The sequence below is a fragment of the Pseudoalteromonas sp. 2CM32C genome, assembly GCF_023161925.1.
GTDB lineage: Bacteria > Pseudomonadota > Gammaproteobacteria > Enterobacterales > Alteromonadaceae > Pseudoalteromonas > Pseudoalteromonas marina.
The window spans coordinates 208,318-265,551 of record NZ_JALNTI010000006.1; the positions used below are offsets into that span (position 1 = coordinate 208,318).

57 protein-coding genes and 1 pseudogene (1 of these 58 only partly in view) are annotated in these 57,234 nt (G+C 39.4%); 28 read left to right on the top strand and 30 right to left on the bottom strand.

Going from position 1 to position 57,234, the window contains the following annotated elements:
• Nucleotides 1-113: 113 nt before the first annotated feature.
• Both MTF67_RS12905 and MTF67_RS12910 read right to left on the bottom strand, forming a co-directional pair.
• A complete protein-coding gene (locus MTF67_RS12905) occupies nt 114-1,175 on the bottom strand; it encodes a DUF3080 family protein (protein ID WP_248519738.1) in 1,062 nt (353 codons plus the stop codon).
• On the bottom strand, nt 1,147-2,508 hold the full coding sequence (locus MTF67_RS12910) for an MATE family efflux transporter (RefSeq protein ID WP_248519739.1): 1,362 nt from the start codon (nt 2,506-2,508) through the stop codon (nt 1,147-1,149). Before MTF67_RS12910 ends, MTF67_RS12905 begins: the two co-directional genes overlap by 29 nt.
• 128 nt (nt 2,509-2,636) lie before the next feature.
• On the opposite strand from MTF67_RS12910, the gene MTF67_RS12915 reads away from it, so the two are divergent.
• Nucleotides 2,637-3,263: a riboflavin synthase gene (locus MTF67_RS12915; protein ID WP_058428797.1), complete on the top strand. Its 627-nt coding sequence runs from the start codon at nt 2,637-2,639 to the stop codon at nt 3,261-3,263.
• On the opposite strand, the gene MTF67_RS12920 is transcribed toward MTF67_RS12915, so the two are convergent.
• Both MTF67_RS12920 and MTF67_RS12925 read right to left on the bottom strand, forming a co-directional pair.
• Complete coding sequence (locus MTF67_RS12920; RefSeq protein WP_008128431.1) at nt 3,260-3,463, bottom strand: CPXCG motif-containing cysteine-rich protein; 204 nt, start codon at nt 3,461-3,463, stop codon at nt 3,260-3,262. The genes MTF67_RS12915 and MTF67_RS12920 overlap by 4 nt on opposite strands.
• Before the next feature lie 136 nt (nt 3,464-3,599).
• Complete coding sequence (locus tag MTF67_RS12925; RefSeq protein ID WP_248519740.1) at nt 3,600-4,460, bottom strand: fructosamine kinase family protein; 861 nt, start codon at nt 4,458-4,460, stop codon at nt 3,600-3,602.
• Between the two features lie 124 nt (nt 4,461-4,584).
• Between MTF67_RS12925 and MTF67_RS12930 the strand changes: the two genes are divergently transcribed.
• Nucleotides 4,585-5,277: a hypothetical protein gene (locus tag MTF67_RS12930; protein WP_058428799.1), complete on the top strand. Its 693-nt coding sequence runs from the start codon at nt 4,585-4,587 to the stop codon at nt 5,275-5,277.
• A 68-nt stretch (nt 5,278-5,345) separates the two neighbouring features.
• On the opposite strand, the gene MTF67_RS12935 is transcribed toward MTF67_RS12930, so the two are convergent.
• Nucleotides 5,346-5,708: a DUF3718 domain-containing protein gene (locus MTF67_RS12935; protein ID WP_039037130.1), complete on the bottom strand. Its 363-nt coding sequence runs from the start codon at nt 5,706-5,708 to the stop codon at nt 5,346-5,348.
• Between the two features lie 252 nt (nt 5,709-5,960).
• Here MTF67_RS12935 and MTF67_RS12940 point away from each other — a divergent pair, with 252 nt between their 5' ends.
• The 3 genes from MTF67_RS12940 (at nt 5,961) to MTF67_RS12950 (ending at nt 9,483) form a co-directional block, all read left to right on the top strand.
• The gene (locus MTF67_RS12940) at nt 5,961-6,746 is read left to right on the top strand and encodes a hypothetical protein (RefSeq protein ID WP_010556372.1); all 786 of its coding nucleotides are present in this window, start codon (nt 5,961-5,963) and stop codon (nt 6,744-6,746) included.
• 100 nt (nt 6,747-6,846) lie between these two features.
• The gene (locus MTF67_RS12945) at nt 6,847-8,229 is read left to right on the top strand and encodes an amidohydrolase (protein WP_248519741.1); all 1,383 of its coding nucleotides are present in this window, start codon (nt 6,847-6,849) and stop codon (nt 8,227-8,229) included.
• Between the two features lie 12 nt (nt 8,230-8,241).
• Nucleotides 8,242-9,483 (top strand): amidohydrolase family protein, encoded by a 1,242-nt coding sequence (locus MTF67_RS12950; RefSeq protein ID WP_243530728.1) that lies wholly within the window; start codon nt 8,242-8,244, stop codon nt 9,481-9,483.
• A gap of 145 nt (nt 9,484-9,628) precedes the next feature.
• Here MTF67_RS12950 and MTF67_RS12955 read toward each other — a convergent pair whose 3' ends face one another.
• Nucleotides 9,629-11,851, bottom strand: coding sequence for an NADP-dependent isocitrate dehydrogenase (locus tag MTF67_RS12955; protein WP_248519770.1), 2,223 nt, complete (start codon nt 11,849-11,851; stop codon nt 9,629-9,631).
• Nucleotides 11,852-12,365: 514 nt separating this feature from the next.
• Nucleotides 12,366-12,584: a cold shock domain-containing protein CspD gene (cspD, locus tag MTF67_RS12960; protein WP_006792879.1), complete on the bottom strand. Its 219-nt coding sequence runs from the start codon at nt 12,582-12,584 to the stop codon at nt 12,366-12,368.
• 208 nt (nt 12,585-12,792) lie between these two features.
• Here cspD and clpS point away from each other — a divergent pair, with 208 nt between their 5' ends.
• Nucleotides 12,793-13,101 (top strand): ATP-dependent Clp protease adapter ClpS, encoded by a 309-nt coding sequence (gene clpS / locus MTF67_RS12965; protein WP_021032429.1) that lies wholly within the window; start codon nt 12,793-12,795, stop codon nt 13,099-13,101.
• A gap of 68 nt (nt 13,102-13,169) precedes the next feature.
• A complete protein-coding gene (clpA, locus tag MTF67_RS12970; RefSeq protein ID WP_010556376.1) occupies nt 13,170-15,431 on the top strand; it encodes an ATP-dependent Clp protease ATP-binding subunit ClpA in 2,262 nt (753 codons plus the stop codon).
• Nucleotides 15,432-15,623: 192 nt separating this feature from the next.
• Here clpA and infA read toward each other — a convergent pair whose 3' ends face one another.
• The 4 genes from infA to trxB form a co-directional block, all read right to left on the bottom strand.
• On the bottom strand, nt 15,624-15,842 hold the full coding sequence (gene infA, locus MTF67_RS12975; protein ID WP_002962494.1) for a translation initiation factor IF-1: 219 nt from the start codon (nt 15,840-15,842) through the stop codon (nt 15,624-15,626).
• 90 nt (nt 15,843-15,932) lie between these two features.
• Nucleotides 15,933-16,637 carry an arginyltransferase gene (locus MTF67_RS12980; RefSeq protein WP_248519742.1) on the bottom strand — a complete coding sequence of 235 codons (705 nt, stop codon included), beginning with the start codon at nt 16,635-16,637 and terminating at the stop codon, nt 15,933-15,935.
• Nucleotides 16,630-17,346, bottom strand: a complete 717-nt coding sequence (gene aat, locus MTF67_RS12985) for a leucyl/phenylalanyl-tRNA--protein transferase (RefSeq protein ID WP_248519743.1) — start codon at nt 17,344-17,346, stop codon at nt 16,630-16,632. Before aat ends, MTF67_RS12980 begins: the two co-directional genes overlap by 8 nt.
• Nucleotides 17,347-17,444: 98 nt before the next feature.
• Nucleotides 17,445-18,395 (bottom strand): thioredoxin-disulfide reductase, encoded by a 951-nt coding sequence (gene trxB / locus MTF67_RS12990; RefSeq protein WP_006792874.1) that lies wholly within the window; start codon nt 18,393-18,395, stop codon nt 17,445-17,447.
• A 289-nt stretch (nt 18,396-18,684) separates the two neighbouring features.
• Here trxB and pssA point away from each other — a divergent pair, with 289 nt between their 5' ends.
• Entirely contained in the window at nt 18,685-20,010 is a 1,326-nt protein-coding gene (gene pssA, locus MTF67_RS12995) for a CDP-diacylglycerol--serine O-phosphatidyltransferase (protein WP_248519744.1), read from the top strand.
• A gap of 70 nt (nt 20,011-20,080) precedes the next feature.
• Here pssA and ald read toward each other — a convergent pair whose 3' ends face one another.
• Nucleotides 20,081-21,202 carry an alanine dehydrogenase gene (gene ald / locus MTF67_RS13000; protein WP_248519745.1) on the bottom strand — a complete coding sequence of 374 codons (1,122 nt, stop codon included), beginning with the start codon at nt 21,200-21,202 and terminating at the stop codon, nt 20,081-20,083.
• A gap of 142 nt (nt 21,203-21,344) precedes the next feature.
• On the opposite strand from ald, the gene lrp reads away from it, so the two are divergent.
• The 6 genes from lrp (at nt 21,345) to serS (ending at nt 28,126) form a co-directional block, all read left to right on the top strand.
• Complete coding sequence (gene lrp / locus MTF67_RS13005; protein ID WP_006792871.1) at nt 21,345-21,824, top strand: leucine-responsive transcriptional regulator Lrp; 480 nt, start codon at nt 21,345-21,347, stop codon at nt 21,822-21,824.
• 157 nt (nt 21,825-21,981) lie between these two features.
• The gene (locus MTF67_RS13010; RefSeq protein WP_248519746.1) at nt 21,982-24,480 is read left to right on the top strand and encodes a DNA translocase FtsK 4TM domain-containing protein; all 2,499 of its coding nucleotides are present in this window, start codon (nt 21,982-21,984) and stop codon (nt 24,478-24,480) included.
• The gene (gene lolA / locus MTF67_RS13015; protein ID WP_008127235.1) at nt 24,477-25,103 is read left to right on the top strand and encodes an outer membrane lipoprotein chaperone LolA; all 627 of its coding nucleotides are present in this window, start codon (nt 24,477-24,479) and stop codon (nt 25,101-25,103) included. Before MTF67_RS13010 ends, lolA begins: the two co-directional genes overlap by 4 nt.
• Entirely contained in the window at nt 25,096-26,439 is a 1,344-nt protein-coding gene (locus MTF67_RS13020; RefSeq protein WP_248519747.1) for a replication-associated recombination protein A, read from the top strand. Before lolA ends, MTF67_RS13020 begins: the two co-directional genes overlap by 8 nt.
• Nucleotides 26,432-26,812: a fluoride efflux transporter CrcB gene (crcB, locus tag MTF67_RS13025; RefSeq protein WP_248519748.1), complete on the top strand. Its 381-nt coding sequence runs from the start codon at nt 26,432-26,434 to the stop codon at nt 26,810-26,812. Before MTF67_RS13020 ends, crcB begins: the two co-directional genes overlap by 8 nt.
• Nucleotides 26,813-26,821: 9 nt before the next feature.
• Nucleotides 26,822-28,126, top strand: a complete 1,305-nt coding sequence (gene serS / locus MTF67_RS13030) for a serine--tRNA ligase (RefSeq protein WP_039037119.1) — start codon at nt 26,822-26,824, stop codon at nt 28,124-28,126.
• A 228-nt stretch (nt 28,127-28,354) separates the two neighbouring features.
• On the opposite strand, the pseudogene MTF67_RS13035 reads toward serS, so the two are convergent.
• Together MTF67_RS13035 and MTF67_RS13040 are read right to left on the bottom strand one after the other, a co-directional pair.
• Nucleotides 28,355-28,489: pseudogene (locus tag MTF67_RS13035) on the bottom strand (tyrosine-type recombinase/integrase); the annotation flags it as partial.
• 149 nt (nt 28,490-28,638) lie between these two features.
• Nucleotides 28,639-29,580 (bottom strand): integron integrase, encoded by a 942-nt coding sequence (locus MTF67_RS13040; RefSeq protein ID WP_248519749.1) that lies wholly within the window; start codon nt 29,578-29,580, stop codon nt 28,639-28,641.
• 239 nt (nt 29,581-29,819) lie between these two features.
• Here MTF67_RS13040 and MTF67_RS13045 point away from each other — a divergent pair, with 239 nt between their 5' ends.
• Both MTF67_RS13045 and MTF67_RS13050 read left to right on the top strand, forming a co-directional pair.
• Nucleotides 29,820-30,248 (top strand): hypothetical protein, encoded by a 429-nt coding sequence (locus MTF67_RS13045; protein WP_248519750.1) that lies wholly within the window; start codon nt 29,820-29,822, stop codon nt 30,246-30,248.
• A 161-nt stretch (nt 30,249-30,409) separates the two neighbouring features.
• Nucleotides 30,410-30,979: a hypothetical protein gene (locus tag MTF67_RS13050; RefSeq protein WP_076920696.1), complete on the top strand. Its 570-nt coding sequence runs from the start codon at nt 30,410-30,412 to the stop codon at nt 30,977-30,979.
• 35 nt (nt 30,980-31,014) lie between these two features.
• Here MTF67_RS13050 and MTF67_RS13055 read toward each other — a convergent pair whose 3' ends face one another.
• Nucleotides 31,015-31,971 (bottom strand): IS110 family transposase, encoded by a 957-nt coding sequence (locus tag MTF67_RS13055; RefSeq protein WP_248519751.1) that lies wholly within the window; start codon nt 31,969-31,971, stop codon nt 31,015-31,017.
• 332 nt (nt 31,972-32,303) lie between these two features.
• Between MTF67_RS13055 and MTF67_RS13060 the strand changes: the two genes are divergently transcribed.
• Nucleotides 32,304-32,630, top strand: coding sequence for a hypothetical protein (locus MTF67_RS13060; protein ID WP_248519752.1), 327 nt, complete (start codon nt 32,304-32,306; stop codon nt 32,628-32,630).
• 465 nt (nt 32,631-33,095) lie between these two features.
• Here the strand turns inward: MTF67_RS13060 and MTF67_RS13065 are convergent, their stop codons facing one another.
• Nucleotides 33,096-34,139, bottom strand: coding sequence for an IS110 family transposase (locus MTF67_RS13065; protein WP_248519753.1), 1,044 nt, complete (start codon nt 34,137-34,139; stop codon nt 33,096-33,098).
• A gap of 205 nt (nt 34,140-34,344) precedes the next feature.
• On the opposite strand from MTF67_RS13065, the gene MTF67_RS13070 reads away from it, so the two are divergent.
• The 3 genes from MTF67_RS13070 (at nt 34,345) to MTF67_RS13080 (ending at nt 35,419) form a co-directional block, all read left to right on the top strand.
• Complete coding sequence (locus tag MTF67_RS13070) at nt 34,345-34,635, top strand: hypothetical protein (protein ID WP_010556392.1); 291 nt, start codon at nt 34,345-34,347, stop codon at nt 34,633-34,635.
• Nucleotides 34,636-34,957: 322 nt separating this feature from the next.
• Nucleotides 34,958-35,107 (top strand): hypothetical protein, encoded by a 150-nt coding sequence (locus MTF67_RS13075; protein WP_010556393.1) that lies wholly within the window; start codon nt 34,958-34,960, stop codon nt 35,105-35,107.
• Between the two features lie 63 nt (nt 35,108-35,170).
• Nucleotides 35,171-35,419, top strand: coding sequence for a hypothetical protein (locus tag MTF67_RS13080; RefSeq protein WP_010556394.1), 249 nt, complete (start codon nt 35,171-35,173; stop codon nt 35,417-35,419).
• 63 nt (nt 35,420-35,482) lie between these two features.
• Here MTF67_RS13080 and MTF67_RS13085 read toward each other — a convergent pair whose 3' ends face one another.
• Nucleotides 35,483-36,664, bottom strand: a complete 1,182-nt coding sequence (locus MTF67_RS13085) for a PQQ-dependent sugar dehydrogenase (protein ID WP_248519754.1) — start codon at nt 36,662-36,664, stop codon at nt 35,483-35,485.
• On the opposite strand from MTF67_RS13085, the gene MTF67_RS13090 reads away from it, so the two are divergent.
• Entirely contained in the window at nt 36,649-37,101 is a 453-nt protein-coding gene (locus tag MTF67_RS13090; RefSeq protein ID WP_248519755.1) for a hypothetical protein, read from the top strand. The two genes, MTF67_RS13085 and MTF67_RS13090, sit on opposite strands and share 16 nt — an antisense overlap.
• Nucleotides 37,102-37,181: 80 nt before the next feature.
• On the opposite strand, the gene MTF67_RS13095 is transcribed toward MTF67_RS13090, so the two are convergent.
• The gene (locus tag MTF67_RS13095; protein ID WP_248519756.1) at nt 37,182-38,381 is read right to left on the bottom strand and encodes an Nramp family divalent metal transporter; all 1,200 of its coding nucleotides are present in this window, start codon (nt 38,379-38,381) and stop codon (nt 37,182-37,184) included.
• A gap of 282 nt (nt 38,382-38,663) precedes the next feature.
• Nucleotides 38,664-39,926, bottom strand: coding sequence for a valine--pyruvate transaminase (locus tag MTF67_RS13100; protein ID WP_248519757.1), 1,263 nt, complete (start codon nt 39,924-39,926; stop codon nt 38,664-38,666).
• A gap of 235 nt (nt 39,927-40,161) precedes the next feature.
• On the opposite strand from MTF67_RS13100, the gene MTF67_RS13105 reads away from it, so the two are divergent.
• Together MTF67_RS13105 and MTF67_RS13110 are read left to right on the top strand one after the other, a co-directional pair.
• Nucleotides 40,162-41,202 (top strand): endonuclease/exonuclease/phosphatase family protein, encoded by a 1,041-nt coding sequence (locus tag MTF67_RS13105; RefSeq protein ID WP_248519771.1) that lies wholly within the window; start codon nt 40,162-40,164, stop codon nt 41,200-41,202.
• Nucleotides 41,203-41,360: 158 nt separating this feature from the next.
• Complete coding sequence (locus tag MTF67_RS13110; protein WP_243530687.1) at nt 41,361-41,780, top strand: MAPEG family protein; 420 nt, start codon at nt 41,361-41,363, stop codon at nt 41,778-41,780.
• A 58-nt stretch (nt 41,781-41,838) separates the two neighbouring features.
• Here MTF67_RS13110 and MTF67_RS13115 read toward each other — a convergent pair whose 3' ends face one another.
• Both MTF67_RS13115 and MTF67_RS13120 read right to left on the bottom strand, forming a co-directional pair.
• Nucleotides 41,839-43,686: an ABC transporter ATP-binding protein gene (locus tag MTF67_RS13115; protein WP_248519758.1), complete on the bottom strand. Its 1,848-nt coding sequence runs from the start codon at nt 43,684-43,686 to the stop codon at nt 41,839-41,841.
• 141 nt (nt 43,687-43,827) lie between these two features.
• On the bottom strand, nt 43,828-44,661 hold the full coding sequence (locus MTF67_RS13120) for a hypothetical protein (RefSeq protein ID WP_010556402.1): 834 nt from the start codon (nt 44,659-44,661) through the stop codon (nt 43,828-43,830).
• A 285-nt stretch (nt 44,662-44,946) separates the two neighbouring features.
• Between MTF67_RS13120 and MTF67_RS13125 the strand changes: the two genes are divergently transcribed.
• The gene (locus tag MTF67_RS13125) at nt 44,947-45,351 is read left to right on the top strand and encodes a GFA family protein (protein WP_248519759.1); all 405 of its coding nucleotides are present in this window, start codon (nt 44,947-44,949) and stop codon (nt 45,349-45,351) included.
• Here MTF67_RS13125 and MTF67_RS13130 read toward each other — a convergent pair whose 3' ends face one another.
• Entirely contained in the window at nt 45,352-46,155 is an 804-nt protein-coding gene (locus MTF67_RS13130; RefSeq protein ID WP_248519760.1) for a hypothetical protein, read from the bottom strand.
• A 291-nt stretch (nt 46,156-46,446) separates the two neighbouring features.
• Here MTF67_RS13130 and MTF67_RS13135 point away from each other — a divergent pair, with 291 nt between their 5' ends.
• The 3 genes from MTF67_RS13135 to MTF67_RS13145 all read left to right on the top strand — a co-directional run bounded on the left by MTF67_RS13135 (nt 46,447) and on the right by MTF67_RS13145 (nt 49,337).
• Nucleotides 46,447-46,860: a hypothetical protein gene (locus MTF67_RS13135; protein ID WP_248519761.1), complete on the top strand. Its 414-nt coding sequence runs from the start codon at nt 46,447-46,449 to the stop codon at nt 46,858-46,860.
• A gap of 527 nt (nt 46,861-47,387) precedes the next feature.
• On the top strand, nt 47,388-48,776 hold the full coding sequence (locus MTF67_RS13140) for a M28 family metallopeptidase (RefSeq protein ID WP_248519762.1): 1,389 nt from the start codon (nt 47,388-47,390) through the stop codon (nt 48,774-48,776).
• 117 nt (nt 48,777-48,893) lie between these two features.
• Nucleotides 48,894-49,337, top strand: a complete 444-nt coding sequence (locus MTF67_RS13145) for a DUF4826 family protein (protein WP_006792842.1) — start codon at nt 48,894-48,896, stop codon at nt 49,335-49,337.
• Nucleotides 49,338-49,379: 42 nt separating this feature from the next.
• Here MTF67_RS13145 and MTF67_RS13150 read toward each other — a convergent pair whose 3' ends face one another.
• The 5 genes from MTF67_RS13150 to mnmA form a co-directional block, all read right to left on the bottom strand.
• Complete coding sequence (locus MTF67_RS13150; protein WP_039037102.1) at nt 49,380-49,838, bottom strand: GNAT family N-acetyltransferase; 459 nt, start codon at nt 49,836-49,838, stop codon at nt 49,380-49,382.
• Nucleotides 49,839-49,854: 16 nt separating this feature from the next.
• Nucleotides 49,855-51,012 carry a cupin domain-containing protein gene (locus MTF67_RS13155; RefSeq protein ID WP_248519763.1) on the bottom strand — a complete coding sequence of 386 codons (1,158 nt, stop codon included), beginning with the start codon at nt 51,010-51,012 and terminating at the stop codon, nt 49,855-49,857.
• Between the two features lie 87 nt (nt 51,013-51,099).
• Nucleotides 51,100-52,470 (bottom strand): adenylosuccinate lyase, encoded by a 1,371-nt coding sequence (purB, locus tag MTF67_RS13160; RefSeq protein WP_006792839.1) that lies wholly within the window; start codon nt 52,468-52,470, stop codon nt 51,100-51,102.
• A 31-nt stretch (nt 52,471-52,501) separates the two neighbouring features.
• Complete coding sequence (gene hflD / locus MTF67_RS13165; RefSeq protein ID WP_006792838.1) at nt 52,502-53,104, bottom strand: high frequency lysogenization protein HflD; 603 nt, start codon at nt 53,102-53,104, stop codon at nt 52,502-52,504.
• Entirely contained in the window at nt 53,104-54,204 is a 1,101-nt protein-coding gene (gene mnmA / locus MTF67_RS13170; RefSeq protein ID WP_008127289.1) for a tRNA 2-thiouridine(34) synthase MnmA, read from the bottom strand. The genes hflD and mnmA overlap by 1 nt, the downstream gene beginning before the upstream one ends.
• Nucleotides 54,205-54,547: 343 nt before the next feature.
• Here mnmA and MTF67_RS13175 point away from each other — a divergent pair, with 343 nt between their 5' ends.
• Complete coding sequence (locus tag MTF67_RS13175) at nt 54,548-55,819, top strand: sensor domain-containing diguanylate cyclase (protein ID WP_248519764.1); 1,272 nt, start codon at nt 54,548-54,550, stop codon at nt 55,817-55,819.
• 12 nt (nt 55,820-55,831) lie between these two features.
• Here MTF67_RS13175 and MTF67_RS13180 read toward each other — a convergent pair whose 3' ends face one another.
• The 3 genes in view from MTF67_RS13180 to MTF67_RS13190 are tightly spaced (each overlapping or abutting the next) and all read right to left on the bottom strand, a layout consistent with a single transcriptional unit that may run on beyond the window.
• A complete protein-coding gene (locus MTF67_RS13180) occupies nt 55,832-56,269 on the bottom strand; it encodes an NUDIX domain-containing protein (protein ID WP_248519765.1) in 438 nt (145 codons plus the stop codon).
• Nucleotides 56,262-56,945 carry a pseudouridine synthase gene (locus MTF67_RS13185; RefSeq protein WP_248519766.1) on the bottom strand — a complete coding sequence of 228 codons (684 nt, stop codon included), beginning with the start codon at nt 56,943-56,945 and terminating at the stop codon, nt 56,262-56,264. The genes MTF67_RS13180 and MTF67_RS13185 overlap by 8 nt, the downstream gene beginning before the upstream one ends.
• Nucleotides 56,945-57,234 carry the 3' portion of a TusE/DsrC/DsvC family sulfur relay protein gene (locus MTF67_RS13190; RefSeq protein ID WP_006792832.1) on the bottom strand. It continues 40 nt past the right edge of the window, so 290 of the gene's 330 nt are visible here — the last part of the coding sequence; its start codon lies beyond the right edge, outside the window; it ends in the stop codon at nt 56,945-56,947. The genes MTF67_RS13185 and MTF67_RS13190 overlap by 1 nt, the downstream gene beginning before the upstream one ends.

Here is a 57,234-nt window from a genome sequence, read left to right on the forward strand (position 1 = left end):
GTATTACTATATTTAAGTAAGTTAATTGCTTAACAACGGCCGCTAATATATAGCGTGGGGCAGGTCGAATCAAGCACGTTTCGTGTTTTTAGGTTTATTTGCCGTTTTTTTATTCATATTGGGCTGATTTCACACGTTTTATAAAACTCTTGCCACCAAATAACATGCTGTTTAGCTGAGCTTTTCAATTGATTTAATAAATTGGTATTTGAGTTTGCTTTAATCAGCTGATTAATTTCATTAGTTGTTACACCTTCTTGGTACCACAGTTGATTTAATAAAGGCTGAAGCACTTCAAGAAAACCAATGAGTTGTGCTTGGTAAGGCTGAATTTGTGAAAGATAGAACTTTTGAAATATATTATTCATTATTTTAGCTTTATCTTTGTTTTTACCCACTGGGCATAGGGTGCTTAAATTGATGTTATGCACCAACCCCGTGGCGATTTTATTTAGCCTTATTTGTTGCCTGACAGATTTAATTAATGATTGATTAAACCTATATTTATTAAGCGTTTCGAGTGCTTGGTATATTGCATCTGTGTTTATTTTGTCAAATTGAGCCTGAGCTAATTGCGCTTTAATAGCAGTAAGTTTACGCATAGCCTCAATTGTGTCGCTAAAGCCTGCGGGTTCTTTACTTAATTCTGAAGCGGTTAGTGACCACGTGCGGTTGAGCTCTGGTTCCTCAATAAGGGCTGCATTAAAGTAATATAGTAAATCAGCTTGTTTTTGATTTTTTGCTTCATGTATTTTTTTATACGTTACTGAGGATTCATCGAGGGAGGCTAAGCAGCTGTTGGCGTTTTGAATAAAGTCTATTTGATATTTTAAACGCCCTGCAGCGGTTGCCGTTTTACCTAGTTGGTTATTGTGCTCACTTATAACCACATTTAAGTTACAACTGCTTATTCCTGCAAGCTCAACTATACCCAGTGTTATTTTATTGTTGTTGAGTTCGTTTAACGGGTTTAATTTGAGTGAGTTAAGCGCTGGGAGGTCTTCTGATTTGTTGTCGGTTATATTTTCAAGGCGTTTTATATAGGTGTTGTTTGTATTACTGGGGGCCTCTGTGCAAGCACTTAGCATAGTAGCGGGTAGTATTAGTAACACGCATACTAATACTAACTGCTTTATGTTATTTAAATTAAGCTTGTTGGCTAATAAATGGTTCATGTTTAAAGCGCTTACTAACGGTTATCATTAACAAAATGGCTGCAACGGTGAGCCCGACAATTATACCAATCCAAAATCCGTGCGGCCCCATTGCCGGCACAATTATATCTGTTCTTGCCAATACGTAGCCTAAGCTAAAGCCGATTAACCAATACGAAATAAACGTGATGTAAGAAATAGGGGCAGTGTGTTTTAATCCTCTTAAAATGCCATTTGCTGCAACTTGCAGGGCATCGGGTAGTTGATAAATACAGGCTAAAATCATAATTGAGGTCGCAAGGGCAATAACCGCAGGGCTGTCTGTGTATAGCTGGCTTATCACATCACGACCTATAAATGTTATGAATGCTAAGAACAGTGCGATTAATATAGCCAGTAGATAACTTGTCGATACGGCTATTTTTAACTGTTCAAACTTATTCTGGCCATACAAGTTACCAATTCGAATGCTAATGGCAATAGAGAGGCTTAGCGGCATCATAAACAGTAACGCGGTAACACTTGCTGCAATTTGATGCCCTGATACAGCAACCGCTCCTAAGTGGGCAATAAAGAGTGGAATACATGCAAAAAGTGTTACTTCAAAAAAAGTAGCCAAAGAGATAGGAATACCTAATTTTGTAATAGTGGCGATAGTTGTTATATTTGGTTTTTCAAACGGTGTGAGCAGCCCTTTGGCATCTATCTTTTTACTCATTTGGCAATAAGTGACCTGCGCTAATGCCATCACTGTTAAAACAATAGCTGTTGCTATACCACAGCCAGCTCCGCCATAGGCGGGAAGGCCAAATAAACCATTTATGAAAATGTAGTTAGCAGGAATATTAACGGCTAATCCGAGTAAGCTAATATAAAAGGCCGGTTTTGTCATGCCCATGCCTTCGGTCATGTTTCGGTAGGTTGTAAAAATTAAAAATCCAAACACTCCCCATTTAACAAATTGAATATAGTCGAAAGCGAGGCTCGCAATAGCCGGGCTTGTATCTAGCTGTAATATAATAATGTTGGCCAAGTAGGCAATACTAAAGCCTGTAATACACAGTAAAACGGTTAAATATAAAGCTTGTTGAAAATAGTGGCTTATGCCTTTTTTGTCATTGGCGCCGGCAAATTGTGCAATTATGCCAGTTAGTGCTAACAAAATACCTTGCAACGCTAAAAGTAGTGGGTTCCAAATACCAGTAGCAATAGAAAGCGCAGCTAGGTCGGTAGGGCTGACCTGACCTGCCATTATGGTGTCGACCACCGACATTAATATAAGGGTAACTTGTGCTAAAAAAACAGGCAGCGCGAGAGAAAGTAAACGCTTAGCTTCCCAATTACAAAAGGTCATAAAAACAGCTATTTAATGAGTAAGGCTGTAATTGTAATCTATTGTCTTTGAAATAAAAATCTAAGGAGTGAATGATTTTATAATTCGATACGTTAAACTATTACTTTGTCATAACTTAACGAGATTTTATGTTTACAGGTATAGTACAAACTCAAGCTACTGTGGTGTCTAAAACCCATAATGAGGGTGTGTTACGTTTAGTGGTGTCGGTGAGCGATGACTACGTTAAACACCTAGATTTAGGAGCCAGTATTGCGATTAATGGGTGTTGTTTAACAGTAGTAAAAGTTGAGCTAAGTAACCAAGATGTAGTCGCGCAAGTTCACTTTGACGTGATTGACGAAACACTTCAATTAACTAATCTAGGGCTTCTTGAGCTGGGCAGTTTAGTAAATTACGAGCGCTCTGTTACTTTTGGCACAGAACTGGGTGGGCATATTGTATCGGGACACATTCACTGTTCGGCTAAAATAAATCAAATAATTAATACTCAAAGCAACTGCAAAATTCAGGTAAGTTTACCGGTAAAGTGGCAAAAATATGTATTGTACAAAGGCTTTGTCGCCATTAATGGTGCTAGTTTAACAGTAGGCGAGATTGACGAGCAGGGCTTTTGGTTGCATTTGATCCCAGAAACATTAGCAATTACAAACTTAGGTAAAGCGCAAGTGGGTGATGAGCTAAATATAGAGGTCGATCAGCAAACTTACACTATTGTTAACACCGTAGAAAACTACCTGCGTCATCAAAATTAAAAAATTTGTTCGTCGTCACTGTCTACGTGTAGCTCTAATTTATTGTTTGCATGGTCTATGTGCATATTTAAATGGATTGGGTTGCAACAGGCAGTGCAGTCTTCAATATAGTCCTGATCGCCCATGCTGGCATCTAAATCCAAATGAATGTGGTGTCCGCAAAACGGGCAGCTAATACGTTGTGATAAAAAGTCTTTCATAATCACTCCAAATACAAATAACTTAAGCAGAGCTTGGAATGTTTTTATTCTAACCACGGCTTAATGACGTAAAACTGAACTCCTTAGAACCCTTTAAATATAGTCTGTTTAGCGTGTTATGACAGTTTATTTACACTTATTGCATAAGCTTATCTATATGTTGTTTAGCTTCAGTAAGATAGTGCCCAGCAAAAATATTTGCATGATTTAAAATAGGGTATAGTTGGTAAATATGTTTACGTTTTTGATAGCTTGGTAGAAGAGGATATTGCTTATTATAGGCAACATAAAATTCATCGGGTAGTGGCGCAAATAGCTCGCTCATTGCTATATCCACTTCCCGATCACCATAATAACAAGCGGGATTGAATACGGTCGGTACTTCTTTTAAAAAGCCCAAGTTGCCTCGCCAAAAATCACCATGTAACAAAGATGGGCTCACAACATGACTATGTAGTTGTGCTTTAACTTCATTAATTATGTGCTCGGGATTGGCAAATTTAATGCCTTTTTCGGCTAATAGTTGTAATTGCCACCCTATGCGTTCTTCGCCAAAGAATACATCCCACTTTTTGTGCCAACGATTTGGTTGAACTGTGGTAGCTAAGTGATTATCTATATCAAAGCCAAACATTGCCTGGTCATGCTTTTGGTGCATTTGCGCTAGTTGAGTGCCCATTTTTTGCCATTGGCAATAGGGCTGCTCATCAAGATCTAACCAGGTAAGTACGATAAATGAAAATTCAATGTTAGCACCTGATGTAATGCAGGTTGGAACATTAAAATAACTATTATTAGCAAGCATCTGTAAGCCCCTAGATTCACTTTCTAATCGCTCAAGTTCGCTTTTGAGCGCAATTTTAACAAAGTAGCTTTGTGTGCCATTGCTTATATGAAAATATTTATCGGTTGTTGTGCTTTGCAGTTGTCGCTTTTGTGTGTGTTTAAAGTCAGTATTTGTAGCTTGGCTAATGTGCTCGTTAATTGCTTTCCACATAATAGTTGCTCGTATTTTATACAGACACTTAAACTATGGCAAAAAGGGATTAATTTAACAAACTAAACGTTGTAAAATTAGCGAATGTGTCGCACAAAGTGACGCTAACTGTAATGGAGTAAAAATGAACAAAAGTTTTATAACCAATTTACTAGCAAGTATTTGTGTAGCTGCAGGATTGATATTTGATCAGCCAGTAGTTTTGTCGGTGGGGTTATTTGCACTTTCTGGCGCAGTGACCAATTTATTGGCTATTCATATGCTATTTGAAAAGGTGCCGTTTTTATATGGGTCTGGTGTTATTGCGCTCAAGTTTGAGAGCTTTAAAGTTGCTATACGAAACCTAATACTCACTGAGTTTTTCTCCGAACAAAAAATTAATAATTTACTCAACAAGGCGCAGCCTAATATCGACTTTGAACCGATCATTAGTAATGTTGATTTAAATCCAGCTTTCGATAATTTACTCGAGGTTATAGAGCAATCGCAATTTGGTAGCATGTTGGGTATGTTTGGAGGCACTGCTGCAATAGAGCCAATGCGTGAAAAATTTATTGAAAAAATGCAACTTTCGTTGGCACAAATTTCTCAAACAGAGGACTTCAAAGCGTTAGTAACGCGAACGCTTTCACAAGGAAATAGTGCTCAAGGGTTGCACAGCACAGTTCTTAAACTTGTTGATGAACGCCTTGATGAATTAACCCCTAAAATGGTGAAAGAAATAATTCAAACAATGATACGCGAGCACTTAGGTTGGTTAGTTGTTTGGGGTGGAGTATTTGGCGGTTTATTTGGTTTAATTGCGGGTGTTCTTTAAGCAATAAAGTTAAAAATAAAACTAAGCAGGTTATAGTTATGCCTGCTTAGCTATAACGTTTAAACATGTTATTGCGGAGACGAAATAACAACGATTTCAGGTGATGACACCTTTGCTAAATCTTTAATTGAAGTGCGAGTACTGCTTTCAATATTTAAGTAATTAGCACTTTTATCTAAATTATAACGCGCTACAAAATCACCCATAGGTAAGTTATTACACGTTAGTTTATTGCTGATAATGCTTTTTTTAACGTTCAATGACTGCTGTGTTTTGCGTAGTACATATGCTTTATTAGACGCAACAGCCATACAAATTTGTGTGCCTGGCGTTGAGTCGGCTGCTACAAATTGTGTTGCTGATACAGGTGCTGCTAATGCTGCACTACCAATTACAAGTGTTGTACATAATGCTGTTTTAAATGTATTCATTTTACTTTTCCTCGTTGTTTGCGGTTGCAAGCTAATTATTAAACTAATTAATTAAAAAAGCTGTTAACCAAACGCAACAAGCTGTAAGCAAGTATGTTTAATGTACACACTTACTTATAGGCTTATGAAAAAGCATATTTTTAAGTGTGTTTTTTGACACACTTTCATAAAAATAATTTATTGATACTGACATATTTTTTTAGGCTGGTATTATCGCCCCATAAATTGATGTGTAGATTTTTAGGATAAACAGTGAGTAAAGCGTTAGCCAGTTATTACCAACAAGCCTATGCCTGCGAACAACAACATTTTAATCAGTGTTTTTATTGTGGCTGCGAAGCAACTGAACGCGATCATTGTCCGCCTCTTCATATGCTGCAAAGTATTATTGATTTAGGCGAGGATGCCGACTTTATTTCAATTCCTGCTTGTTATGAATGTTATGCGCTATTACATAACGAACGACTAATGACGATTGACGAGCGCTTTACCAAAATTAAAAAAAAGCTGTCTAATAAATATGCCAAAGCACTGCGTGTCTACAATATGTGGGAAGAAAACGAATTAAGTGACATGAGTGATGAGTTTGCTCACAGTATTCAGGCCGGTATGAAATTAGGAAAAGAAGCCGCAGAGCGATTGGCATTTACAGGTTTTAGTTACGCCACTGAAGAGGCACGTGTCACAGTGCGCGAAAAAACCAAAGAGTTTGATGTAGAAGGTAACGTTTTTACCGATTTTAAAGACGCACTGAATTTCTGCATTACCTCTTTAAATGTGCAAAAAAGTGACTTTTATAAAATTTTAGTTGAAGACTACAACGGCGATTTTAACAAAGCCCTTAGTCAGTACCGTCATCGCCACGACAAGGTAACAGCGGCTAAAGATGGTAATACTCTTATTAAAGATTTTTCTAAATTACATAAGCAAAATTCAGATTTTGTAACTCGCACGGTCAAACATTTTATCAGCAAAGATCCGTCCCTCACCACAGAGGGCGCACTAGAAAAGCTATATAACAATTATATAAAAAAATAATCACGTAAATTCATCTTAATTTACCGCGTTTTCACCTGTTTTTTTAGCTTTATGCCCAAGCTTTCGCTAAAGTATTAAAAAAACAGGAGAACCAAACAACATGAATAAATTTGCTCCCTCTTTATTAGCAGTTGGCTTAGCCGCTGCACTTGTAGGTTGCCAAGAAAATGGCCCGCAAGATGATAAGATTACTATTAACAAAAACCCATACCCAAGTACTTACACGCCAATCTCTACAACAAGCACACTCATCACAAACGCGACTGTTCTTACAGGGACTGGCGAACGCTTAGATGACGCTGATGTACTATTGGTCGATGGTAAAGTACAGCAAGTAGGTAAAGACTTAGCTGTAAAAGCAGACACAACGATTGATGCACAAGGTAAATGGGTAACACCAGGTATTATTGATGTTCATTCACATTTGGGTGCCTATCCAAATCCATCGGTAGAATCACATCAAGATGGTAACGAAATGACCAGCCCAAATACGGCCGAAGTGTGGGTAGAGCACTCTGTTTGGCCGCAAGATCCAGGATTTAACCGTGCGCGCGAAGGCGGTATTACGTCTCTTCAAATTTTACCAGGCTCAGCTAATTTATTTGGCGGACGTGGTGTAACACTTAAAAACGTGCCTGCGCATACAATGCAAGGGATGAAATTTCCTGATGCACCGTATGGACTAAAAATGGCATGTGGTGAAAACCCAAAACGCGTATATGGTCGTAAAGGCGTATTGCCTTCAACACGTATGGGTAATATGGCTGGTTACCGCACTGCGTGGATTGGCGCGCAAGAATATAAGCGAGCATGGGATAAGTACGATACAGAATACGCAGAAGGTAAAAACCCTGAAGCCCCGAATCGAGATATAAAGTACGATACATTACGTGGCGTTCTTGAAGGCGAAGTAATGATCCACAATCATTGTTATAAAGCCGAAGAAATGGCGATGATGATTGATCTTTCTAAAGAATTTAATTATCACGCGGGTACGTTCCATCACGGTATTGAAGCATACAAAATTGCAGATTTGTTAGCTGATAATGGCTCGTGTGCTGCATTGTGGCCAGACTGGTGGGGCTTTAAAATGGAAGCCTACGACATGGTTCAAGAAAACGTTGCCATTGTTGATGCGGTTAAAAACTCGTGTGCCGTTGTTCACTCAGATTCAGACACAACCATTCAACGCTTAAATCAAGAAGCGGCTAAAGTAATGTATCGTGCTAATGAAAATGGCTTTGATATTTCAGAAGAGCATGCAATTAAGTGGATCACCACTAACGCAGCAAAATCATTAGGTATTGACGATAAGACAGGCTCGCTAGAGGCAGGTAAACAAGGCGATTTGGTTATTTGGAACCAGAGCCCGTTTAGCGTTTACGCAAAAGCTGAGCAAGTATTTGTTGATGGTGCAAAAGTTTACGATAGAAACGATAGCACTTATCAGGCAACCAGTGATTTTATGTTAGGTCAAAAATAAGGAGCACCCAGAATGAAAAATTTATCACGTTCGTTTTCGCTATCTCTGGTTGCTGCCGGATTACTAGCCTCTGGTGCTGTAAACGCACAGTCATTGGCTATTATTAATGCAACTATCCATACATCAACAGAGCAAGGCGTATTAAAAGGCGCAAGCATTGTTATGGATAACGGGAAAATTACAGCTATTAACCCGGCAGAAGTAAGTGCTGATGAAATTATTGATGCCAATGGTAAAATTGTTACTCCTGGTTTTATTGCAAGCAATAACCAACTTGGTTTAGTTGAAGTGGGTGCGGTTGCAGGCTCTCGCGATGCGGGTGACGACAAAGCAGGTATAGATTTTGATGTGAGCCTTGCATATAACGCACATTCAAGCTTAATACCTTATGCACGTAAAGGCGGCGTTACACGAGATGTAATTACCCCTTATGGCGGCGATAGTATTTTTGCAGGTTTGGCTAGTGTGGTTGATTTAAGTGGCAGCCTTGAAAGCGACGTTCAAAAACAAGCAGCGTTAGTTGTGCATTTAGGTGAGCGAAGAAAAGGCTCGCGTGCTTTTACACTGCAAACATTAATTAATAAGCTAGATGCTCATCAAACCAAATTAAGCAAAAAAGATAAAAAAGACGACGATAAACCAAGTACTGAAGACAAAGTAATGGCTAAAGTACTTTCTGGCGACATGCCATTGGTTATAAGCGTTTCGCGTGCTGCTGATATTATTGAGCTTATTAAAGTGAAAGAGCAATTTGGTGTTAACTTAGTACTAAGTGGAGCACAAGATGCCGTTGTTGTTAAAGAGCATATTGCTAAAGCTAATATCCCAGTAATTATTAGCGCTATGGACAACTTACCAGGAAGCTTCGATTCTTTACACGCTAACTTAAATAATGCAGGTTTACTTGAAAAAGCTGGTGTTAAAGTACTTTTAACGGTTGGTGGAGATGCAAGTCACAATATTTATCAGCTTCGCTATGACGCAGGGAACGCTGTATCTTATGGCATGAGCCAACAAGGTGCACTGAAAGCTGTTACATCAAATGTTGCTGACGTATTCGGTATTAATGCGGGCAGTATTGAGGTGGGTAAAGCCGCTGATGTAGTGATGTGGACTAATGATCCGTTTGAAATAAGCAGTAACGTAAGTCGTATGTTTATTAATGGCACGGAGGTGTCTACACAGTCTCGCCAAGATAAATTACGTGACCGTTATACTACTGATTCAAACATGCCAAGAGCTTACACTAAGTAAATAGTGGGCGTTATATCAACCCGACAATTGGGATTTGATAAAGCGAGTTGATATTAACTTTAAAAGGTCGCATTAAGCGGCCTTTTTTAATAGGCATAAAAAAACCGCTTACTTTAAAAGTAAGCGGTTTTATTTTTACTATTTATTACACTAATTTAGCAAGGATATCGTTAAATGTAGTGCTTGGACGCATTGCTTCAAAAGCGGCTGCGTCATTAGGCTGGAAGTAACCACCTAATTCAACAGTAGGGCCTTGAGCATCGTTTAATTCGTTTACGATCGCGTCTTTATTTGCCTCTAGATCGCTCGCAATTTGAGTGAACTGTGCTTTAAGTTCGCTATCGTCATTTTGCTTAGCAAGTTCTTGAGCCCAAAATAAAGATAAGAAGAAATGAGAACCACGGTTATCAATTTCTTTAACTTTACGTGAAGGCGATTTGTTTTCAGCAAGGAAAGTACCCGTTGCTTTATCAAGCGTATCTGCAAGTACTTGAGCCTTGTTGTTACCAGTAGTTACACTTAAATGCTCTAGTGATGCTGCAAGTGCTAAAAACTCACCTAAAGAATCCCAACGTAAGTGGTTTTCTTTTTCAAACTGCTGAACGTGCTTAGGTGCAGAACCACCTGCGCCAGTTTCAAATAAGCCACCACCGTTCATAAGTGGAACAATTGAAAGCATTTTAGCACTTGTACCCAGCTCTAAAATTGGGAACAAATCTGTTAGGTAATCACGTAGTACGTTACCTGTTACAGAAATAGTATCTTTACCTTCTTTAATGCGACCTAAAGAGAATAAAGTGGCTTCAAGTGGGGCTAAAATTTGAATATCTAGGCCAGCTGTGTCGTGATCTGGTAGGTATTTATTTACTTTTTTGATTAGCTGAGCATCGTGTGCACGATTTTCGTCTAACCAAAAAATAGCAGGAACGCCAGTGGCACGTGCACGGTTAACAGCAAGTTTAACCCAATCTTGGATTGGTGCATCTTTAACCTGACACATACGCCAGATATCGCCTTGCTCAACACTGTGCTCAAGTAGAGTATTACCTGCTGTATCAACTACACGAATAGTACCCGCTGCTTTTGCTTCGAACGTCTTGTCGTGTGAACCGTATTCTTCTGCTTTTTGAGCCATAAGGCCAACGTTTGGAACGCTACCCATTGTCGTTGGATCAAACGCACCGTGTTCTTTACAAAAATCAATAGTTGCTTGATAAACGCCAGAGTAACAACGATCAGGAATTACAAAACTTGTGTCTTGTAATTTACCGTCATTGTTCCACATTTGACCGCTTGAACGAATTGCAGCAGGCATAGATGCATCGATGATCACATCACTTGGCACGTGTAAGTTTGTGATTCCACGGTCAGAATCAACCATAGCAATAGCAGGGCGCTCAGCATATACAGCTTGAATATCGGCTTCAATTTCAGCGCGTTTAGCATCGTCTAATGTTTGAATTTTAGAGTAAACATCGCCTAAACCGTTATTAACATCAACACCTAGCTCTTCAAAAAGATCACCGTGTTTTGCAAATACGTCTTTATAGAATACTTTGACAGCGTGACCAAATATGATTGGGTCAGACACTTTCATCATTGTTGCTTTCATGTGAAGCGAGAATAAAACGCCTTTTTCTTTAGCAGCATCAATTTCAGCAGCTAAAAAAGCCTGTAGCTTAGCAGCACTTATGCGAGAAGCATCAATTACTTCACCAGCTAGTAGTGGTGTGCTTTGTTTAAGAACAGTTGTATCACCGTTTGTAGCAATATGCTCGATGCGTACGTCAGTTGCTTCTTCGATAGTTGTTGATTGCTCTGAACCAAAGAAATCGCCTTCGCTCATGCTTGCAACGTAAGAGGCAGAGTCTTTGCTCCACGCGCCCATTGAATGTGGGTTATTGCGTGCGTACTCTTTTACAGAACCAGGTGCACGACGGTCAGAGTTACCTTCACGTAATACAGGGTTTACCGCACTACCTTTAACTTTGTCGTATGCAGCTTGGATTGCTTTTTCTTCGTCGTTTTTAGGCTCAACAGGGTAATCTGGAAGGGCATAGCCTTTTGCTTGAAGCTCTTTTATCACAGCGCGTAACTGTGGAACTGAAGCACTAATGTTTGGAAGTTTGATGATATTAGCTTCAGGTGTTTTTGCAAGCTCACCTAGTTCAGCAAGTGCATCACCAATACGTTGTTCTTCTGTTAAATAATCAGGGAAGCTAGCAATTACACGACCTGCTAATGAGATATCGCGAGTTTCAACTTCAACACCTGCTGCATTTGTATATGCTTGGATGATCGGTAGCAACGAGTAAGTTGCTAGTGCCGGAGCTTCGTCCGTTTTTGTATAGATAATTTTTGATGTCATCATCATTCCTAGATAGTCGGCCATTTGGCCTTATTCAACAATGCAAAGAAATCATTAAAGCTGAAAGAGTACATACCATAGTGTTTTAATACATACGTTCAGATAATGAATAGTTTGTTAGGTGTTGGTACTCGTGTAGCTTTACAGTTAAAGCAGAATAGTCACACCTGACGAACTGTGGTCATATTTATAGCTAAAAATATAATAAAAATAAATTAGCCTTTAGACTAGTATATTTTATGTGCTCAGCAAGTTGAGCTAATTGCTATGTTTTGCGTAAATTTTTAGCATCAAGAGTGTAACAAGCTTGAATACAAAGGGCTAGAGTTTGAGCCTGCTCACAAGCAGTTAAACGGTTAACTCTTAGAATATTGGGGTATATGAAATAAAATCAAGGACAAGGGTTGAAAATAAAGAAAAAGAAACAATTTATATCGATGAAGGGTAAATAGAAGTGTGAGGAATTAAGCGAGGAGCCTAATAGGTCGCTCGCTTTAGTCGAATAAAACAACCGTCACTCTAAAATGTCGCCGTCTAAGGCAATATTTTTAGCGTGCAAGCCCTTGGGGCCTTGTTCTAATTCGAATGTTACATCTTGTCCAGCTTTAAGCGTTTTATAACCGTCCATTACAATTGTAGAGTAATGGGCGAAAATATCATTCTCGCAGCCGTCTTCAACGATGAAACCAAAACCTTTAGCATTGTTAAACCATTTAACTTTACCACAAGCCATACTTCTACATCCTTCAATAAGTTGACTAATTTAGTTATTCTAAACCATATTATTTGCTAGACTGATTAAGGATTAATCAATCTATGTTTGACTGTAGTTTATTTAATCAATCAGTCAAGCTTTTTGAGATATTTTTTAACATTTTATTTATTTTTTATTCAAGTTTGCTTGAGTTCCTAAGACAAGACTATATTTAATTATGAGTGGTATGAAAGATTCAGGTGTTATCGATACAGTTCGCGACAGTGAAAAGCAAAAGCTACAGCCGCCGCGGAAATACAAAGTTGTTTTAAATAATGACGATTACACGCCGATGGACTTTGTAATAGAAGTTTTAACGACGTTTTTTAATATGGATAGCGATAGAGCAACCGACGTGATGCTTCAAGTTCACGAAAAAGGTAAAGGCATTTGTGGCGTTTACAGCGCTGATGTAGCTTATACCAAAGTTGAACAAGTTAACCGCTACTCGCGTGATAACGAGCATCCGCTGCTTTGTAGTTGTGAGCAGGAATAAATACCAACTAGGGTGATCACACACCTGTTTGTTGTGGTATACATTATTATCTCAGTAAGGGGTTGCCAATGCTAAACAAAGACTTAGAACTTACATTAAATGCCGCGTTTCGTGAAGCGCGCACTCGCCGTCATGAATTTATGACTGTCGAGCACCTTTTACTTGCGCTATTAGATAACCCTTCTGCTTCAGAAGCGCTAAATGCGTGTGGTGTTAACATTTCAGGTTTAAAATACGAATTGCTTGAATTTATTGATGAAACAACACCAGTTATCCCCGATTTAGAAGAAGAGCGTGAAACACAACCTACGCTTGGTTTTCAACGAGTATTACAGCGTGCGGTGTTTCATGTTCAATCATCAGGTAAAAACGAAGTTACCGGCGTAAATGTGTTGGTTGCTATTTTTTCTGAGCAAGAAAGCCAAGCCGTTTATCTGCTTAAGAAAAATGATGTTTCGCGCTTAGACATTGTTAACTTTATTTCTCATGGGATTTCAAAAACCGATGATGATTTAGGCGACGATACGGACGACATAAACGAAGAAGTGCAAGAAGTTCAAAATGAAGAGGTCAGCAAGCTAGACAGCTTCACTACTAACTTAAATGCACAAGCACGCGATGGTAATATTGATCCATTGATTGGCCGTGACAGTGAAGTTGAACGTGCGGTACAAGTGTTGTGTCGTCGTAAAAAGAATAACCCATTGCTTGTAGGTGAAGCGGGTGTGGGTAAAACAGCGATTGCTGAAGGGTTAGCTTATCGTATTGTTAACGAGCAAGTTCCTGAAGTGATTGCAGATGCAGTGGTTTACTCGTTAGACATGGGCGCATTACTTGCTGGTACAAAATACCGTGGCGATTTTGAAAAACGTTTTAAAAGTTTATTAAAAGAGCTACAAGCAAAACCAGGCTCTATTTTATTTATTGATGAAATTCATACCATCATTGGGGCAGGCGCTGCGTCAGGTGGGGTTATGGATGCCTCTAATTTACTTAAGCCATTACTTTCAAGTGGTAAGCTCCGTTGTATGGGGTCAACAACTTACAACGAGTATAAAAATATTTTTGAAAAAGACCGTGCATTAGTTCGTCGTTTTCAAAAAATTGATGTACTTGAGCCAAGTGTTGCCGATACCACTAAAATTCTGAATGGCCTGAAAGATCGTTATGAAGAACACCATGGTATTCGTTACACACAAAAAGCGTTAAAAGCTGCGGCTGAGCTGAGTGCTAAATACATTAACGAGCGTCACTTACCTGATAAAGCCATTGACGTAATAGATGAAGCCGGTGCAAACCAGCGTTTGCAGCCAAGCTCTAAACGTAAAAAAACCATTGGTGTGTCAGACATTGAAATGATCATATCCAAAATGGCGCGCATTCCACCACAAAATGTATCGTCATCGGACAAAGAAACGCTTAAAAATATTGATCGTAATCTTAAAATGTTGGTGTTTGGTCAAGATCAGTCAATTGATGCACTTACATCGGCAATCCGTTTGTCACGTTCAGGGCTAACAAGTGAAGAAAAACCAGTGGGTTCTTTCTTATTCGCTGGTCCTACCGGTGTTGGTAAAACAGAGGTAACTAAGCAGCTTGCTAAGTGCATGGGTGTTGAGTTCATTCGTTTTGATATGTCGGAATATGTTGAGCGTCATGCAATTAGCCGCTTAATTGGTGCACCGCCAGGTTATGTTGGTTTTGAGCAGGGCGGTTTGCTAACCGAGGCTGTTATTAAGAACCCTCATGCGGTGGTTTTACTCGATGAGATTGAAAAAGCGCATCCAGACATTTACAACATTTTATTGCAGGTAATGGATCACGGTACATTAACCGACAACAATGGCCGTAAAGCTGACTTTAGAAATGTTGTGCTGGTAATGACCACTAATGCCGGCGTGCAAGAAACAACTCGCAAGTCAATTGGCTTTAGTGAGCAGGATCATACACACGATGCAATGGGTGAAATTAACAAAACATTTTCACCAGAGTTTAGAAACCGCTTAGATAACATTATTTGGTTTAACCATCTTGAACGTGAAGTTATTTTGTTGGTGGTTGATAAATTTATTGTAGAACTGCAGGCACAGCTTGATAAGAAGTCGGTTAATTTTGAATTGACCTCTAAGGCACGTGAATGGTTAGCTGAAAAAGGATACGATAAAGCGATGGGTGCACGCCCAATGGCGCGTGTTATTCAAGAAGAGCTCAAAAAGCCACTCGCAAACGAAATACTGTTTGGTAAGTTGGCTGATGGCGGCACAGTGAAGGTGTCGGTAAAAGACAAGAAAATCCGTTTTGATTACGAAAGTAGTTTAACACCAGCATAAACGGCATAAGACTCTAAATGGCTCGCTTGTAATACCGGGCCATTTTTTATTTTAGGCAACAAAAAACCCAGCAAAAGCTGGGTTTTTTGTTTATTAAATGTAATTGCTAGTCAAAGTCCATCAATTACATTTAATAAACGCTTAAAGCTAGTTATGCACTAGCCAAAAACTAAATCTCGTTTACGCACTTACTTAGCGAGCACGGAATACGATACGACCTTTCGATAAATCGTAAGGAGTCATTTCTACCGTTACTTTATCGCCGGTTAAAATACGGATATAGTTTTTGCGCATTTTACCTGAAATATGAGCCACAACTACGTGACCATTTTCTAGCTCAACTCGGAACATTGTATTTGGTAAAGTATCAAGGACAGTCCCTTGCATTTCGATTACGTCTTCTTTCGCCATGTTTAGCGTAACACCTCTTTAATAGTTAAACGCTGCAGATTTTGCCCAAAATACACCAATAAGTAAAGGCGCAGGGGCTATATTTGCAAATTAAATAGCCACCCACTCATCATTAAGCTGTTTTTGTGCGGGTAAAAACTGAGTTTTATACTTCATTTTGGTGCACTCATCAATTTGATAGCCCAAATACACAAATTGTTTATTTTGCGCTTTAGCAAATTTTAGCTGCTCTAATATCATAATTGACCCTAGGCTATAGTGCTCAAAGTCAGGGTCAAAAAACGTGTAAATAGCAGAAATAGCGTTGTCCATACAATCGGTTACAGCTACACCTACTAAAGTGTCTTGATACCAAAGTTCGATAAACGTAATTTCAAGCCAACTGCAAAATAAAAAGCTTTGAAATTGTTCAGGCTGTGGTGGGTACATGCTGCCGTCTTGATGGCGCATAGTTATATATTTACTGTACAGCGGATAATACTCTGCTCGTTCGCTAGTAGAGTAAGTGACCGTAAACTGTGTTTTTGCTTTGTTTAGTTTACGTTTTTGTGATTTTGATGGCATAAATTCTTGCGCTAAAACACGAACAGAGTTACATGCACTGCAAACGGGGCAGTGAGGGCGGTATATTTGGTTACCACTGCGCCTAAAGCCGACTGCTAACAAAGATTCGAACTTTTCTGAGCAATAATAAGTGGGATCTAATATGACTAATAGTTGCTCGCGCCTGTTGGGCAGATAACTACACGCAAATTCTTGGCTTAAACCAACACGGGCTGTTAGGTTTTCATTCATAGATTGCAATAAGTTCCTGTGGTTCCCACATAGTAGGATTAACTTTATAGGTAAGTGCAGTGTTAAGTTTAGCTAAAAAATCAGTTCGAGGAATAACTTTTGCTCCCAAACTCATCAAATATGGGTTTTCGAGTTGGCAATCAATAAAATGAGCGTCATGGTTTTTTAACCAATTCACAAGCGCCCACATAGCTAATTTAGAACAATTAGTTTGATGATGAAACATCGATTCGCCACAAAACACACCATTTTGCATAATTCCATACAGTCCACCTGCAAGCTCTCCGTTGCGCCACACCTCTAAGCTATGCGCTACGCCTGCATGATGAGCATTTATGTAAGCACTAAGCATATCAGTAGTGATCCAAGTACCGTCGGTATCAATGCGTTGGTCACGGCATGCTTCAATGACTTCAACAAAGGCGTTATTAACTGTCACTGTTACGGGGTATTTTTTTAGGTGCTTACGTAAACTTTTACTAACATGAAACTCATTTAACTCCACAATGCCACGTTCACTTGGTGACCACCACATAATAGGTTCGTTATCGCTAAACCAAGGAAATATACCATTACTATAAGCATTGCAAAGGCGAGCTAGGCTCAAGTCACCACCCACAGCTAGTAGGCCGTCTGGAGAAACTAATGCATATTCTGGATTGGGAAATGCTATATCTGTATCACTTAGTTGGTATAGCTGGTTAGTCATAACATGTTTACTTTTTATAATTTGTTTTAAAAGTGTAACTATATTTTAGGCGTAAAAAAAGGGGCTGATTGTTCAGCCCCTTTTATAAAAAATAAACGTTATAGGTTGTCTAAATAGCGCTCTGCATCAAGGGCTGCCATACAGCCTGTTCCAGCAGATGTAATCGCTTGACGGTAAATATGGTCAGACACATCACCTGCAGCAAAAACACCTGGTACGCTTGTTTGCGTTGCGTTACCGTTAAGACCTGACTCAACAACTAGGTAGCCGTCTTTCATTTCTAGCTGGCCTTCAAACATATCTGTGTTTGGTTTGTGGCCAATTGCTATAAATACACCCGCCAAATCTAAATCTTCAGTAGCATCAGATGCTACATCTTTAATGCGAATGCCTGTTACACCCATTTGGTCGCCCAAAACTTCGTCTAGTGTACGGTTGTAGTGCATTACCACGTTGCCGTTTGCCGCTTTTTCAGTAAGACGATCAGCAAGAATTTTTTCACTACGGAAACTATCGCGACGGTGAATTACATGGACTTCATCAGCAATGTTAGATAAGTATAGTGCTTCTTCAACTGCGGTATTACCACCACCAACTACTGCTACTTTTTGGCCTTTATAGAAAAAGCCATCACATGTTGCACACGCCGATACACCACGACCTTGGAAGTTTGTTTCAGACTCTAAGCCTAAGTATTTTGCAGATGCGCCTGTAGCAATAATAAGTGCATCACATGTGTATGTACCTTGATCGCCAGTTAGTGTGAAAGGGCGTTTAGAAACATCAACTTTATTTATGTGGTCAAACACAATTTCGGTTTCAAAGCGTTCAGCATGCTCTTTCATGCGGTCCATAAGTGCAGGGCCTGTTAAACCGTGTGCATCACCCGGCCAGTTTTCAACTTCAGTGGTAGTAGTCAATTGACCACCTTGTTGCATACCTGTAATTAAAACAGGGTTTAAATTTGCACGGGCTGCATAAACTGCAGCTGTGTAACCAGCTGGGCCAGAGCCTAAAATTAGTAGCTTACTATGTTTTGCTTCAGTCATGATATTTTCCTAAACGATTCTATACGGTCATTAATGCGCTCGATTCTAAGAAAAACAAGGCAGAAGTAAACAAAATCTGAGATTATTTTTTTTAGTAAATCGAAAACCTGTTCATTTTTATGTACTAAACAAACATACTTTTATGCCTTGTGGGGTAAACTAGCTCAATAAATAGACTAACAAGCAACAAAACGTCGTTAATTCATGACCACTTTGATTTTTTTTGTTATGTTTTACCTAATTTTGATTTGTCACTGATAGATTATGTGACCTAAATGAATAGGCAACTATGTTATTTTGGCAGGAAAAACCCGCATTTGGGTTGACTTCAAAAGACGTTAACGTCTTAACCAATGCGCAAGATTACCGCACACAATTACTTAATTTAATCGCTAACGCAAAAACGCGCATTTATATTACTGCGCTTTATTTGCAAGATGATGAAGCAGGCCGCGAAGTTTTAGAGGCATTACACAATGCGTCTTTAGCCAACCCTGCACTTGAAGTAAAAGTACTGGTCGATTTTCATCGTGCCCAGCGTGGGCTTATTGGTGCTGAGAAATCAGACGGGAACGCAAGTTTATACTGTGACTATCTAGAAAAATTTAAATCAAATGTACAAGTATTTGGTGTACCGGTAAAAGCGAAAGAGCTGTTTGGTGTATTACACCTTAAAGGTTTTGTTATAGACGACACGTTGCTTTACAGCGGCGCTAGCCTAAATAATGTGTATTTACAGCACAGTGACCGCTACAGGCTTGACCGTTACTTTTTAATTACGCAAAAAGGCCTGTGTGACTCTGTAATAGACTTTATTGAAACAAAGCTATTGAGTTCAGTGGCAGTGCCTCGTATCGACACGCGTCCGCTCAAGCGATTAATTGACTTTAAACTTGAACAAAAGCAATTAATGCGTGATCTAAAAGCTGCAAGTTATAAGTCGGCTGAGCAAGCAAGCAATAATGCGTTAAATATTCGTTTGTTTTTAGGGCTTGGGCGTCGTCATAACGAACTTAATCGTATGATCAAAGCGCTTTTTGATACAACAGAGCGCGAATTAGTACTTTACACGCCATACTTTAACTTCCCGGCGCCGCTTATGCGTTCGTTACGCAGGCTTTTGAAACAAGGCAAACATATTACAATTGTTGTGGGTGATAAAACCGCTAATGATTTTTATATGCCACCTAGTGAGCCGTTTAGTAAAATTGGTGCGTTGCCTTATTTATACGAAACTATTTTACATAAATTTGTTAAAACACAAAAACGCCATATAGATAACGGTAACTTAAATGTATACCTTTGGAAACACGACAATAACTCTTTCCATTTAAAAGGAATATGTGCAGATAGATCAAAGCATTTATTGAGTGGGCATAACCTAAACCCACGAGCATGGGGCTTAGACATAGAAAACGGGATATTAATTGAAGATCCTGAGCAAACTATTATGCAAGCAATTGATAACGAAAAGCATGAAATTCTTAAGCACTGTCGCCGACTAACAGGGCCAGACGATCTAGAAACCATGGAAGATTACCCTCAGCCAGTTAAAAAGTTACTTGGCCAAGCAAAACGGGTAAAAGTAGACTTTATTATTAAACGGTTTATTTAGATTGAATTTAAATTAGACATAAAAAAAAAGCAGCTTTATAGCTGCTTTTTTTATTGGTACAAACGCTTAATTAAGCGTTTTCAACCGCTGTACGTGGGTCAACGTAATCCATGTTAAATGCTTCAGCAACTTCTTTGTACGTTACTTGGCCTTTAATTACATTTAAGCCTTTTAGGAAGTTAGCGTCGTCTAGCAATGCCTTTTTGTAACCTTTGTTTGCAAGGTTAATGATAAACGGCAATGTTGCATTGTTAAGTGCAAATGTAGACGTACGAGGGACAGCACCCGGCATGTTAGCAACACAGTAGTGAACAACTTCATCAACGATGAAAGTAGGATCAGCATGCGTTGTTGCTTTAGATGTTGCAATACAACCGCCTTGGTCAATAGCAACGTCAACAATAGCAGCGCCAGGCTTCATTGCTTTGATGTGCTCTGCTGTTACAAGCTTAGGAGCTGCAGCGCCAGGGATTAGTACGCCACCAATAACTAAATCTGCTTCTAGTACGTGTCTTTCAAGTGCATCAGCCGTTGAGTAAATAGCTTTTACTTTATTACCAAATTGCGCGTCAAGTGCACGTAGTACATCAATGTTACGGTCAAGTACAACAACATCAGCGCCTAGGCCTACAGCCATTTGTGCAGCGCTACGACCAACCATGCCGCCGCCGATAACAACAACTTTAGCTGGCTCAACACCAGGTACACCGCCTAGTAACATACCACGACCGTGGTTAGACTTTTCAAGGGCTTGTGCACCGGCTTGAATAGACATACGGCCAGCTACTTCACTCATTGGCGCTAAAAGTGGTAAACCACCACGAGAGTCAGTTACTGTTTCATAAGCAATACAAATCGCTTTGCTCTTAACAAGGTCTTCAGTTTGTGGAAGATCCGGTGCAAGGTGAAGGTAAGTGAAAAGAATTTGGTCTTCACGAAGCATTGCACGTTCAACTGCTTGTGGTTCTTTTACTTTTACAATCATGTCTGCGTTTGCAAAAACGTCAGCCGCAGTTGCTAAAATGTCTGCACCTGCTTGGGTGTAATCTTCATCTGTAAAACCAATGCCCATACCTGCATTTGTTTCTACAATCACTTGGTGGCCGTGATTAACTAATTCACGAACACTAGCAGGAACCATACCTACGCGGTATTCATGGTTTTTGATTTCTTTAGGTACACCAATAATCATAACATTTGCCTTATTAAGAACGGATTGAAATTTTTCACTATTATATTCATGACAAGCCAGTGTGTCTCACCTTTTTTAAATACCAAGCTAGTGTTATTATCTAAATAATAAAAATAAACAGAATAAAAAACTAGTGAGCCTTATGCATCAGTTATTAGACAGAATAGACCGTAAAATTTTGATGGAATTACAACACGATGGGCGTCTTTCAAATGTTGAACTGGCCCGACGAGTTGGCCTGAGCGCCACGCCCTGCCTAGAGCGCGTAAAAAAGCTTGAGAGAGAAGGTTACATACTCGGATACAAAGCCGTGGTCGATCCGGCTAAGTTAGGGCAGGGGTTATCGGTGTATGTAGAAGTTACGATTACCAAAACCTCGCCAGACGTATTTGACGAGTTTAGTGCAGCCGTAAAAAAGCACGAAGAAATAATAGAATGTCACCTAGTGTCGGGTAATTTTGATTTCTTACTTAAAACGCGTGTTAATGATATGTCAGAATACCGTGGTGTATTAGGAGACATTCTTTTAAAATTGCCAAACGTGAGTGAAAGTCGCACCTATGTAGTTATGGAAGAAGTAAAAGGTGAAGACGGCGTAATTATTCGCCCTTACATTGCATAAGTTTAACTGTTAAAGATAAACAGGCTCTAATTTATAAAAACGTGTTCATAATCAGGCCATACACATTAAGATAAAGTGCATCAAATTGCATTTCCTGCTAAGGTATTTGACTGCTGTTGAAGTGTAATAAATAGAATAATAAGAGGGATAGGAAGTTATGCGCCTAAACGGTGTGCAAAGACTATTAGAAACAGGGCTGATTATCAGTACCTTTGCTGCAATATTTATTTTATGTGCCTTAATCAGTTTTGATCCGGCTGACCCGTCGTGGTCCCAAACCGGCGAATTTAGAAACGTAAAAAATATTACAGGCACAGCCGGTGCGTGGGTTGCCGATATACTGCTGCTTACTTTTGGGTGGCTTGCGTATTTAGTTCCGGCGGCGATTCAGTTATTCGGCTATTTATTATTTAAACAGCCGCACCGTATTTTACAGCTTGATTACACAACATTAGCCCTTCGCATTATAGGCTTAGCCCTGTTTGTGACCTCAGCTACGGCAATTAGCAGTATTAACTTCGACGATATTTATAATTTTTCATCAGGCGGGGTAGTGGGAGATGTCATTGCGACTGCCATGATGCCGGCGTTTAATTTTACCGGCACATCAATTTTGCTATTGTGTTTCTTTTTTGCAGGATTAACCCTTTTAACGGGCGTGTCGTGGGTTGATTTTGTAGATTACCTAGGCGATTTAATGGTTAGGTTGTATCGCTTTATTACTTCGTACATAAAAGGTTGGATAAACAGAGAACGAATTGCTGCAAACACGAATAATGACAATGCAGATGCTCAGTTTAAAGACGACCTCACAGAGCAGCTTGAAGCGCCAGTAGAGGCAAAAAACGACGCACCTCAAAAAGCCATTAATAAACCGCAAACGCCTTTTACAGAGCCACAAATCAGCGACGACTACAGCCCATTTGATGAGCTTGACGATATACTCGATCAAGAAATTGGCTTTAGTGCAATAGATGATGAACCAATGGATACGGCAGCGGCACTAAACGCGCTTGATCAAAGCCAAGTTGTAGAACCTGAAAAACCAGTTACAACAGTGGTATCGCCAGCAAGGCCTATGCCTAAAGCAAAGCCTGCGTATCAGCCACCACCAACAGCAAAAGAAAAGTTTGAACAACTGCTTGACCAAGAGCCGCCACCAGGCCCATTACCGTCGCTTGATTTACTCGACAGACCCGATAAAGCTAAAAACCCAATTTCGCAAGAAGAGCTCGATGTTGTATCACGCCTTGTAGAGACAAAACTTCTCGACTTTAACGTACAAGCTACAGTAGTTGGTGTATATCCTGGGCCTGTTGTAACGCGATTTGAGCTTGATTTAGCACCGGGAATAAAGGTGTCTAAAATTACCGGTTTATCAAAAGATTTAGCCCGCTCGCTTTCAGCTATTAGTGTACGTGTTGTTGAAGTTATACCGGGTAAAACTTACATAGGCATAGAGCTGCCTAACAAACACCGTGAAATAGTTCGCTTGTCTGAAGTAATAAATGCGCCTAAATTTGAGCAAAATCCATCACCGCTTACCATGGTGTTAGGTAAAGACATTGCAGGGCAACCTGTGTGTGCCGATTTAGGTAAAATGCCACATTTATTGGTAGCTGGTACAACGGGCTCGGGTAAGTCAGTGGGCGTTAATGTAATGATATTAAGCTTACTGTATAAATCGGGCCCAGATGATGTACGTATGATCATGATTGACCCTAAAATGCTTGAACTTTCGGTTTACGAGGGTATACCGCATTTATTATGTGAAGTTGTAACCGACATGAAAGAAGCGGCTAACGCGCTGCGTTGGTGTGTAGGTGAAATGGAACGTCGTTATAAATTGATGTCAGCGTTGGGTGTGCGTAATTTAAAAGGTTACAACCAAAAAGTACTTGATGCCAAAGAAGCGGGCTACCCCATTATGGACCCACTTTTTAAAGACACAGACGGTATGAAGGACGGCCCCGACGAGCTTGAAAAACTACCAAGCATTGTTGTGGTAATTGATGAGTTTGCCGACATGATGATGATTGTTGGTAAAAAAGTAGAAGAACTTATTGCACGTATAGCGCAAAAAGCACGTGCAGCAGGGATTCACTTAGTACTTGCCACTCAGCGCCCGTCGGTTGATGTAATTACAGGCTTAATTAAAGCCAATATACCAACGCGTATGGCGTTTCAGGTATCAAGTAAAATAGATTCGCGCACCATACTTGACCAGCAAGGAGCCGAAAACTTACTAGGTATGGGTGACATGCTTTATTTACCGCCAGGCACAAGCGTGCCAGAGCGTGTGCATGGCGCATTTGTAGATGACCACGAAGTACACGCAGTCGTTAACGATTGGAAAGCGCGTGCTAAGCCTAATTACATAGATGAAATTCTTAATGGCGATGCCACTGAAGATATTTTACTACCCGGTGAAGCAAGTGAAAGTGCAGATGAAGAGTCAGACCCACTTTACGACGAGGCGGTCGCATTTGTAATTGAGACAGGCAAGGTATCGGTTTCATCAGTACAACGTAAATTACGCGTAGGCTATAACCGTGCAGCACGCTTAGTAGAACAAATGGAAACATCAGGTATCGTAAGTTCACCAGGTCATAATGGTGCTCGCGATGTATTAGTACCTAATGGAGCAAACCAATGAAAAAATTAAACAGTTTATTATTAGTATTAAGTGGCTTAATTGCCGCACCGAGTTTTGCAGACGACAGCCAAGCACTGCAAGACAAACTGGCAACACTTAAAAGCTTTAAAGCGCAGTTTGCACAAAAAGTAACAGACAAAGAAGGCCAAGCCGTAATGCAAGGCGAGGGTACAATCGCCCTTAAACAACCTATGATGATACGCTGGGAACAAACCAACCCAGACGATACCTTATTTGTATCTAATGGTGATAAAACCTATTACTTCGACAGTTTTGCTGAGCAAGTAACCATAATGAATACTCACAGCTTAATAGACTCAACGCCGTTTGTATTACTTACCTCAAAAGACCCAGCACAATGGGAAAAATACAGTGTTCAAGCAACAGACTCTGGCTATAGTGTTACGCCAAATAAAGGCGTAGAAAGTCAAGTAGAGCAGTTAGATATTACGTTTGTGGATAATCAAGCAGGCCTTGCAACATTAGTAGTGACAGATAATTCGGGCCAACTTTCATCGTTTACTTTTAACGATGCCAAAGTAAACACCGAGCTTGACGCCACAGTATTTGAATTTACACCGCCAGAAGGTGTTGAAATAGACGATCAAAGCCACGGTGAGTAATTTAGGCTTTAACTTTGGACCCGATGTACGCCCACTTGCGGCGCGAATGCGCCCAACAACGCTTAATGAATACATAGGTCAGCAGCATTTACTGAGTAGCGACAAACCTTTGCATCAAGCTATTGTTGCAGGGCGCTGCCATAGCTTAATTTTGTGGGGGCCGCCAGGGGTGGGTAAAACAACCTTGGCGCAAATTATTGCAAACCACGCCGATTCCGAGCTTATACAAATGTCGGCTGTGACCGCAGGCGTAAAAGATATTCGCGACAGCGTAACGCAAGCACATGATAACCTACAAAGCCGCGGGCAACGCACCTTAATGTTTGTGGATGAAGTACACCGTTTTAATAAATCGCAGCAAGATGCATTTTTACCTCACATAGAAGACGGCACGTTTATATTTGTAGGCGCGACAACCGAAAACCCCTCATTTGCACTTAATAATGCTATTTTGTCGCGTGCACGCGTTTATGTTTTAAAGTCGCTTGCCGATACCGACTTATACACAGTAATAGAGCGCGCACTTGAGCAAGATGAGCAACTAAACCAAAAAAACATAGTTATTGCTAATAACGCCAAAAAGGCGCTTTGCCAAGCAAGTGGGGGCGATGCCCGTAAAGTATTAAACCTACTTGAGCAAGCGGTTGATTTAACGAGTGAGCAAAACGGTAAATACAACGTAGATGAACACGTACTTAGTCAAGTACTGCCTACGCATTTGGCTAAATACGATAAAGGCGGCGATGAATTTTACGATTTAATCTCGGCTTTTCATAAATCGGTACGAGGCAGTTCACCCGATGGTGCGCTGTATTGGTATTGCCGTATTTTAGCCGGTGGTGGCGACCCACTTTATGTAGCAAGACGCTTACTTGCCATTGCCACAGAAGACATAGGTAACGCCGACCCACGGGCAATGGAAGTAGCGTTAAACGCATGGGATATATTTCAGCGTGTAGGCCCAAGCGAGGGCGAACGCGCCATTGCACAAGCCACTTTATACTTAGCCAGCGCACCCAAAAGTAATGCGGTTTATATGGCGTTTAATCAAGCAAAAGCTGATGCCAAAAATGAGCCAAGTTACCCAGTGCCTGAGCATTTACGCAATGCACCAACCAACTTAATGAAAGATTTAGGTTATGGCTCCGAGTACCGTTATGCGCATAATGAAGAGGGCGCCTTTGCCGCTGGCGAAAAATACTTACCACCAGAAATGGACGGCAAGGAATATTACCTACCAACCGATCGCGGCCTTGAGCAAAAAATTAAACAAAAACTCGATTACCTAAAAGAGCGCGATGCGCAAAGCCCACTTAAACGATACGAAAATGATTAAACTTTATATGATGATCGCCATTGGCGGTGCCTCAGGGGCTTGTTTACGGTTTTTTATTAGCGAAACCATGCTAAAACTCCTTGGTAGGGGATTCCCTTTTGGCACGTTGGCGGTTAATATTCTGGGTTCATTGTTAATGGGCGTTTTATACGGTTTGATAGATAAACAAATTATCACTGTAAGCCCCGCTAAAACCCTTATAGGTATTGGCTTTTTAGGTGCATTAACCACCTTTTCAACATTCTCAATGGACTCGTTGTTGTTGTTACAACAAGGTCACTTTATTAAAATGGCCTTCAATATCATCTTAAATGTGATGGTCTGTATTTTTATGGCTTGGCTGGGCCTTCAGCTGGTAATGCAAAAAGGTTAAAAAACTAACATGTTAGATTCTAAATATTTACGACAAGACGTTGAGCAAACTGCAGCACGCTTAGCGGCTCGTGGCTACGAGCTTGATGTTGCAAAAGTGACAGAACTTGAAGAGCAACGCAAAACATTACAAGTAAAAACGCAAGAGCTTCAAAGTCAACGTAACGCCAGTGCTAAAGCCATTGGTCAAGCAAAAGCGAAAGGCGAAGACGCACAGCCACTATTAGACGCAGTGGCAAACTTAGGCAGCGAATTAGACGCAACTAAAAAAGCGCAAGACGAAGTACTCAACGCGATTAACGACATTGCTTTAGCAATTCCAAATTTACCAGACGAATCAGTACCAGAAGGCGCTGATGAAGACGACAACGTTGAAATACTTACCTGGGGCACGCCTAAAAAGTACGACTTTGAAGTAAAAGATCACGTAGATGTAGGGCAAGACCTAAACGGCCTAGATTTTGAAATGGGCGTTAAAATTAGTGGCGCACGTTTTACAGTAATGCGCGGCCAAGTAGCACGTATGCACCGTGCACTAACGCAATACATGCTAGACACCCACACAGACACAAACGGCTATACAGAAATGTATGTACCGTACTTAGTAAATAGCGCAAGCCTATACGGCACAAGCCAATTACCTAAGTTTGCAGGCGACTTATTCCACACGTTAGGCCTAGTAAACGACGACGGTGAACAACAAGCTGGTTTTAGCTTAATCCCTACAGCAGAAGTACCGTTGACTAATAGCGCACGCGATGAGATTTACGACGAAAGCGATTTACCGATTCGCTTAACTGCGCACACACCATGTTTTAGAAGTGAAGCGGGCAGCTACGGTCGCGATACACGCGGCTTAATTCGCCAGCACCAGTTTGATAAAGTTGAACTAGTACAACTAGTAAAACCAGAAGATTCAATGCAAGCGCTTGAAGAGCTAACAGGCCACGCAGAGCAAATTTTACAAGCACTAGAACTACCATACCGTAAAGTGATTTTATGTATGGGCGACATGGGCTTCGGCGCAGCTAAAACATACGACTTAGAAGTATGGTTACCGGCGCAAGATACCTACCGCGAAATTTCGTCTTGTTCAAATATGGTCGATTTCCAAGCGCGCCGTATGCAAGCTCGTTTTCGCCGTGAAGGGGCTAAAAAGCCAGAGTTACTACATACACTAAATGGCTCAGGTTTAGCCGTTGGCCGTACACTAGTTGCCATACTAGAAAACTACCAACAAGCCGATGGCTCGGTAGTCGTGCCAGAAGTATTACGCCCATACATGGGTGGAGTTGAAGTTATTGGTAAAGCGTAAGGTTTAGCTATTAGTTTTTTGGCTATAAGTTTTAAGTAGAAAAGCCGCTGTTTTAAACGAACAGCGGTTTTTTTGTTTTAGGAAAAGGTTCGAGGTTAAAGGTAAAAGCTGAGATATTAATTCGCAGTGAAATTCATTGTGTAAGAATCGGCTTCATACATTATCGACGCTATTTTTGTATAAGGCGTACTTTAACGCGTGACACACAATTAAAAACTTTTGCTGGTTTTATAATCTCGAAAATGGGCTTACAACACCATTGGCTCCTTGTTGTAAAATATGAGTATATATTTGGGTTGTTCGCACATCACTATGGCCTAATTGTGCCTGAACCGTGCGAATATCAGCGCCACTTTGTAATATACCCAAACTACCTCAAGATGCAGAATTCAGCGTTTCACAGGGGCTAAATATCAAGGCGTTACCTTGCAATAATTGCATTCCCTTTTAAGAAGTTACAACGATGAGAGTAAGTGCCTGTGAAGCGCCCAACGGGTTGGTTTAAATGTGATTTATACTGCGTTATTGATTTTAACAATAGAACCACTATTACTTACGATCAATGCCTTGCCTAAATCGCTTTTAATTCCAACTGAAACTCGCATCTTAAGGCGGTTTGGGTATAGTTTCGTTGCAAATGAATGGCGTAAGGTATGTGGTGTAACGTGTTTCCTAATTTTTGCATCGTCAGCAGTCTGTTTAACAGCGCGTTGTAATTGCTTTTCATCAATATGATGACGCCTCAGCTGCTTACTCTCAGGATCAATGCTTAATTTATGTGATGAAAATAAATATTGCCAACCTAATTGTCTGTTATGGTTTGGATATTTTTTACGTAACAAATGCGGCATGTAAGTGCCGCTATATAAGGGGTTTTTCAGATCTAATTGCAGGTAACTATCAACTAATTGTATTTGAGAACGTAATTGCGGTATGAGCTCTACTGCAAGCGTTAAAACACGATTTTTACCTCCTTTGCCATCCCAAATTCGAATGCAGTTATAGTCAAAGTCAATATCGTTTACTCGTAAACGCAGTACCTCCATTAATCGCATACCACTGCCATAAAGTAGTCCACAGGGTAAATAATGCTTCGCAGAGCACACTTTAAAAAAATTATTTATTTCCTGCTGCGTTAAAACTACCGGTAATTTAGTTGCTCGTTTGCTCTTAATAAAACCTAATGATAATGAGAGTGGCTTTTTAATCACTTCTTTAAATAAAAAGCTCAACGCATTTAAGGCTTGTGTTTGAGTATTAGGAGCAACATTTTGTTGGTTGACTAAATGATTTAAAAAAAGTTCGACCTCATTATCTCCCATCGTTGTTGGGTGCCTCATAGAGTTAAAACGAATAAACGAAGCTATCCAGTGTAAATACGCTTTAATGGTACTTTTAGCATAACGCTTTAGATACATTTGTTCGGCTATCATAGTTAAAAAAGGTGATTTCATGTTATGAATCTCTAGTAAAAGTTAACTGTATACATAAACAGTATTTGTTGTTTTGTCCAATATTACTGATCTCCACCATTTCGGTGTATTTTCGCACTGATTAAAAATAATTTTCAGTTAACTAATTGTTTACAGGTGTTTATTTGATGGTTAAGATAAATGCATTGTAATATATGGACATTTGTCGGTTTATAAAACGACAAATGTCGTAGACAAAATTGTTATATTTACTCGGACTTATGCAGAATTCATCAAAGTATTTTATTTCAATTCTTACATTGCTCCTTATTGGATGTTCAAACTTTCCTGATGAACCATGGAATGACGAATACTTTGTAAAAAGCGCTTTAGATGGGCACCATGAATTAGATTGCTCTAACGAAAAAGCAGAAATAGTTGCGGCTCAAGCTATTAAGGCTAAATACCCTAAGCATTATCACCAATTCTTAAAAAAAGGGTTTTCTATATATTCAGCTCCTTATGGTGACTACAAAGGCGAAGACTATGTACAGCGCTATGTATACAAATCAATTCTTGGTTATAAGGAAATCGAGCATATGAAATATGGCGGAAGCTACTATGAAAAGCATATTGAAGTTTCATTATCTCAAGAATGTGAAGTGTTAGGTGTGGATTACTTTAAAGGTAAAATAGAGTATCTTTATTAGTAAATATAACAAGCAGTTAAAGTGGGACTTTTTACAGTTTGCTCGGTTTCGCTTCGCTACACAATTTTAGCAAACTAATAAAAAGCCCCTTAACGTGGGCGTTATGCTACTAAATCACATCTAGGTGTGTATTCAATATAAAAAGGATTTACAAAACTGTTATGAAAAAAGCTTTAGTTGTTGCTGTAATATTACTAAGTGGTTGTTCTGTTAAACCAATTCAATATGATTTAACTGGGAACTACTCAGGAAAACCAATTACGGTTCAAAAGAATATTCCAACCATATCTGTTAGTGATTTTACATATGAACCTCATCGAAATATAAGCCAATATATGACATCTGGCTTTGGCTGCCTACTGTGCAATGCTGATGGAAGTCATCAGGCATTTGTATATCAGCAACCGGTTAAAAATATTATACAATCTGAAGTGAAAATTGCTTTCAAAGAGATTTCAGCGGGTAAAAATAGTGAAAAATGCACATTGACAGGGCAAATACATGCTGTCGGTTGGGATAGCATTAATGGAGATACGACGGTTGATCTTACTTACATTTTAAAAATACAAGACTCTGCTGAGTATGTTAAAAGGATCAGGGGTGTCTATGATGCTGGTATTTTTGAAATGCAAAAAGTTGATAAGTTTTGGGCAAAGCCAACACGAAAAACTGTCCAAGAATTGGTTTGGGATAATGATTTCTTAAATATTGTAAATAAAAAGTGTATATAAAATAGTAGCATAACAAGAGACTATGGCGTCAATAGTTAATTATTAACTTTTGGCGCTTCCCACATTACACCGTCTCTTAGCATCGAATTTAATATCACAATCATCTTTCTAATACAGGCGATGATGGCTACTTTTTTGGGTTTCCCTGCTGCCAATAAACGTTGATATGTTACTTTAAAAACTGGGTTTGATTGCATCGCTGACATCATCGCCATGTATAAAACCGTTCTCACTTGAGGTCGACCACCCTGAATTTTTCGATGGCCTTTATATCGACCACTTTCTCGGTTCATTGGGGCAACACCAATCAGGCTACTTGCTTGTTTGCTGTTGATGTAACCCAGTTCAGGTAGGTTACTGATGATTGATGCAGCAGCTATTTTTCCAATACCAGTCATACTCTGTAATATCATATTTTTAGCTTGGTATTCAGGGCAGCTTTCAATGAGTTTAACGATTTTTTCTTCAATCTTTTTTATCTGATTATTAAATAAAGTTAGTACTGGTTTGATTGTCATCGCCAGTGCTTTGGGCATTATTTGTAAGCGATTTTTCTCCATTGTTTGCATCGTAAGCAACTGGTTACGTCGAGTCACTAAATCACTCATTGCCTGCATGGTATCTGGCTTAAGCTGTGATAATTTAGGTTTAATCGCTTCGCTATAATGCGCAATTAATTGCGCATCAAGCTTATCGGTTTTGGCTCGTTGGCCTATTGCTCCCGCAAACCGTTTAACATGAATAGGGTTAGCGATTGTGAAAGGTAAATTGGCATTAGCGCAAGCCAAAATAAAGGGCATTTCAAGCCTACCAGTGGCTTCAATTACGATGCGCTCAGGCTTGTATTTCTTAATCGTTTTGACGGCTTCTTTAATGCCTTTATCATCATTTGGAACAGTGAAGTAAATGTCCAATGGACGGATATAAATATCGAGTTGGTACTTTCCGGTATCAACACCTATGTTTATGTTTTGCTTTGTTTTTGTATTCATAATAAGCTAACTCTTACTTGCATAATGCGGGTTCGAGACCCAGTAGACTATTCGAGTGTGGTGCTTGGAGTCCTTTGTCGCGTTCGTTCTTGTTATCGGTCTCTCAACAGAGGAGACTTTGCTCAATCGAACTACGACAAGGAAAGCTTAAGTTGCTGCTTAAGCCTGGGTCTCACATTACCCGAAAGAGGTTTAAATAGTAATTAAGATGGATGTATTATCCATACAAGTTGCTCAAACGGAAAAATAACAGTTGGCTGCGGCTCGTCCCTCGCGCATTATAGCCAACCATTATTTTCCGCTTAGCAAGGCGTTAGTTGCCTAGGGGTAGCATGTACGAAAATAGTCGAGTCCAAATAACAGATATGATCGCGTTATTGGAAGATGAAAAATCAGATTGGTGGATAAAGCACTTCAAGAGAGCCTTATCTGCATTTGATTCTTGTGAATACTTAAACTGTGCCAACATTATAATGTCTGGTAGTGGCGGTATGGGCAGTTTAAATGACTTAGTTTTAGGTCAAACTACCAATGCTAAAGGTGAGTTCTGTTGGAAACCTGATGCTGATGAATTAAATAAAAAATATATGCATTTACTAGGCGAGCTTTATTCATTCTCTAAGTCGGTGCAAAAGGCAACTAACACATATGAGCCTTAACTCTGTCAATAGGCATTAGTGTTCTTTTTGACCGTTTTTATAAATTGACGGTCAATTCTAAATCAATAAACAAATTCGTTTACTTCGTCTGTCGATACGGCTGTTAAGCAAGTAGCTTACGGCAAACACATATAGAGGCTCTCTTATTGCGATCTCATCGCAGCCAGGTTTTTCCCATATCCTTTTGGGGTTGCTGGGGCACTAGACATTCATCGGTTAACCTCATCATGGCACTATTCAAGGCGGCTGGTTTCATCATTATGATCCAGTTAGTTTCAGGCTCAAGTCAGGTGTAAGCGACTTTGTTCATTGTATTAACGCACGCATACTGAGCGTCTAATCAAGACAAGTGGCTTAGGTCTGTAGGCATATAATCAGGTTAAAACTTGTTGGTTATTAACTCGCCCAATTGATTGATGCTCAGCCTTATATCCAGTTAGATGTTCAGCTCACTCAGTACCGTGACTAACTCTTTAAGAATTTTTCTTCATCGAATACCGTCTCTTTTTTAAGCATATAATAAACACAGCGACCAAGCTTATGCGCAAGCGCTGACAGTGCTTTGGCTTTGCTCATTCGTTTTTGTAGTTTTTCGAGGTATTTGTTGGCGTTGTGATTGTGACGCAACAGCAATACTGCGGCTTCGGAGAACGCCCATTTTAGATGTGCATTGCCAATTTTGTTACCTTGGGTGCCATAGATTTTACCGGCAGACTCTGCTTTACATTTGACTAACCGACTATATGAAGCGAACTTTTGTACGCTTGAAAAGCGATTGATGTCACCAATTTCATAAATAATGGTAAGTGCGAGAATGCGGCCTATACCATTAATTGTTTGCAAGATATTAAGGTGGACAGGATTGTGTTGCTTGGCCATTTGTTCAATATAATGCTCTAAAGGCTTAAGCTCATTGTGGTAGCAATCGAGTATGGCCATATTTAAATTAATGGATCGTTGCACAACGGGATCAGGGGAGTAATAGCGCATCTTTTCTCTATCGCAGACGTTCTTTAAATTCACGTTGTGGGCAGGTAAATTGTACTGGCTGGCGGTATTGGCGACATGGGCTTTTAAATCAGCTCCGTGGCGAACAATTTTAGTTCTTCTGCGTAATAAGTCGCGCGTAGCACGCATATCTTTGTCATACACATAAGCAAGTGGGAAGTTTCCCCCACGGATGAGTTTGGCAATTTTATATGAATCTATTTTATCGTTTTTGGCTTTACCTCCATGAATTGCTTTCATATACAAAGCATGACCGAGAATAAAGTCGATAGTGTGTTCTTTACAAAAGTCAGCGACCCAATACCAACAGTGCATGCATTCTACGCCAACTACAATGTCACCGATATACGGTTTTAGTAGTTTGAATAGTGCTTCTGGGTCATCTTTAATTTTCTTGTGAACAAGGATGAGTCCTGTATTATCAATGATACAGACGTAAAGTAATCGGGCGTGTAAATCGATTCCACAATAATATGGATGCATGTTATTGTAAAAGTTCATTGAGCTTTCTCCTGTAAGGTTGGTTGCCTTTTCAGCGTAGCGAATAATCGCGATGCTGGGGAGGAGGCTCAATGAGTATCAAGAAAATAAACTAGGACACGTAACAGTTGGCTACGTTTCGCTTCGCTACACAATTTTAGCCAACCATTACTTAGCCTGTTATTTGGGCGTTATACGTACTGCGATATAGGTGTAAATTTTGAGGATGACGAAATTCGATAGATATTTAAAAGCCTATTTCGACTTAAGTGATGAGTTTAAAAACTTGGACAATGAAACTATCCGAGAGTTAGTTAAAGGTTGGGAGCAATCACTTAAACAAATTGAGGATTTCGTTACTTCAAAAAAAGTAACAAAATCACAAATGGTATCAGGTTTGGAACAAGGGTTACGTGAGATTCCGGAGATTATCTGTGACTTACCCAGCCCAATTAAAGAACAGGCGCTATTAATGTATAATCAGGCTGTGCTTAAAACAATCCCGGAACTTGAGTAATGTACGTATAATTAAAGGTTGGGAGCAATCACTTATGAAAATACAGGGGGCAAATCTTGACTTCAGACATCAAGTCGCAATTAACTCGAAGTAACTTTAGTTTGTGCATTATTTTCCTCTTAAAGCGAAGCGCCTCTCACCCTCTTTGTTAATAAACTGGCTCTAAAAAAATTAGTTTTTGTTTTTTTAGCTTAAAAATCTCTGCCATATTTTAACTGCAAATGGGATGTAAGTGAAAAGCCACTGGCTTACTATTTATTCTGTTGTTTTGGAAGGTAACTGCAGTAAAGTGTTAGTTAATTAACCTAAATAAGGAACATTCATGGAATTAGCTAAAGCTACAAGCTTGCAATTTGAAGTATCAGAAACAGGTCATCAAATTGTTCAGGCTGAAATAAATGGGCATACAGTACGTTTAATTTTAGATACAGCGGCGGGTGCATCTGTTTTAGATAGAGCATGTATTAAATAGCTTGGAATACAAGAGGCACTAAGCGAAGAAAATGACGCAGGTTTAGGTACAACCGAACACGAAATGGGCTTAACAGACGTTGTAAAATTTGAACTGGCAGGGCAGGTGTATAAAAGTACGCAGTTTGTATCACTAGACCTAGACCATGTTCAGGCCGCTGGTGGTGGCAATTCAATACATGGGTTATTAGTCTCGCCATTTTTTAGAAAATACCAAGCCATATTAGATTTTGGTACTAATACACTGACAATTAAACTAAATGAGATAAAGGGGTCAAATCTTGACTTCAGACATCAAATTGCAAATAGCTAAAGCGTCCTAATATAACCCATTATATTTCTCTAAAAGCGGAGCGCCTCAAATCCTCTTTGTGAATTAATCAGCTTTAAACAACATCAGCTTAGCATCTTTCCCATCGGTTAATATTGCTACATTACCTTGCGTAGTTACAAATACATCTCTTAATCGTCCTGTTGCTTCTGGAAATACATGCGACTGGGTGAATTTAGCATTCGCTAAATTAACGCTGTAGAGTTTTTTATCTACAAGCGTTGTAATGAGCACATGTTTTTGAAGCGAAGGGAATGCGGCGTGTTTAGAGCCATAATACGCCATACCCGATGGAGCGATTGATGGCGTCCAATCTACGCTTGGTTTTTGCATGCCTGGGTAGTCTCTAAATGGAGATATGCGCGCTTGCGAGTAATCGTCACCGTTTGTAATGACTGGCCAACCGTAATTATTTCCAGCCGTTAAATAATTTAGCTCGTCGCCACCTGCGGGGCCATGTTCGTGGCTTACAATTTGTTGCGTGTCATAGTCGTACACTAAACCTTGAAGGTTACGGTGCCCATATGAATACACTGCATGAGCTGTTGGGTTTTTATGGTCAATAAAAGGGTTATTTTTGGGTGTTTTGCCATTTGCTGTAATGCGCAGTGTTTTGCCAAGTTGGCTGGTTACTACTTGTGCTTGCTCTCTGTAGTCAAAACCATCGCCACTTGAAAACAGTAAAGTGTTATCGGGGAGAATAAGGGCGCGACCAGAGTAATGTTGTGGTGTGTCTTTATCTGTGGCTACGTTGTAAATGATGGTTGGCGTTGTAAAACGTGTACCGTTGAAGGTAGCTTTAGCTATTACGAGCCTGTTTGCATCAAGATTGCCTTGGGCGTAGGTAAAAATAATTTCTTTGGACTTAGCAAAATTCGGCGTGAGTACTATATCAAGTAAACCACCTTGACCTGCAACGTATAAACCTTCAAGTGGTAATTTTACTCTACTTTGCTCGTTATTTTTAATAACCACTACGTGGCCGTCGCGTTCGGTTATTAACCATGTGCCATCGGGCAGTTGCACCATACTCCAAGGCGAGTTTAGCTGTGTAGCGAGTGTTTGCGTTGTATATTGTTTTTTAGGTAATGTATTGTTTGCATTGACGTTAAACGAGAAGAGCAGGAATAGTATAAAAAGTGAGGTGCATTGTTTACGGCGCAAGCCTTTGCTACTGTATAAAAAATTATTTAGTTTAAATTGAGATAACCATGTTGTTTTTAACACGCATACTCCCTTCATTTTTAGTTGCTTGGTTACTAACGTTTACGCTTGCTAGCTTGTTTCATAGTCAATACGTTGTCAATCAATTAGTTAATGTAGGTGTAGTGGTAGAGTTTGCTGACCGTGTTAATTTAACACTCGAAGATTGGTTAGGTTTACTTCCTACGTATGGCGCTATTATTGCCCTTGCACTCACTATCGCTTTTTTAGTGACTTGGTTTATTAATAAAAAATTAAAAGCACATAGTACTGGGCTGTTTGTTATAGCGGGTATAGCCGCTTTTGCGACGGCGCTCATTGCGATTGAGTCTATTATGAATATAACCATCATTGCTGGCGCAAGAGGGTGGGGTTTTTATTTACAGTTGGTTGCAGGCGCTATTGGCGGTTACGCGTTTGCACAACTAATCAAAGTAGTTGAAAACACAAAGTTAAACTAAGTGTTTTTTAAGGTTAGTTACTTAGCAAAAGCCGCTGTTTAATGTAAACAGCGGCTTTTTAAAACCCTTTTTATACTTTATTAAAAAACTAAACCAATGAGTTTGTAACTACTTAAGCCAAAAATAAGCATTAACACAGGTAGAGTAACTAGGTTTAAAATAAACGAGTTGGTAAATTTCCCCATGACCGATTTTTGATTTACTAACCACACTAAGTAAATAGTGATAACAGGAAGTAATAAACCATTAGCAGCTTGGGCAAATATTATAACCGCGACAGGGTCTAACCCAAGAGATGCTACCGCAGCACCAAATAATAAGATGATAATAGCAACGCTTTTAAAGCGAGTGCTTGCCATATCATTTGACCAACCTAACATACCACATACGGCATAAGCCCCAGCAAGCGGCGCGGTTATTGCGCTAGTTAACCCTGCGGCAAACAACCCTATAGCAAAAAAGTAATGGGCTGCATCACCTAGCAAGGGCTCTAGTTGTACTGCCATGTTTGCTGCGCTAATTTGCCCTGCGTTTGTTCCATAAAAAGCGACCGACGCGGTAGATAAAATAGCTAATGTGATTACACCGCCCAAAGTAATTGATAAGCCAGTATCAACATTGGTTTGCTTAATTACTTTTTGTAAGTCACTTTTGCTGTCGTGCTTAGCTGCTAAAACGCCAGAGTGCAAAAACAGGTTGTACGGTACTATGGTTGTACCAACCAACGCTAAAACAGTTGTTATTGAGCCTTCGGGTAAGCTTGGCGTAAAGCCTGACAATATATCACCCAGTGATGGTGAAGCCATGATCAATGTCGATATAAACACCAAGCTCATTAAAATCACTAATACTATAAGTGCGTTTTCTACCACTTTATGTTTGCCGCTATAAAGTAACCCGGCACTTAAAAAAGCAATTAGAGGGGTCCATATTTGCGGATTAACGTTTGGAAATATGCCAATTAATCCCATACTCGCGCCACTTAAATTACCCGCTTCGTATGCTGCACTACCAACACCTATGGCGCTGATCACTAAAAATATGGCTAACGATTTAAATAGCGGGGTTTGAATATTTGCCCTAAGTGCTTGCGCTAAGTCTTGGCCTGTTGCAACGCCAAGGCGTGCCGCCATTGATTGCAGTAATATAGTGGCAATAACTGAAAATAGTAATGTCCAAATAAGCGCAAAACCAAAGTTTGCGCCTGCCACACTGGCTGTGGTGATTGTACCTGGCCCAATGAAGGCAGCAGTGACGAGTAATCCTGGACCTAATCGCATAATTTACCTTAATAGTGTTATTGTATGTTGCTATTTAAAGTTACACCTAACGTTTAAAACCAATAATTATACGCGATGCCTGTTGTGTATTGCCGTCACTTAAAATAAGTACGGTGCAGCTATTGCCGCTTATTGACGGGTGCTTTTATGTAAGCATATGCTAAAAAAGGGCGGGTAGGATACCAATTTATATATAAATTTAAAGGGTATAGAACGCGTTTGCATAAACTTTAAACGAGTATTAGGCCATCAATCAAACTCATAATGACACTGTAAGTGTATTTACATTATGAGTGCTTTAATTGCTTCTAGGCCTTTTTTGAGCGTTGCTTCATCGGTGGCGTAATTAATACGCACGCATTGATGTTTGTGCTCCCAGCTATCTTCAATACCTATAAAAAAGTTGTGGCCAGGAATTATATACACATCTTGTTTTTTAAGTTTTTGGTAAAGCTGTTCGCTGGTTATTTTTGAATCTTTAAACCATAGCCACATAAAAAATGCGCCTTCTACCTTATGTAAATAAACCGGTAAGTCATCAAATATTTCATCAAATAGGCTAACAGCGACCTGTGCTTTATTTTTATAAAAAGGAAAAATGGTATTTTTACACAGAGGCAGTAGTTTATTGTCTTTGATTAAGCGGGTGACTAAGCTTGGCCCAAAACTATTAGGTGATAACACCATAGCGCCATTAACACGGCTAATTGCTTTAATAATCTCGTTATTGGCAACCACTATACCGGTGCGCAGGCCTGGCAAGCCCAGTTTTGAAAGTGACATACATAATATAATGTTTGAGTTCCAGGTTAGGTTTGCATCGGTATAAATACAGCCAGGGAATGGGTCGCCATAGGCGTTATCAATAATAAGGGGGATATTGTATTGCTTTGCGAGTAAATCTAGCTGATGAACTTCATCGTCGGTAATTACGTTACCCGTTGGGTTGGTAGGGCGCGACACACATAATGCGCTTATGCTGTTGTCGTTGGCAAGTACAGCCTTAACCGCATCAAAATCAATTACATATTTAAACTGTTTAGAGCCGTTTGGTGTATTTAGTATTTCTATTTCGGGTTTAATGGCCACAAACATATCGTCTGTTAAACCTTGGTCGGCATAGCCTACGTATTCTGGCGCAAGTGGAAAAAGTACTTTTTTATGGCTGCCATCAGCCATTTTGCCTGCAAATAGGTTAAATAAAATAAAAAAGTTAGCTTGGCTACCATTTCCTAATGCAATATTGCTCGCTGTTAAATTCCACGCATATTCTTGTGTTAACTGATTGGCAAGGGCTGCTCTAAACTCATCGTTACCCGTTGGGCCATCGTAAAGGCCCATTATTTGCGCTATTTTATTATTTTTTACTAAATGGTTTAGCTCGTTAATGAACGCTGTGTTTACTTGTGGCACAGAGGCGGGGTTGCCTCCGCCAAGCATCACTAAATTAGGGTTATTACTGTTTTTAGCATTACCAAGATCTTCCATTAGCTGTGTAATGCCATTGGGTTGAGTAAATTTGCTGCCAAAGTGTGAATAGTTCATAAAACCTAATACATTTAATAAATTAGGCAAAGAGTATAACGTAAAAAAACGGAGTAAATTTATAGATGAGAATAATTCACGACTTATGCATATGGCCTTCCTGCGTTATAATCGTTGCAGTATTAAATGTAGGTGTTTAGTTATCAATAACCCAAATAAAATAAACGACGACCCAGTCAACTTGCCCACAGAGCCTGTAATTAATAATACCGAGCTTAAAATAGCCACCTTTAATTTGTTTAACTACCTTGAACCACCTAACGCCTATTACGAATTTGAACGTATATACACCGCTGAGCAATGGGCAAGAAAACAGCGCTGGATCACCGAATACATAAACGAGCAGCAGCCCGATGTAATTGGTTTTCAGGAAATATTTAGTATTGAGTCACTTAAAGAATTAATGCTAAACCAAGGTTATAACCATTTTGCTGTAGTTGATAAACCCCATGTTATAGATGATTTTATTTTTAAGCACCCTGTTGTTGGTATTGCCTCTAAATACCCGATTGTTGATGTAATAGCGGTAGAGCATGATGAGGAACTAGCATGCTCACTTGGTTTAACACAGGCGTTTTCATTTAGTCGTAAGGTACTGAGGGCCACAATTACGTTACCTCACTTAGGAGATACAGATTGCTATGTAGTACACTTTAAATCTAAGCGGGGCATGCTTGAGGTAGACGAACACAATAAAGCGGTAACAGCCGAGCAAAACATTGTTGATATTTTAAAAGCGAATGTAGCAGGGAGTTGGGGCTCAACAATTCAACGTGGCAGCGAAGCGACTTTACTCATGATACAAATGATCACCCGACGAGAGGCGACTCTAAACCCCATGGTATTAATGGGCGATTTTAACAACGACCTTGCTGATGGTGTACTTAACCACCTGCTAACCAATACATTAAGGTTTGCGCCCGCAATGGATGCCAAAGCCTACCTAGCTAAGTACTGTTTGTATGACTCGTGGGCATTATTTGAAAAACTAGTAATTACCGCTGATAATGCTCAGCAAGCAAGTAACAGTGATGGTGAAAACACTGCTCAAACAGCACCACTAACGCGTAAAGCAACTCACTACTTTGGTACAAGCAGCTCAGTGCTTGATTATATTTTACTGTCGTGCGAGTTTGACCCAAGCTACGATGATAGTTTTTTTGAAGTAAGTAACCATAATACGTACGACAGGCATTTAATTAACCCCGAATATGAGCGAGACGACTTAACCACTGACCATGGCGTTGTGTGTATTACTTTAAACCTCAGAACTTAAAAAGCCCGTTGTAAAATGGCACTTGGTAATATGTAGTTATTACAAAAGTAATTTCCAACATATTGCAAGCTACTGAATAGATAGAGTTTTTATTTGGTATTTAATTTGCACAAGTAATGCAGCTTTAATTACTTAGTTTTAAAATAAAGGATTTAACAATGAATGACGTGTCTTTATCTGCTTATTTAGGGTTCTACTTTTACTTAATTATGCTGGTGGTGCAGTGGGGTGTTGCGACCTTTAGCAAGGCCAAGGAGCCCGGTGCAGTGCCGGGTAAAATTAGCGACGATTTATCGCACGATAGCTTTATATTTAGAGCGCACCGTACGTTTCAAAATACATTAGAAAATAGCGCATTATTTATAGGCACGGTGTTATTTGCATTTGTAATTAATTACCAAAGCGCAATTTTTGCAATGTGTGTGTGGGTGTATGTCGTTGCGCGTTTAATTCACATGATTTTATACTATGTGATTGCAACAGAGAAAAACCCAAGCCCGCGTACGTATTTCTTTTTAATTAGCTTTATTGCCAACATTGTGATGTTGGTACTAATAGGTTTTCGTTTGGTAGCTTAATAAATAAAAACCGACGTTTTAGTGTTAGTACTACTACGTCGGTTTTTTGTATTAAGTGTTATTCTACCCCAATAAATCCACCTGTTTGATGAGCCCAAAGGCCTGCATATATGCCCCCTTGTGCAATGAGTTCATCGTGTGAGCCTTGCTCAACGACGCCACCATTATCTAACACGATGAGTCTATCCATTTGTGCAATGGTAGACAGCCTATGCGCTATAGCGATAACCGTTTTTCCTGTCATTAAATCATCAAGGCTTGCTTGAATAGCCGCTTCAACTTCTGAATCAAGTGCACTGGTCGCTTCGTCTAAGATAAGAATAGGGGCATTTTTAAGTAACACTCGTGCAATGGCAATACGTTGGCGTTGACCGCCCGATAAAGTTACACCACGTTCGCCAACCTGTGCATCAAACCCTTTATTACCTTTTGAGTCTTCTAAATCGCTAATAAAATCGAGCGCTTTAGCCTGTTTTGCTGCATTTAACATTTCAGCTTCGGTTGCATCGGGGCGACCGTATAAAATATTATCTTTAACAGAGCGGTGAAGCAGGGAAGTGTCTTGCGTTACCATAGCAATATAGCGGCGAAGACTTTCTTGGCTTACGTCAGTAATATTTTGCCCGTCAATCTTAATTGTCCCAGAGTCGGTATCGTAAAAGCGCAGCAGTAGGTTAACAAGCGTTGATTTACCCGCGCCAGAGCGGCCAACTAAACCTATTTTTTCACCGGGTTTAATATTAAGATTTAACCCATTCATTACCGGGCCACGGTTAGTTTCGTTGGCGGCTTTGCCATAATTAAAATGTATATCTTTAAACTCAATACTGCCTTGAGTTACTTCAAGGGTGTTTGCGTTTGGTTTATCGTCTACTTTTATTGGGTTTGATAATGTTTTCATACCATCGGTTGCGGTGCCAATATTTTCAAACAGGCTGCTTATTTCCCACATGATCCACTGCGCCATACCGTTTAACCTAAGCGATAAACTAACTGCAACGGCTATAGCGCCAGCGCTAATTGCACTCATTGACCATAAATAAAGCGATAATGCGGCAACACTAAATACCAACAAATAGTTAAGCGTATTAATAGCAAAGTTAAGGCTGGTTACTAAGCGCATTTGTTTATATACGGGTTGTAAAAATACATCCATGCTTTGCTTGGCGTACTGCTCTTCGCGTTGTGTGTACGAAAAAAGTTTAATAGTTGAAATGTTAGTGTAGCTATCAACAATACGGCCCGTCATTTCTGATCGCGCATCGGCTTGTGAGCTGGCAATTTTTTTAAGTTTAGGCACAAAGTAAACCTGTATTGAAGCATACAAGGCAAGCCATACAAGCAAAGGGATCATCAAGCGCCAGTCAGCTTCAGCCACTAAAAACACCATAGCGCCAAAATAAACCACTATGTACATAAGTACATCAAGCAGTTTCATTACCGCCTCGCGAACAGCTAAAGACGTTTGCATTACTTTGGTAGCAATGCGCCCTGCAAATTCATTTTGGTAAAAACTTACACTTTGGCGTAATAAATACCGATGCGCTGACCAGCGAATCGACATAGGGTAATTACCCAATAAGGCTTGATGCAAAATAGCGGCGTGAAAAAACACCACAATAGGCAAAACGACTAACAGCATAACAGCCATTTTTATCAGTTCAGTTTTTTGCTCTACAAATAGGGTTTGTGGTGTATGGGTACTTAGCCAATCAACTAATTGGCCCATATAACTAAACAACGATACTTCTAAAATAGCTAACAGCGCAGCACTTATCGACATAAGCACTAACGAGAGCTCCATACCCTTAGTGTAATGGCGGCAAAACGCAAATAAAGTAGAAGGCGGCTGAGTGGGTTTTTCCTCAGGAAATGCGTTGGTCATTCTTTCAAAGAGTCGATACATTTTAAAAACTTAAATAGCAAATAATGTGAAGTATCATACCATTTAAGTATTTTTAAATGCAGTTTTGTATTAACTAACATGAGCTTTAGTTGAGAGATTTTATATCTAAAATTCAGGTTAGTTATTACTTATACAGGCTTTTTATCTAACTGGGTTTGAAAGGTTGATGCCTCGGCTCATATATAAGTCGTCGTATTTTAAACCGCCGTTACCATAGGGCTTTTTAGCCGGCCCAGTATTTGCATTTGCCAAAAAGTAAATAAGTGGTTGTTCACGCTTCATTCTAAATTTTGCATTTTTATACACGAGTGTTTGCGTTGTAAACTCACCGCCTAGAACATACACATTATATTGTTGGCCTTGCATTTTTGTCGGCGCGTTATTCACTACATACCAGATGCTGTACCATTGATTTGTGTTAAGGGGCTTTGCTGATTGGGCGGCGTTGTAGTTTTGAATATTGCTGTAACCTTTATCTGTTTTGACCATTAAAGCGCCATCGTTTTTAAATCCATTCGACTCGGCTTTGTCTGTTACACGTAAGGTAGGTTCAAACGCATTGTAACCATGCTTTTTAATTTCATTGGGTTGTAAGTTACTTAAGCCAAAAGCGTGATTGTTAGGAAACGCTTCTACATTTATGCGCGTAAAAAATGTATAGGTTTCTCCCACTTCAACTACTTTTGGTAGCTTAGTAAAACTCAGTGCTTTTCGATTACCAATAATGCCTTCGGCGGCTGGTTTTTTTAATAAGTAATGATTTGAGGATTCAGCCTCTCGTGAAATTTTTGTCACTTGTGGGTTGGCTATGTATGGATTGGTTTGATTGTCTGTATCAGCTTTTTGCCATGTTAGCGTTTGCGTTTCAAAATTATCGATTAACAGCCATTGATTTGTGGAAGGGTGTTGGTGATTTTGGCTGCATGCTACTAACGTGATTAACCACATTGGCAGAAGAACGTTTTTATAGCGCATTGTTTACTCTTTATTTAATTGTTATTGATAGCATAAACAGGAATAAATTGTTATTGGTAATAACTTATTGTTGAATAACTTAAATTGCACATTACCAAATTACGGTTTATTTATAACCAATAACTGATTTATTGTAAACCAAAATAATTTAACGCGCTTAAGTTTAAGCAAAAGCTATATAAATTTTGTAGTCGCGCCCTGTAAATAACTAAAACTTATTCATTTCAAATAACTTTATAGTTAACATACGCCTGTGCTTATTTTTGAAATTAATAAGGAAGTGTTATGTATTTAGGCTCTTGTTTGTGTGGAAAAGTAAATGTGAAAATTACAGGCAATATTACCAGTATTATTCACTGTCACTGTTCTTTGTGTAGAAAAAATAGCGGAACAGCATTTGCTACAAATGGTTTTGTAAACGCTGATGAGTTTTTAATCACTCAAGGGCAAGACTCATTAAGTGGATACTCGTTTAAACCCGGTAGAACACGGTATTTTTGTGCCTGCTGTGGTTCGCCTATTTATAGCGAAAATACCAGTGATAAAAGCCGTTTTCGTATTCGATTAGGTTTACTGGATTCAGATATTGCAGAAAAACCTATATCTCATAATTTTGTTACATCAAAAGCGAATTGGGAACAGTTAGAAACCAGTTTGCCTTGCTATGAAAAGCATGAACCCGGTCGTTAATTAAAAAGATTCAATGTGGTAAATATGATTAATATCTTGATATAAATTGGGAGCAAGATGTTTAAAAACGTCAGAATCTTGAATATTGTCGACGCTAATGTGTTTTAGTGAGCTAGGGCTTAAAACAATAACAATGTTTTTATACTCATTAAATTCAACAAGTGCGATTGCTTTAAAGTACTTTCTTAACAAGGCCAACAACAGCTGTAACTCTTGACCTGTTTTAGGGTTTAAGTTGAGTGTTATTTGACTGCTTGAATTGCAACAGCGCGTCACGTTTTGCCAAAAAAGAGCGCTGTTTAAAAATGGCTGGTGGTACTCTCCACTGAATATGTCGATGGTGATCACATCGTATTTAATTTTACATTGCTGAATAAATTGCTCTGCTGACTGTAAAAATACAGAGTGTGGTTTTGGCAAATAAAAATGTGTTTGTGCAATTTCAACCACATCAGGGGTAATTTCAACGGTGTTAAAGGTGTGTAGAGTATTTAAAAATTTTGTTTTATTGAATAGATAATAGATAACTCGCTCTACGCCCGCGGTTCCCAACCCTAAATTGAGCATTTTAAGATTGGTTACCGGTTTTAATAAAAACAGCAGCATGCTTTGATTTACAGGTACCAAAACTTGCTCTGCGTTGCTTTTACTCATTACGCCCTGAATAACAGCATCTTGTTCACATTTTTCGTCAAGTGTTAACCAACGGTATTGCGCGTTTTCATAAACATAGATAGGACCTAGCGTGGTTTGCTTAAATTGTACAAGGTTACATTTTAACGTTTCATTTTTTAACTGGCGCATACTCTTACTTTTTAAATTGACTACTTAAACGGAACTCTGATTAAGTGATTTACTAACGTGTTAAATCATGATGATAATTAAATTTTACTAGTCTGGGACTTTTAATAAAAACAAGGCGAATTTACCGGCAATAGGTGCTTGGATCGCTCTATTATCCAGAGTCTAAGTTTCTTAGTTTGGCACGAAAATAAAAAGTTTACTTAAGTTATTTGGTTATAAGTTTATTGATTTGCTTTACCGTGTAGTATTTTGGTTTAAATTAAATCATTTAAGATTTTCAAGGAGAGAAAAATGGGATTAATTTTAGGCCCTGTGCTGTTAATTTGGCTCGCTATTTTTATTTACTCAATTCGACTCGGTTATTTGCTTATTTATAAAAATATGGCATTAGAGATCACGCTAATTACTTTCACCGTTGCTTTAGTTGGTGCTATTGCCTTTGTATTTTATGGTTACAGGCAATTTATAAATGAAACGTCGTTGTGGGCATTTGAAATACCCAGCTATTTTGTATTCAACAACTTTGCAATATTCACTGTTGTTTTGGCTTTATGTTTACATCTTTTTTCTACTAGCGTGCAAACAAGTACAGCCGTTAATTGTGTGGTGTTTATACTTTTATTTATGTTTTCTGCTGGGGTGTTACTAAGTGTGGGGTTACATGACCGTTTTATAGGTTATAACAATATCCAACTTACTCATTAATTCAAGGGTAGAAAATGAGATCGTTTATTTGCGCTGTACATTTTGTGTGTGCTCAATGGTTGAAAAAAGTTGACCCAAATAATACGCACACGGGGCACAAGGCGAGTGTCCTAATCGGTATGGTGCTATCTATTTATATTGGTTTATTTGCTCTTTTCTTTTGTTTTGATTATGTAAAATTACTTACTGATTCCGTTAGAAATAATTTAATCGTGTTCAGTACACTTTATTTAGCGTTAATTTTAGGGGGTATGCATTTAGCGTTGGGTAACGCTGTGGAATATAAAAGCAGAGTTCGTGCAAGGTTGAATACAACAGTGCTTAGGCATTACACGCTTGGGTTAAAACTTTGGATATTTGGTCTGCTACCTTACTTTATAGCTTTGGTAACTATTTTTATATTGAACTCGAATTAGTACTCTTCTTTTCTGCGCTTTAGCGTGCTTATTTTCGTATCTACCTCAAATTAATTGCGATATACAAATACATAGGTAATTGTAAACCAATATAAATAAGGAGCTACATAAATGCTTAAACCATCAATTAAATTATTAAAGCTAAGCATGCTTGCGTTTGCTTGCTCAGCATCAAGTGGCGTTATTGCGGCTGATATGCAATATAAAGATCAACAAAATCTGCATGATATTGCGGCAAGTGTGTCAGCAGAGCGAATTGGCAGCGATATTCAAACGCTGGTGGACTTTGGTACACGCCATACACTTTCAGAGACTAAATCTGACACTCGAGGTATTGGTGCTGCTCGACGTTGGATTAAAGCTGAGTTTGAAAAAATATCCGCACAATGTGGTGGTTGCCTAGAGATTATTGAGGTATCAGACACTATTTCAGGCGAAAAACGCATACCTGATCCTGTTGAGGTGGTAAATATTGTTGCTATTCAGCGCGGCAGTACTGAACCAAATAGAATGGTAATGATGTCGGGTGATATAGACTCACGTGTAAGCGATGTAATGGATTTTACTAGTGACTCTCCTGGCGCTAATGATAATGCATCGGGTGTCGCTGGTGTTATTGAAGCGGCACGCGTACTGAGTAAATATAAATTTAATGGCTCTGTGGTTTACGCTGCGTTATCAGGGGAAGAGCAGGGGTTATTTGGTGGTAAAATTTTAACCGCGCATGCTCAAAAGAATAACTGGCAAGTACATGGTGTTTTAAATAATGACATGATTGGCAATATTACCGGTATAAATGGAGTGACTGACAACACAACCGCACGTATTTTTTCAGAAGGTACACGTGTTGTTGAAACAAAAGCACAGGCTCGTACTCGTCGATTTACGGGTGGTGAGGTTGACTCTGCAAGTAGAAATTTAGCCCGTTATATTGATACTGTTGCAGATAGGTACATCCCCAACCTTGATACAATGCTTGTTTACAGGCTAGACAGGTTTGCACGAGGCGGGCACCATCGTCCATTTAACGATGCTGGGTTTGCAGCAGTGCGCATAATGGAAACAAACGAGCATTATGATCGTCAACACCAAGACCTACGAACAGAAAATGGCATTGCATATGGCGATACGATTGACGGGGTTGATTTTGATTATGCAGCTAAACTAACGTCACTCAATGCGGTAACTATGGCATCTATGGCTTGGGCTCCAGCCCCTCCTAAAGACGTTAAAATTACTGGCGCAGTAAAGGCTAGTACTTCGTTTTCGTGGCAAAAAAGTAACGATGACACAATTGCCGGTTATAAAATATATTGGCGTTACACAAGCGAGCCGCAATGGCAGTTTAGTAAATACGTGGGTAATGTTGCTGATTTCACACTTGAGAATGTAGTAATAGACAATTATTACTTTGGTATTTCATCTGTTAGTCATGATGGTTTTGAGTCGCCCGTTGTGTTCCCTGGGGATGTTGGTTCGTTTGACCATAATATAAAATAGCAATTTGTATAAAAACAAAGCAGTCAGAGTTTTTAAAGTGCAAGCAGCCTGTTTTATGCTTGCACCTTATTTACTAAGACCTTACAGTGTTTAAAAAGAAGTAATAAGGTCATTACAATGGAACAACAACAAAAACAATTAACACCTGAAGAGCAAGCACTAGCTGAGCAACAACGTGTTGCATGGCAACGTGGATGTTTTCAAACAGCACAAAAGTATTTAGCAGAAAAAGGCATTATGCCTAAATCAGTAGTTGAGCAAGACAGCAGATTTTTAGCCCCTATTTGCGCCATGTGGAAATTTAAAGCGCAAAACGGAAAAACGTATTGGGTTGTTACAGGGCAATTACCAACAGACCATGCTGAAGTGGGTGCAGCGTCAGATGCGCGTGATGCTATGCGTTATTTTTCATTGCAATGGCAGTTAAAAGCAGACCAGATAATGAGTGCGGGCGCACGAGATAAAACACAGGCAGACTTTGCTAACCTATTAGTGAAAAGAGCACATGGCCTTTACGAGTTATACGATAACGATAAACTGTGGGCTCACGAACCAAAATAATCCAAAAAGGGTAATCAAGCTTTGATTACCCTTACAATTTAATTAATGAACTAGTGTGAAAGGTGTTGTATCAGCACACCTAACCGGGCATTTCATTCTTTGCCTAGGTATACCTGCCTCCATAAACACATTACCCTGTTTTATAAAGCCGTTACGTTTAAATCGTTCAACTTCGTGTAGAACACAATTAACGCTAATTGATTCAATACCTTGTTCTACTGCTATGTCAAAAATATAATTAAGTAACGAGCAGTAAACATTTCGGTTTCTGTGATCAGGCAGTACAGCTAAGCGTCCAATTAAGCCGTCATTACACAGGCGGGCTGTTGCGACGGGACAAAAGCTGTCGTCTGTAACAAGCACATGCAAAGCTAATTTATCGAGGTTATCGAATTCAACTCGTTTAGGGATATGTAATTCGTAAACAAATACACGCTCCCTTATTTGTTGTAACTCATTTTTTTGTCGATCCCATTCAACTTTGTTTATACGATAACCCACAATTGCCTCCTACTTGTTACTCTTGGTTTGCGTTAAACCAAATGCCTTCATTAACAAGTATAGTAAACATTTGAACAAAAACTAGACTATTTTGAGCGTTAGCTAATTCATTAGTATTAAACTCGGTTTCGTCCGTTAGTAATTTTACTGCTGCTATGTCCCCGATAGGAAGAGTGAAATTGTCACCATTAATACTTACTAAAAGCTCATTTTCACACAGCTGATAAATTGCTCGTGTTCCACCTACACGTTCAAAAATAGTATCTGGCTCTGCCAATTCGTTTGCTATTTGATCTTGGGTAAAAGCAGGTTCTACTGGTGCCAAGTCCATTTCATGTTTGGGTTGGCTTAAGGTTTTGCCAAGCCATTGCTTGAATAGACCATCATCTTCTAGCATTGAGGCGATAAGATGCTTAACCTTTTCAGCTTCATTATTTGTAAGCTCACCTTTTGAGGCTCTTGTAACTAAGTTGTGGTCTGTGTAGCGTTTTTGACCGCTTTCAGTATCAATAACATGATCGGCAAAGCTTGATAGTAAATCTTGCTGATTTGGTGCTCTAAATCCAACAGAGTAATTAAGTGCATTTTCAACCGCGTAGCCTTCATGCGGGCAGCCTGGTGGAATATATAAAATATCACCGGGCTCTAAAATGCAGTCTATGACTGCTTCAAAGGCTTCAACTTGCAATAATTTTTTATTTTGAGCAAATTGCTTAAGGGTTGGGTCGGGTAGGCCAACTCGCCAATGACGCTTTCCTTCACCTTGAATAATGAAAACATCGTATTGATCTAAATGTGGGCCAACACCACCATTAGGGGTGGAAAAGCTGATCATTAAATCATCAATGCGCCAGTTAGGGATAAATCTGAACGGTTCTAGCAGCTGGGCTGCCTCTGGATGCCAGTGGTCGACTGCTTGCACTAATAACGTTGAATTTTCCTCTGTGAGTAAATCAAAGTCCTCGAATGGCCCTTGATGGGTTTGCCAGTCGTTATTGTGATTTGTAACAATACGCGATTCAATAGCGTCTTCCATTGCTAAGCCAGCAAGTTCGTTTGCATCAAGTGGATCTTCAAAGTGACTAAACCCTTGTTTGATCAAAAGAGGTTTTTTTTGCCAAAAGTGGGTTAAAAATTCTTGTTCAGATAAATCGTTTATTTTTAATTGATACATACGTTTGCCTGCCGGTACTTACCTTGCATTTAATACAAAAAAAGCGAAAGGATAACCCTTTCGCTTTTTGATAGTGGTGATTAATAGTTAAACTAAATCATCAATAAATTCAACCGCACGGCCAATGTAATTAGCCGGTGTTAGTTTTTTCATTTCTACTTTAGCAACTTCAGGAAGATCTAAACCATCGATGAAGTCAGCCATTATTTCTTGATTTACGCGCTTTCCACGGGTTAAATCTTTAAGTTTTTCGTATGGCTTTTCAATGCCGTATTTACGCATAACTGTTTGAATAGGCTCAGCGAGCAATTCCCAGTTTTGGTCTAGCTCTTCAAGTAAACGTGGTTCGTTAACTTCAAGCTTGCTAACACCTTTAAGCGTTGATTGATATGCAATAAGCGCATAACCCATACCCACACCAAGGTTACGTAGCACTGTCGAATCAGTAAGATCACGCTGCCAGCGAGATACAGGCAGTTTTTGTGCAAGGTGTGCAAAAATTGCATTTGCTAAACCTAAGTTACCTTCTGAGTTTTCAAAATCAATAGGGTTAACTTTATGTGGCATAGTTGATGAGCCAATTTCGCCAGCAATGGTTTTTTGCTTAAAGTGGTTAAGGGCAATGTAACCCCAAACATCACGGTCAAAATCAAGCAAAATAGTATTAAAACGTGCAATTGCATCAAATAATTCTGCAATGTAATCATGTGGTTCAATTTGTGTGGTAAACGGGTTCAATGTTAAACCTAGGCTCGATACAAACTTATCTGCATGAGTATGCCAGTCGTAATCTGGATAAGCGCTAAGGTGAGCATTATAGTTACCAACAGCGCCATTTACTTTACCAAGCATTTCTACTTGCGCAATTTGATCGCGTTGACGCTTTAAACGCATGTATACGTTTGCAAACTCTTTACCCATAGTTGATGGTGTAGCAGGTTGTCCGTGCGTACGAGTCATCATTGGCACTGCTTTATACTCAATAGCTTTTTCTTTGATGGCGTTGAGTAATTGGTCACAGTATGGCAGTAATACGCTGTCACGTGCTTCAGTTAACATTAAACCATGTGATAGGTTGTTAATGTCTTCTGAGGTACATGCAAAGTGAATAAATTCGTTAATAGCATGTAGCTCTGCGTTATCAGCTACTTTTTCCTTTAAAAGGTATTCAACAGCTTTAACGTCGTGGTTAGTTGTTCGTTCAATATCCTTAACGCGCTGCGCGTCGGCTTCACTGAAGTTATCAACAATAGCGTTTAAAAGTGCATTTGCCTGGTCGCTAAATGCGGGCACTTCTTTAATGTCGCTTGCTGCAGCTAACGCTTGCAACCAACGCACTTCAACAATTACACGGTATTTAATTAATCCAAATTCGCTGAAAATACTGCGTAGTTCAGTGGTTTTGCTGCCGTAGCGACCATCAACTGGCGAGATAGCCGTTAACGCTGAAAGCTCCATAATAACTCCTAAATTTTTGTTTGAACGATAATTAAATTTTTGCTTTAGCAATGGCGATTATTTTTCTTTTTGCAAAGAAAAAATGACGGCGTTTACCGCCCATTTGTCGCCACAATACTGCACTTCTGATGCCGGCAAGTAGTAATGCGCGGATTTTATTTTGAGTGAGTTGCTGTTTTAATAACTCGGGTTTACCATAAACCTGTATTCGGTGCCCAAGGGGGCTTAGCACCGACGAGTATATATCTGCCAAACCGGCAACAACGGTGTCATCGGTTATAGCAAAATGGTCTAAACGACGATGAATATCATCAATACGTTTACCTAATTCGTTTAAGCTTTTGTCGTTTGCGCTAAGTGCTCGCTCAAGCTGCATTAAGCCACCCACATATTTTACAATCTCAACGTCTTTCTGAGCGCCCGCTGATAGCTGTTCCATCAACGTTTTGTAGCCATCTCGTAAATTGTGAGTGCCTTGATATACATCTTCGGGTGATGCTGGCGATGTTTGTACAATACTAGAAAGTAATATGTCTAAATCGTGTTCATTATTACTGCCGTATTGCGCTATTTTTTGTACTTGTTTAGCGGCTTGGCACATAGCGGCAAGCGCCATAACTTGGTGTTCATTCATTACTTGATCACCGAGTCAATAATACCGCCGCCTAAACAAACTTCTTGCGCATAAAATACTGCAGACTGACCTGGTGTAACCGCTTTTTGAGGTTCATCAAATAATACACGGGCCATACCGTCATCACCAACAAGCAAAGTACAGTTTATATCTTCTTGACGGTAACGTGTTTTAACTGTGCAACGCGTTGTTCCTTTTGGACCTACACGGTCTACCCAGTGAAGTTGGTTAGCATTTAAACCATTACTATATAGGCGAGGGTGGTCTTTACCCTGGCCAACAATAAGTACGTTACGCTCGACATCTTTGTCTACAACGTACCAAGGTTCGCCTGAGCCTTCTTTCATACCCCCAATTAATAAGCCTTTTCGTTGGCCAAGTGTGTGGTACATTAAGCCTTCGTGCTCGCCAACGTTATTACCATCAGTGTCTTCTATAACACCTGGTTGGGCAGGTAAAAACTTTTGTAAAAAGTCTTTAAACTTACGTTCACCAATAAAACAAATGCCAGTGCTGTCTTTTTTGTCATGTGTAATTAAATCTTGCTCTTCAGCAATACGGCGCACTTCTGGCTTGGCGATATCGCCCACAGGGAATAGCGTTTGAGCAATGTGTTCATGACTTAAAGTGTATAAAAAGTAACTCTGGTCTTTGTTGTTATCTAAACCACGGCACATTACATATTTGTCGTCCCGAAGCTCACGACGCACATAATGGCCTGTCGCAATAAAGTCAGCTCCGAGTGCTTGTGCAGCAAATTCTAGGAAGGCTTTAAATTTGATTTCCTTATTACACATAATATCGGGGTTAGGCGTGCGGCCTGCTTTGTACTCTTCTAAAAAGTATTCAAATACGTTATCCCAATATTCAGCTGCAAAGTTAACAGTATGAAGTTCGATACCTAACTTGTCACACACGGCTTGCGCATCTTTTAGGTCTTCTGCAGCGGCACAGTACTCGTCATTGTCGTCTTCTTCCCAGTTCTTCATAAACAGGCCTTCTACTTGGTAGCCCTGTTGTTGTAACAAATATGCAGATACTGAAGAATCAACACCGCCGGACATGCCAACGATGACTTTAATGTGACTATTTTCGCTCATGAATAATTTCGCTTATACAGATTACTGTTAACTTGGAAAGGCCGCGATTATAGCATGTATTTTGTTTGCGCTTAAAGAGACTAACAAGGCAAACCTTACAATTAGTGAGTAATTTATTAATATAATAAATAGCTAAGATACCTAAGGCGCTTACATAACATTTTTTTGATAAAAGTTGATTCTAATTCTACGCTTAACGTACAGAACAAAATACGAGCCATATGTTAAAAATTAATAATAAGTTCTTTAAAAGTGATTAGAGTATATATACACTCATTAATAATAAAGTTTGATGGGTTAGCCCATTCAATAAGCTGTAAAATATAATCAATGGAATGAATATATGAATCACGCATACAAAATTAATAAAATTAGATCGTTTGTAGAACAAAACAAACACCAAGTAAATCTCATCTCAAATAAGCTTTTAATCATAAACCTGCAAGAATTAAAAAAGTCAGCCTACCATCTTTTTTATGAACTAATAAAACTCAAGCATGCTCAGCAAGCGCAATCCCATCACCAAATCTGTGATTTGTTTAATTTAATTAAAAACACTACAGAAGTGCTTAGCCTCGAAATGAAGCTTTTAGATAAATTAGAACACTGGTGGCTAGAATGGTATTTTGCTTTACAAATGCATGAACAATTGAGCGCTGAAAGTAAAGAAATGCCGATGAGCTTTTTATCACGCAGTACCTTAAACCCAATGCGAAAACATGAGATAAGTCACTATGCTAAATTATTTTCAGTGCTCCCTATCCCAGTGTGTAATGTGTGTAGCAAAACCGGTGATATTCTTAGGGTAAACCAACGTTTTGTAGATGTGTTTGGTTATACTGTTGAGGATGTGCCTAACCTACATGCATGGTGGAAAAAGGCCTACCCAGATCCGCACTATAGAGTGCAAGCTCAAAATTTATGGTCTGAAGCTTTGAAAAAAGCGAAAAGTAGTAATGACGATATACCTGCCAATAACTACACAGTTGCACGTAGTGATGGCACTCAAGTGGTTATGGAGGTATCGGGCATAAAAATAGGCGAAGAATTTTTAGCCGTATTTAAAGATGCAACCGAGCGAATAGAGGCTGAGGATATTTTAAGGGATATGGCGTTTTTGGACTCATTAACCAAAATTGCCAACAGACGTCGATTTGATGAAAAACTTGCTCATGAATTTGATAAAGCTAAGGAGTGTGAAGGGGCAATATCGTTAATAATTATTGATGTTGATTTTTTTAAACAGTTTAACGACCGTTACGGACATTTGGCTGGGGATTCTTGCTTATATGAAGTGGCTCAAACTATTGCATCGACAGTAAATCGTCCTGAAGACTTTGTTGCCAGATATGGTGGTGAAGAGTTTGTTGTATTGCTCCCTGATACTGATAAGGAAGGTGCATTATTTATTGCTGAGCAAATACAAAAGGCCGTTGAAGCTTTAGCAATTGTGCATGAGGATACCTACAGTGGCTTTTTGTCAGTGAGCATGGGCGTTAACTCAACGGCTAGTTCCCAAGACGATAAGGTAAGCTTTGTTAAAGGAGCCGACAACGCACTGTATTATGCAAAAGAGCAAGGCAGAAACTGTATTGCATTGCACTCCAAAAGCTAGATTAATTTTTTATTAGTTGTAAATAGTATCTAGGCTTAATAGCGGACGCGTCACCGCGTCATCAATGCACTTTTGAACGAGCGGACTTCGCAGTGGTAAAGATTTAACTTTCTCTAGGTTAAACCAATGGGCACTTATAATATCATCATCAATAGGGTTGAGTTGTTGGTTGGTGCCACTAGCATCAAATAAAAAACAAAACCTTAGGTAATGAACGCCGTTGTCAGCGTACAAGTTATACACACCTAAAAAGCCTGTAGGGGTGAGCGATAAACCTGTTTCTTCATATAATTCGCGGCTTGCTGCTTGAGCTAGTGTTTCGTTCTTTTCTAAATGACCAGCCGGTTGATTGTAACAAATTTGATTAGTAAGTTTATCGCGCTCTTTTACTAATAAGTATTCGTTATGATTTTTAACTATTGCGGCTACTGTTACATTTGGTTTATGCATTAACGCTACCCTTAATGATTTTATATTCACCATTATTAATGTCGTCTAAAGTGTAATTACCTATGCTGTAACGAATTAGTCTAAGAGTAGGGTGACCAATATGAGCTGTCATTCGGCGAACTTGTCTATTTTTACCTTCATTAATGGTAATACTGAGCCATGTGGTAGGTATCGACTTTCGTTCACGTACAGGGGGAGTACGTTGCCAAATGTTAGGCTCTTCTATCATTTTTACATTAGCAGGCAGTGTGAGCCCATCTTTAAGCTCAACGCCTTTACACAAAGCTTGTATTGACTCAGTCGAAGGCTCACCTTCTACTTGAACCCAGTACGTTTTATTGGTTTTTTTATTAGGTGCTGTTAATGTATTTTGTAGTTTCCCGCAGTTTGTGAGCAGCAATAAACCTTCGCTATCGCGGTCTAACCGTCCTGCAGCATATACATCTTTGATAGGAATAAATTCAGCTAGCGTCTTTCTGTCTGCATCGTCTGTAAATTGACAAAGCACATCAAATGGCTTGTTAAAAAGTACAATTTTTTTGTCTTTAGCGTCTATTTGAGGTTTTATTTCTCTTTTGTTTGTAGGCTTTTTAATTGCACTTCTAGAATACGTGCGACCCGTATTACGCTTGGTTGAGGAAGCGGGGGGTTGCTTGTTACTCGATTTACTTCTCATTAAATACACCTTGCTGGTTTTGGTAATCCAGCAATTTTTGTGGCTTGTTTAGCTGGGCCTTTTGGAAACAATTTATAAAGGTAAATACTATTACCTTTATCTTCTCCGAGTGCTTTGGCCATGGCTTTTACTAGCATGCGGATGGCTGGACTTGTGTTGTATTCAAGATAAAATTCGCGGACGAAGTTAATCACTTCCCAGTGTTGTTCGCTAAGCGATATGTTTTCTTGCTCTGCAATAATGGGGGCTAGTTGCTTAGACCATTGTGTATGGTCGAGTAAATAACCTT

Bases quoted from the DNA above. Each gene is read 5' to 3' on its own strand.
- MTF67_RS12905 (WP_248519738.1), bottom strand. From the start codon at position 1,175: ATGAACCATTTATTAGCCAACAAGCTTAATTTAAATAACATAAAGCAG.
- MTF67_RS12910 (WP_248519739.1), bottom strand. From the start codon at position 2,508: ATGACCTTTTGTAATTGGGAAGCTAAGCGTTTACTTTCTCTCGCGCTG.
- MTF67_RS12915 (WP_058428797.1), top strand. From the start codon at position 2,637: ATGTTTACAGGTATAGTACAAACTCAAGCTACTGTGGTGTCTAAAACC.
- MTF67_RS12920 (WP_008128431.1), bottom strand. From the start codon at position 3,463: ATGAAAGACTTTTTATCACAACGTATTAGCTGCCCGTTTTGCGGACAC.
- MTF67_RS12925 (WP_248519740.1), bottom strand. From the start codon at position 4,460: ATGTGGAAAGCAATTAACGAGCACATTAGCCAAGCTACAAATACTGAC.
- MTF67_RS12930 (WP_058428799.1), top strand. From the start codon at position 4,585: ATGAACAAAAGTTTTATAACCAATTTACTAGCAAGTATTTGTGTAGCT.
- MTF67_RS12935 (WP_039037130.1), bottom strand. From the start codon at position 5,708: ATGAATACATTTAAAACAGCATTATGTACAACACTTGTAATTGGTAGT.
- MTF67_RS12945 (WP_248519741.1), top strand. From the start codon at position 6,847: ATGAATAAATTTGCTCCCTCTTTATTAGCAGTTGGCTTAGCCGCTGCA.
- MTF67_RS12950 (WP_243530728.1), top strand. From the start codon at position 8,242: ATGAAAAATTTATCACGTTCGTTTTCGCTATCTCTGGTTGCTGCCGGA.
- MTF67_RS12955 (WP_248519770.1), bottom strand. From the start codon at position 11,851: ATGACATCAAAAATTATCTATACAAAAACGGACGAAGCTCCGGCACTA.
- cspD (WP_006792879.1), bottom strand. From the start codon at position 12,584: ATGGCTTGTGGTAAAGTTAAATGGTTTAACAATGCTAAAGGTTTTGGT.
- clpS (WP_021032429.1), top strand. From the start codon at position 12,793: ATGAAAGATTCAGGTGTTATCGATACAGTTCGCGACAGTGAAAAGCAA.
- clpA (WP_010556376.1), top strand. From the start codon at position 13,170: ATGCTAAACAAAGACTTAGAACTTACATTAAATGCCGCGTTTCGTGAA.
- infA (WP_002962494.1), bottom strand. From the start codon at position 15,842: ATGGCGAAAGAAGACGTAATCGAAATGCAAGGGACTGTCCTTGATACT.
- MTF67_RS12980 (WP_248519742.1), bottom strand. From the start codon at position 16,637: ATGAATGAAAACCTAACAGCCCGTGTTGGTTTAAGCCAAGAATTTGCG.
- aat (WP_248519743.1), bottom strand. From the start codon at position 17,346: ATGACTAACCAGCTATACCAACTAAGTGATACAGATATAGCATTTCCC.
- trxB (WP_006792874.1), bottom strand. From the start codon at position 18,395: ATGACTGAAGCAAAACATAGTAAGCTACTAATTTTAGGCTCTGGCCCA.
- pssA (WP_248519744.1), top strand. From the start codon at position 18,685: ATGTTATTTTGGCAGGAAAAACCCGCATTTGGGTTGACTTCAAAAGAC.
- ald (WP_248519745.1), bottom strand. From the start codon at position 21,202: ATGATTATTGGTGTACCTAAAGAAATCAAAAACCATGAATACCGCGTA.
- lrp (WP_006792871.1), top strand. From the start codon at position 21,345: ATGCATCAGTTATTAGACAGAATAGACCGTAAAATTTTGATGGAATTA.
- MTF67_RS13010 (WP_248519746.1), top strand. From the start codon at position 21,982: ATGCGCCTAAACGGTGTGCAAAGACTATTAGAAACAGGGCTGATTATC.
- lolA (WP_008127235.1), top strand. From the start codon at position 24,477: ATGAAAAAATTAAACAGTTTATTATTAGTATTAAGTGGCTTAATTGCC.
- crcB (WP_248519748.1), top strand. From the start codon at position 26,432: ATGATTAAACTTTATATGATGATCGCCATTGGCGGTGCCTCAGGGGCT.
- serS (WP_039037119.1), top strand. From the start codon at position 26,822: ATGTTAGATTCTAAATATTTACGACAAGACGTTGAGCAAACTGCAGCA.
- MTF67_RS13040 (WP_248519749.1), bottom strand. From the start codon at position 29,580: ATGAAATCACCTTTTTTAACTATGATAGCCGAACAAATGTATCTAAAG.
- MTF67_RS13045 (WP_248519750.1), top strand. From the start codon at position 29,820: ATGCAGAATTCATCAAAGTATTTTATTTCAATTCTTACATTGCTCCTT.
- MTF67_RS13050 (WP_076920696.1), top strand. From the start codon at position 30,410: ATGAAAAAAGCTTTAGTTGTTGCTGTAATATTACTAAGTGGTTGTTCT.
- MTF67_RS13055 (WP_248519751.1), bottom strand. From the start codon at position 31,971: ATGAATACAAAAACAAAGCAAAACATAAACATAGGTGTTGATACCGGA.
- MTF67_RS13060 (WP_248519752.1), top strand. From the start codon at position 32,304: ATGTACGAAAATAGTCGAGTCCAAATAACAGATATGATCGCGTTATTG.
- MTF67_RS13065 (WP_248519753.1), bottom strand. From the start codon at position 34,139: ATGAACTTTTACAATAACATGCATCCATATTATTGTGGAATCGATTTA.
- MTF67_RS13070 (WP_010556392.1), top strand. From the start codon at position 34,345: ATGACGAAATTCGATAGATATTTAAAAGCCTATTTCGACTTAAGTGAT.
- MTF67_RS13075 (WP_010556393.1), top strand. From the start codon at position 34,958: ATGGAATTAGCTAAAGCTACAAGCTTGCAATTTGAAGTATCAGAAACA.
- MTF67_RS13080 (WP_010556394.1), top strand. From the start codon at position 35,171: ATGGGCTTAACAGACGTTGTAAAATTTGAACTGGCAGGGCAGGTGTAT.
- MTF67_RS13090 (WP_248519755.1), top strand. From the start codon at position 36,649: ATGTTGTTTTTAACACGCATACTCCCTTCATTTTTAGTTGCTTGGTTA.
- MTF67_RS13095 (WP_248519756.1), bottom strand. From the start codon at position 38,381: ATGCGATTAGGTCCAGGATTACTCGTCACTGCTGCCTTCATTGGGCCA.
- MTF67_RS13100 (WP_248519757.1), bottom strand. From the start codon at position 39,926: ATGAACTATTCACACTTTGGCAGCAAATTTACTCAACCCAATGGCATT.
- MTF67_RS13110 (WP_243530687.1), top strand. From the start codon at position 41,361: ATGAATGACGTGTCTTTATCTGCTTATTTAGGGTTCTACTTTTACTTA.
- MTF67_RS13115 (WP_248519758.1), bottom strand. From the start codon at position 43,686: ATGTATCGACTCTTTGAAAGAATGACCAACGCATTTCCTGAGGAAAAA.
- MTF67_RS13120 (WP_010556402.1), bottom strand. From the start codon at position 44,661: ATGCGCTATAAAAACGTTCTTCTGCCAATGTGGTTAATCACGTTAGTA.
- MTF67_RS13125 (WP_248519759.1), top strand. From the start codon at position 44,947: ATGTATTTAGGCTCTTGTTTGTGTGGAAAAGTAAATGTGAAAATTACA.
- MTF67_RS13130 (WP_248519760.1), bottom strand. From the start codon at position 46,155: ATGCGCCAGTTAAAAAATGAAACGTTAAAATGTAACCTTGTACAATTT.
- MTF67_RS13135 (WP_248519761.1), top strand. From the start codon at position 46,447: ATGGGATTAATTTTAGGCCCTGTGCTGTTAATTTGGCTCGCTATTTTT.
- MTF67_RS13140 (WP_248519762.1), top strand. From the start codon at position 47,388: ATGCTTAAACCATCAATTAAATTATTAAAGCTAAGCATGCTTGCGTTT.
- MTF67_RS13145 (WP_006792842.1), top strand. From the start codon at position 48,894: ATGGAACAACAACAAAAACAATTAACACCTGAAGAGCAAGCACTAGCT.
- MTF67_RS13155 (WP_248519763.1), bottom strand. From the start codon at position 51,012: ATGTATCAATTAAAAATAAACGATTTATCTGAACAAGAATTTTTAACC.
- purB (WP_006792839.1), bottom strand. From the start codon at position 52,470: ATGGAGCTTTCAGCGTTAACGGCTATCTCGCCAGTTGATGGTCGCTAC.
- hflD (WP_006792838.1), bottom strand. From the start codon at position 53,104: ATGAATGAACACCAAGTTATGGCGCTTGCCGCTATGTGCCAAGCCGCT.
- mnmA (WP_008127289.1), bottom strand. From the start codon at position 54,204: ATGAGCGAAAATAGTCACATTAAAGTCATCGTTGGCATGTCCGGCGGT.
- MTF67_RS13175 (WP_248519764.1), top strand. From the start codon at position 54,548: ATGAATCACGCATACAAAATTAATAAAATTAGATCGTTTGTAGAACAA.
- MTF67_RS13180 (WP_248519765.1), bottom strand. From the start codon at position 56,269: ATGCATAAACCAAATGTAACAGTAGCCGCAATAGTTAAAAATCATAAC.
- MTF67_RS13185 (WP_248519766.1), bottom strand. From the start codon at position 56,945: ATGAGAAGTAAATCGAGTAACAAGCAACCCCCCGCTTCCTCAACCAAG.